This is a genomic window from Mesorhizobium loti (assembly GCF_003148495.1).
GTDB lineage: Bacteria > Pseudomonadota > Alphaproteobacteria > Rhizobiales > Rhizobiaceae > Mesorhizobium > Mesorhizobium loti.
The window spans coordinates 113238-169043 of record NZ_QGGH01000008.1 but is presented as its reverse complement, the minus strand read 5'-3'; the positions used below and the strand labels follow the sequence as shown (position 1 = coordinate 169043).

General features: G+C 62.5%; 56 protein-coding genes and 1 pseudogene (2 of these 57 running past the window's edge). 27 read left to right on the top strand and 30 right to left on the bottom strand.

What is annotated here, in order from left to right; all coding sequences use genetic code 11:
- Positions 1-46, top strand: partial view of an MlaD family protein gene (locus C8D77_RS25670; protein ID WP_109669282.1) — the end only. The gene continues 1328 nt to the left of window position 1, outside the view; only the last 46 of its 1374 coding nucleotides appear in the window; the start codon falls outside the window, past its left edge; it ends in the stop codon at positions 44-46.
- Between the two features lie 79 nt (positions 47-125).
- The gene (locus tag C8D77_RS25665) at positions 126-734 is read left to right on the top strand and encodes an ABC-type transport auxiliary lipoprotein family protein (RefSeq protein WP_425453754.1); all 609 of its coding nucleotides are present in this window, start codon (positions 126-128) and stop codon (positions 732-734) included.
- A 166-nt stretch (positions 735-900) separates the two neighbouring features.
- Here the strand turns inward: C8D77_RS25665 and C8D77_RS25660 are convergent, their stop codons facing one another.
- On the bottom strand, positions 901-7296 hold the full coding sequence (locus C8D77_RS25660) for a kinesin (RefSeq protein WP_109669279.1): 6396 nt from the start codon (positions 7294-7296) through the stop codon (positions 901-903).
- A gap of 271 nt (positions 7297-7567) precedes the next feature.
- Between C8D77_RS25660 and C8D77_RS25655 the strand changes: the two genes are divergently transcribed.
- From C8D77_RS25655 to C8D77_RS25645, 3 genes are all read left to right on the top strand, one after another.
- Entirely contained in the window at positions 7568-7936 is a 369-nt protein-coding gene (locus tag C8D77_RS25655; protein ID WP_109669276.1) for an Hpt domain-containing protein, read from the top strand.
- Between the two features lie 111 nt (positions 7937-8047).
- A complete protein-coding gene (locus tag C8D77_RS25650) occupies positions 8048-8368 on the top strand; it encodes a 2Fe-2S iron-sulfur cluster-binding protein (protein ID WP_013531878.1) in 321 nt (106 codons plus the stop codon).
- 83 nt (positions 8369-8451) lie between these two features.
- Positions 8452-9486 (top strand): NAD(P)/FAD-dependent oxidoreductase, encoded by a 1035-nt coding sequence (locus C8D77_RS25645; protein ID WP_109669274.1) that lies wholly within the window; start codon positions 8452-8454, stop codon positions 9484-9486.
- Positions 9487-9534: 48 nt separating this feature from the next.
- Here the strand turns inward: C8D77_RS25645 and C8D77_RS25640 are convergent, their stop codons facing one another.
- The gene (locus C8D77_RS25640; protein ID WP_109669381.1) at positions 9535-11010 is read right to left on the bottom strand and encodes an MDR family MFS transporter; all 1476 of its coding nucleotides are present in this window, start codon (positions 11008-11010) and stop codon (positions 9535-9537) included.
- A 217-nt stretch (positions 11011-11227) separates the two neighbouring features.
- The gene (locus C8D77_RS25635) at positions 11228-11845 is read right to left on the bottom strand and encodes a DUF922 domain-containing Zn-dependent protease (protein WP_164548866.1); all 618 of its coding nucleotides are present in this window, start codon (positions 11843-11845) and stop codon (positions 11228-11230) included.
- A gap of 124 nt (positions 11846-11969) precedes the next feature.
- On the opposite strand from C8D77_RS25635, the gene folP reads away from it, so the two are divergent.
- From folP to folK, 3 genes are read left to right on the top strand one after another with little or no spacing between them, the layout of a single operon-like run.
- Entirely contained in the window at positions 11970-12821 is an 852-nt protein-coding gene (gene folP, locus C8D77_RS25630; protein WP_109669268.1) for a dihydropteroate synthase, read from the top strand.
- A gap of 3 nt (positions 12822-12824) precedes the next feature.
- Positions 12825-13184 (top strand): dihydroneopterin aldolase, encoded by a 360-nt coding sequence (folB, locus tag C8D77_RS25625; RefSeq protein WP_056582260.1) that lies wholly within the window; start codon positions 12825-12827, stop codon positions 13182-13184.
- Positions 13168-13680, top strand: coding sequence for a 2-amino-4-hydroxy-6-hydroxymethyldihydropteridine diphosphokinase (gene folK / locus C8D77_RS25620; protein ID WP_109669265.1), 513 nt, complete (start codon positions 13168-13170; stop codon positions 13678-13680). Before folB ends, folK begins: the two co-directional genes overlap by 17 nt.
- A gap of 27 nt (positions 13681-13707) precedes the next feature.
- Here the strand turns inward: folK and C8D77_RS25615 are convergent, their stop codons facing one another.
- Both C8D77_RS25615 and C8D77_RS25610 read right to left on the bottom strand, forming a co-directional pair.
- The gene (locus tag C8D77_RS25615; protein ID WP_109669263.1) at positions 13708-14253 is read right to left on the bottom strand and encodes a DUF924 family protein; all 546 of its coding nucleotides are present in this window, start codon (positions 14251-14253) and stop codon (positions 13708-13710) included.
- 14 nt (positions 14254-14267) lie between these two features.
- On the bottom strand, positions 14268-16103 hold the full coding sequence (locus C8D77_RS25610) for a monovalent cation:proton antiporter-2 (CPA2) family protein (RefSeq protein ID WP_109669260.1): 1836 nt from the start codon (positions 16101-16103) through the stop codon (positions 14268-14270).
- A 248-nt stretch (positions 16104-16351) separates the two neighbouring features.
- On the opposite strand from C8D77_RS25610, the gene C8D77_RS25605 reads away from it, so the two are divergent.
- Positions 16352-16618, top strand: coding sequence for a hypothetical protein (locus C8D77_RS25605; protein ID WP_056582264.1), 267 nt, complete (start codon positions 16352-16354; stop codon positions 16616-16618).
- Between the two features lie 92 nt (positions 16619-16710).
- Here the strand turns inward: C8D77_RS25605 and C8D77_RS25600 are convergent, their stop codons facing one another.
- The 4 genes from C8D77_RS25600 to C8D77_RS25585 form a co-directional block, all read right to left on the bottom strand.
- Positions 16711-17265, bottom strand: a complete 555-nt coding sequence (locus C8D77_RS25600; protein ID WP_109669258.1) for a hypothetical protein — start codon at positions 17263-17265, stop codon at positions 16711-16713.
- Between the two features lie 135 nt (positions 17266-17400).
- Positions 17401-18510, bottom strand: a complete 1110-nt coding sequence (locus C8D77_RS25595) for a YcjF family protein (RefSeq protein WP_109669255.1) — start codon at positions 18508-18510, stop codon at positions 17401-17403.
- Positions 18507-19985 carry a YcjX family GTP-binding protein gene (locus C8D77_RS25590; protein WP_109669253.1) on the bottom strand — a complete coding sequence of 493 codons (1479 nt, stop codon included), beginning with the start codon at positions 19983-19985 and terminating at the stop codon, positions 18507-18509. Before C8D77_RS25590 ends, C8D77_RS25595 begins: the two co-directional genes overlap by 4 nt.
- A 63-nt stretch (positions 19986-20048) precedes the next feature.
- Positions 20049-20552 (bottom strand): SixA phosphatase family protein, encoded by a 504-nt coding sequence (locus C8D77_RS25585; protein WP_109669251.1) that lies wholly within the window; start codon positions 20550-20552, stop codon positions 20049-20051.
- Between the two features lie 334 nt (positions 20553-20886).
- Here C8D77_RS25585 and dksA point away from each other — a divergent pair, with 334 nt between their 5' ends.
- Positions 20887-21303, top strand: coding sequence for an RNA polymerase-binding protein DksA (gene dksA / locus C8D77_RS25580; RefSeq protein WP_013531862.1), 417 nt, complete (start codon positions 20887-20889; stop codon positions 21301-21303).
- Between the two features lie 201 nt (positions 21304-21504).
- Here dksA and C8D77_RS25575 read toward each other — a convergent pair whose 3' ends face one another.
- Positions 21505-22257: a flagellar biosynthetic protein FliO gene (locus C8D77_RS25575; RefSeq protein WP_109669248.1), complete on the bottom strand. Its 753-nt coding sequence runs from the start codon at positions 22255-22257 to the stop codon at positions 21505-21507.
- Between the two features lie 223 nt (positions 22258-22480).
- Here C8D77_RS25575 and cckA point away from each other — a divergent pair, with 223 nt between their 5' ends.
- Together cckA and C8D77_RS25565 are read left to right on the top strand one after the other, a co-directional pair.
- Positions 22481-25054, top strand: coding sequence for a cell cycle histidine kinase CckA (gene cckA, locus C8D77_RS25570; RefSeq protein WP_109669246.1), 2574 nt, complete (start codon positions 22481-22483; stop codon positions 25052-25054).
- Positions 25055-25140: 86 nt separating this feature from the next.
- Entirely contained in the window at positions 25141-25848 is a 708-nt protein-coding gene (locus C8D77_RS25565) for a purine-nucleoside phosphorylase (protein WP_109669379.1), read from the top strand.
- A gap of 9 nt (positions 25849-25857) precedes the next feature.
- On the opposite strand, the gene C8D77_RS25560 is transcribed toward C8D77_RS25565, so the two are convergent.
- The 4 genes from C8D77_RS25560 to C8D77_RS25545 all read right to left on the bottom strand — a co-directional run bounded on the left by C8D77_RS25560 (position 25858) and on the right by C8D77_RS25545 (position 30246).
- A complete protein-coding gene (locus tag C8D77_RS25560) occupies positions 25858-27075 on the bottom strand; it encodes a cytochrome c (protein ID WP_109669243.1) in 1218 nt (405 codons plus the stop codon).
- Positions 27072-28838, bottom strand: a complete 1767-nt coding sequence (locus tag C8D77_RS25555; RefSeq protein ID WP_109669376.1) for a GMC family oxidoreductase — start codon at positions 28836-28838, stop codon at positions 27072-27074. Before C8D77_RS25555 ends, C8D77_RS25560 begins: the two co-directional genes overlap by 4 nt.
- 2 nt (positions 28839-28840) lie before the next feature.
- Positions 28841-29467, bottom strand: coding sequence for a gluconate 2-dehydrogenase subunit 3 family protein (locus C8D77_RS25550; RefSeq protein ID WP_245462839.1), 627 nt, complete (start codon positions 29465-29467; stop codon positions 28841-28843).
- A gap of 473 nt (positions 29468-29940) precedes the next feature.
- Positions 29941-30246 (bottom strand): ribbon-helix-helix domain-containing protein, encoded by a 306-nt coding sequence (locus tag C8D77_RS25545; RefSeq protein WP_109669237.1) that lies wholly within the window; start codon positions 30244-30246, stop codon positions 29941-29943.
- Positions 30247-30475: 229 nt separating this feature from the next.
- Here C8D77_RS25545 and C8D77_RS25540 point away from each other — a divergent pair, with 229 nt between their 5' ends.
- From C8D77_RS25540 to C8D77_RS25530, 3 genes are all read left to right on the top strand, one after another.
- Complete coding sequence (locus C8D77_RS25540; protein WP_109669234.1) at positions 30476-30871, top strand: VOC family protein; 396 nt, start codon at positions 30476-30478, stop codon at positions 30869-30871.
- A gap of 81 nt (positions 30872-30952) precedes the next feature.
- A complete protein-coding gene (locus tag C8D77_RS25535; RefSeq protein ID WP_109669231.1) occupies positions 30953-31483 on the top strand; it encodes a Twin-arginine translocation pathway signal in 531 nt (176 codons plus the stop codon).
- A gap of 46 nt (positions 31484-31529) precedes the next feature.
- The gene (locus C8D77_RS25530) at positions 31530-33101 is read left to right on the top strand and encodes a GMC family oxidoreductase (RefSeq protein ID WP_109669229.1); all 1572 of its coding nucleotides are present in this window, start codon (positions 31530-31532) and stop codon (positions 33099-33101) included.
- 63 nt (positions 33102-33164) lie between these two features.
- On the opposite strand, the gene C8D77_RS25525 is transcribed toward C8D77_RS25530, so the two are convergent.
- Positions 33165-33569, bottom strand: coding sequence for a hypothetical protein (locus C8D77_RS25525; RefSeq protein WP_109669227.1), 405 nt, complete (start codon positions 33567-33569; stop codon positions 33165-33167).
- 312 nt (positions 33570-33881) lie between these two features.
- Here C8D77_RS25525 and urtA point away from each other — a divergent pair, with 312 nt between their 5' ends.
- From urtA to C8D77_RS25495, 6 genes are all read left to right on the top strand, one after another.
- A complete protein-coding gene (urtA, locus tag C8D77_RS25520) occupies positions 33882-35192 on the top strand; it encodes an urea ABC transporter substrate-binding protein (RefSeq protein WP_109669224.1) in 1311 nt (436 codons plus the stop codon).
- A 111-nt stretch (positions 35193-35303) separates the two neighbouring features.
- Complete coding sequence (urtB, locus tag C8D77_RS25515) at positions 35304-36920, top strand: urea ABC transporter permease subunit UrtB (protein ID WP_109669374.1); 1617 nt, start codon at positions 35304-35306, stop codon at positions 36918-36920.
- On the top strand, positions 36917-38149 hold the full coding sequence (gene urtC / locus C8D77_RS25510; protein WP_109669221.1) for an urea ABC transporter permease subunit UrtC: 1233 nt from the start codon (positions 36917-36919) through the stop codon (positions 38147-38149). The genes urtB and urtC overlap by 4 nt, the downstream gene beginning before the upstream one ends.
- Positions 38150-38155: 6 nt before the next feature.
- Positions 38156-38902 carry an urea ABC transporter ATP-binding protein UrtD gene (gene urtD, locus C8D77_RS25505; RefSeq protein ID WP_109669218.1) on the top strand — a complete coding sequence of 249 codons (747 nt, stop codon included), beginning with the start codon at positions 38156-38158 and terminating at the stop codon, positions 38900-38902.
- A 69-nt stretch (positions 38903-38971) separates the two neighbouring features.
- Positions 38972-39667 carry an urea ABC transporter ATP-binding subunit UrtE gene (gene urtE, locus C8D77_RS25500; RefSeq protein ID WP_109669216.1) on the top strand — a complete coding sequence of 232 codons (696 nt, stop codon included), beginning with the start codon at positions 38972-38974 and terminating at the stop codon, positions 39665-39667.
- Between the two features lie 270 nt (positions 39668-39937).
- Entirely contained in the window at positions 39938-40114 is a 177-nt protein-coding gene (locus C8D77_RS25495) for a hypothetical protein (RefSeq protein WP_081294751.1), read from the top strand.
- Between the two features lie 110 nt (positions 40115-40224).
- Here the strand turns inward: C8D77_RS25495 and C8D77_RS25490 are convergent, their stop codons facing one another.
- On the bottom strand, positions 40225-40434 hold the full coding sequence (locus C8D77_RS25490) for a hypothetical protein (RefSeq protein WP_127263653.1): 210 nt from the start codon (positions 40432-40434) through the stop codon (positions 40225-40227).
- Between the two features lie 94 nt (positions 40435-40528).
- Here C8D77_RS25490 and C8D77_RS25485 point away from each other — a divergent pair, with 94 nt between their 5' ends.
- The 3 genes from C8D77_RS25485 to C8D77_RS25475 all read left to right on the top strand — a co-directional run bounded on the left by C8D77_RS25485 (position 40529) and on the right by C8D77_RS25475 (position 42216).
- Entirely contained in the window at positions 40529-41062 is a 534-nt protein-coding gene (locus C8D77_RS25485) for an inorganic diphosphatase (protein ID WP_109669211.1), read from the top strand.
- Between the two features lie 141 nt (positions 41063-41203).
- Positions 41204-41488, top strand: coding sequence for a PRC-barrel domain-containing protein (locus tag C8D77_RS25480; RefSeq protein WP_109669208.1), 285 nt, complete (start codon positions 41204-41206; stop codon positions 41486-41488).
- Positions 41489-41607: 119 nt separating this feature from the next.
- A complete protein-coding gene (locus C8D77_RS25475) occupies positions 41608-42216 on the top strand; it encodes a cysteine hydrolase family protein (RefSeq protein WP_109669205.1) in 609 nt (202 codons plus the stop codon).
- A gap of 19 nt (positions 42217-42235) precedes the next feature.
- On the opposite strand, the gene C8D77_RS25470 is transcribed toward C8D77_RS25475, so the two are convergent.
- From C8D77_RS25470 to C8D77_RS25430, 9 genes are all read right to left on the bottom strand, one after another.
- Positions 42236-43387 (bottom strand): GGDEF domain-containing protein, encoded by a 1152-nt coding sequence (locus tag C8D77_RS25470; RefSeq protein ID WP_109669371.1) that lies wholly within the window; start codon positions 43385-43387, stop codon positions 42236-42238.
- Between the two features lie 105 nt (positions 43388-43492).
- Positions 43493-43750, bottom strand: coding sequence for a hypothetical protein (locus tag C8D77_RS25465; RefSeq protein WP_109669203.1), 258 nt, complete (start codon positions 43748-43750; stop codon positions 43493-43495).
- 253 nt (positions 43751-44003) lie between these two features.
- A complete protein-coding gene (locus C8D77_RS25460; RefSeq protein ID WP_109669201.1) occupies positions 44004-44810 on the bottom strand; it encodes a DUF72 domain-containing protein in 807 nt (268 codons plus the stop codon).
- Between the two features lie 27 nt (positions 44811-44837).
- Positions 44838-45308 carry a GNAT family N-acetyltransferase gene (locus C8D77_RS25455; RefSeq protein WP_109669198.1) on the bottom strand — a complete coding sequence of 157 codons (471 nt, stop codon included), beginning with the start codon at positions 45306-45308 and terminating at the stop codon, positions 44838-44840.
- 34 nt (positions 45309-45342) lie between these two features.
- Positions 45343-48264, bottom strand: coding sequence for an excinuclease ABC subunit UvrA (gene uvrA, locus C8D77_RS25450; RefSeq protein WP_109669196.1), 2922 nt, complete (start codon positions 48262-48264; stop codon positions 45343-45345).
- 715 nt (positions 48265-48979) lie between these two features.
- The gene (locus C8D77_RS25445) at positions 48980-49279 is read right to left on the bottom strand and encodes a hypothetical protein (protein ID WP_109669193.1); all 300 of its coding nucleotides are present in this window, start codon (positions 49277-49279) and stop codon (positions 48980-48982) included.
- Between the two features lie 91 nt (positions 49280-49370).
- On the bottom strand, positions 49371-49976 hold the full coding sequence (locus C8D77_RS25440) for an ATP-dependent Clp protease proteolytic subunit (RefSeq protein WP_109669190.1): 606 nt from the start codon (positions 49974-49976) through the stop codon (positions 49371-49373).
- A 26-nt stretch (positions 49977-50002) separates the two neighbouring features.
- Complete coding sequence (locus tag C8D77_RS25435) at positions 50003-50512, bottom strand: SRPBCC family protein (RefSeq protein WP_109669188.1); 510 nt, start codon at positions 50510-50512, stop codon at positions 50003-50005.
- Positions 50509-50823 carry an ArsR/SmtB family transcription factor gene (locus C8D77_RS25430; RefSeq protein ID WP_056582312.1) on the bottom strand — a complete coding sequence of 105 codons (315 nt, stop codon included), beginning with the start codon at positions 50821-50823 and terminating at the stop codon, positions 50509-50511. Before C8D77_RS25430 ends, C8D77_RS25435 begins: the two co-directional genes overlap by 4 nt.
- A 225-nt stretch (positions 50824-51048) precedes the next feature.
- Between C8D77_RS25430 and C8D77_RS25425 the strand changes: the two genes are divergently transcribed.
- Both C8D77_RS25425 and C8D77_RS25420 read left to right on the top strand, forming a co-directional pair.
- Positions 51049-51570 carry a single-stranded DNA-binding protein gene (locus C8D77_RS25425; protein ID WP_109669185.1) on the top strand — a complete coding sequence of 174 codons (522 nt, stop codon included), beginning with the start codon at positions 51049-51051 and terminating at the stop codon, positions 51568-51570.
- A gap of 135 nt (positions 51571-51705) precedes the next feature.
- Positions 51706-52131, top strand: coding sequence for an OsmC family protein (locus C8D77_RS25420; protein WP_109669182.1), 426 nt, complete (start codon positions 51706-51708; stop codon positions 52129-52131).
- A 24-nt stretch (positions 52132-52155) separates the two neighbouring features.
- Here the strand turns inward: C8D77_RS25420 and C8D77_RS25415 are convergent, their stop codons facing one another.
- The 3 genes from C8D77_RS25415 to C8D77_RS25405 form a co-directional block, all read right to left on the bottom strand.
- Positions 52156-52785, bottom strand: a complete 630-nt coding sequence (locus C8D77_RS25415; protein ID WP_023670949.1) for a MarC family protein — start codon at positions 52783-52785, stop codon at positions 52156-52158.
- 91 nt (positions 52786-52876) lie between these two features.
- Positions 52877-53257 carry a VOC family protein gene (locus C8D77_RS25410; RefSeq protein ID WP_109669369.1) on the bottom strand — a complete coding sequence of 127 codons (381 nt, stop codon included), beginning with the start codon at positions 53255-53257 and terminating at the stop codon, positions 52877-52879.
- Between the two features lie 32 nt (positions 53258-53289).
- Positions 53290-53826 carry a hypothetical protein gene (locus C8D77_RS25405; RefSeq protein WP_109669179.1) on the bottom strand — a complete coding sequence of 179 codons (537 nt, stop codon included), beginning with the start codon at positions 53824-53826 and terminating at the stop codon, positions 53290-53292.
- 85 nt (positions 53827-53911) lie between these two features.
- On the opposite strand from C8D77_RS25405, the gene C8D77_RS25400 reads away from it, so the two are divergent.
- The gene (locus C8D77_RS25400; protein WP_109669177.1) at positions 53912-54742 is read left to right on the top strand and encodes a helix-turn-helix transcriptional regulator; all 831 of its coding nucleotides are present in this window, start codon (positions 53912-53914) and stop codon (positions 54740-54742) included.
- A gap of 10 nt (positions 54743-54752) precedes the next feature.
- Here the strand turns inward: C8D77_RS25400 and C8D77_RS25395 are convergent, their stop codons facing one another.
- Positions 54753-55373, bottom strand: coding sequence for a ParB-like protein (locus C8D77_RS25395; protein WP_109669174.1), 621 nt, complete (start codon positions 55371-55373; stop codon positions 54753-54755).
- 22 nt (positions 55374-55395) lie between these two features.
- Positions 55396-55806: pseudogene (locus C8D77_RS25390) on the bottom strand (SulP family inorganic anion transporter) (its annotated part continues 1263 nt past the right edge of the window); the annotation flags it as partial.

Below are 55806 nucleotides of genomic sequence, written 5' to 3'. Positions count from 1 at the left end.
TGGCGATGGCGAGGTTCGGCAGTTCGATGGCAGGGCGCGGCGTTGACTTCGGCGTCGGCGAGCCCCAAGAACATGAGCCGCGAAAGCGGGTCGATCTTACGATCCGGGGACAACGGGGATCGCGCGTGAAGTCTGTGTGGGTGAAAACGGGCGGCTTGTCATCGGCTGCGGCACTGCTTGCCCTGACGCTAGCCGGCTGCGCGGCGTTGGGCGGCAAGCCCGCGCCGCTCGATACGTTCGAGCTGTCGGCGCCTACGGTCGAGGCACATGGCCACAGCCGCCGCCAGATCCTGATCGCGCAGCCGTCGGCGCTCAAGGCGCTGGACAGCCAGAACATCGTCATCAAGCCGTCGGATCGCTCGATCCAGTATCTCAAGGGCGCGCAATGGGCCGACCGGCTGCCGCTGATCGTGCAGGCACGGCTCGCCGAGACGTTCCAGCGTTCGGGCAGCTTTGCCGGCGTCGGCAAGCCGGGCGAGGGCCTGGCGATTGACTATCAGGTGATCGTCGAGGTCCGATCCTTCGAGGTTCGTGTCGACGGCGGCGAGCATGCCGAAGTCGATCTGTTCGTCCGCATCCTCAACGACCGCAATGGCGAGGTGCGTGCCTCCAAGAGCTTCACCGCATCCGCACCGGTTTCGGGCAGCGGCAATCCTGCCTATGTCAGCGCACTCGACAATGCGTTCGGTGATGCCGCAAAGCAGATCGTGCGCTGGACGGATTCGGTCATCTGATTTCCGTAAAAGTTTGATCGCACAGCACTGTAAAAGTTTGATCGCACAGCACTTCTGACAGTGCTACTGCAAGGGACGCGGCGCCGCAGGCGCGCCAACAGCCAAATCGGTCGAAATGAAAAAGGCGGGAAATTTCCCGCCTTTCGTTTGTTGCCCTATCGGCTGATCAATGCAGACGGCCGCTGGCGTGGGCCAGCATGGTGTAGACCTTGCCGGTATCCGAGGTCAGGTAGGTCTGCGCCATGATGTTGTCGCGGTCATTGCGCGAGACATCCTTGAGCAGCTTCTCGAAATCGTCGCAGTAGCGGTCGACGGCGGCGCGGAAATCGGCCTCCGCCTGATACTTGCGACGGATCTCGTCGAACGTCTGCTGGCCCTTCAGCGTGTAGAGCCGCCTTGTGAACACGTCACGCTCGCCGCGCCGGTAGCGGTTCCACAACTCAATCGAAGCATCGTGGTCGATGGCTCGTGCGATATCGACGGAGAGCGAGTTCAGCGATTCCACGACATGCAGGGGCGAGCGCTGGGCAGGAGCCGCGCGCGGTGCTTCCGCAGGTGCCGACGGTGTTACCGACCTCAGGTCCTCGTCATTCGACGCCGCAGTGAGCAGATCGCGCACCCAGCCGCCCTGAGGCGTGCGGGCGTTGGTGTCTGGACGCTGGCGCGGTGCCGTCTCGGCCGGACGCTCAAGATCGAGCGTGCCGCGCAATGCAGGGCCGCCCAAGGGCGCCTGAGGCGTGCGCAGCTCCGGCTGCGGAGCCGGTGCGCGACGCGGCGGCTCGGCGGCGCGTGGGGCCGGCGCTTGCGGCGCGGGACGCAGATTGCGTGGCTCGGACCCATCGCCGCCGCGGCCGGACTTCGCAACGATGTCAGAAAGCTCCTTCAGGGCGTTGATCTGCTCGGAAACGGCGCGGCGGATGGCCGAGGTCGATTCCTTTGCCTCTTCCGGCATCTCGATGACGCCCTTCTTGAGCTCGGCGCGGGTCAGGTCGAGCTCGCTCTTGATCGAGCCCGCGGTGCGTCGCATCTCCTCGGTCGCATCGGCGAAGCGCTTGGTGGCCGAATCTACGACGTCGGTGATGGCGATGCGGATCTTGTCGGCCGACTCCATCGTCTTGCCTTCGGCGTTCTGCAGCGTCTGGCCGACGAGATTTTCGAACGAACGCATGACCCTTTCGAGATCTTCCGACTTCTTGACCAGGCCGACGGCGAGGTCTTCGAGCGACGACTGCCTTTCGAGCGTGTGCTCGAGGTTGCTCTGGGCAGAGCTCAACAGGTCCGAAGCGCTGGACAGCAGGCGGCTGTGCTCGTCGAACTTGGTGGCGATCGACGCGACCTCGCGCAAGGTGGACGACGACAGTTCCGTCAGCCTTGTGGTGTTCGAATCGACCAGACGTGCCGAGCTGGCAAAGGTCTGCGCAGCCTTCTCGGTGGTGGCGGCGAAGCTTTGCGTGCTGCCGCTCAGGCGCTCATCGACCTGGCCGAGATTGACCGCGGCCTGCTCGATCAGCTGACCGAGCTGCGAGCTGGACTTGGTCATGCGGCCGATGAGATCAGCGACGCTGTCGGACAGCGACGAGCGAGCGCCTTCGACCGCCGACAAGGTTTCGGCGGTGCGGCTGGCGAGAGCGTCGACAAGTGCGGCATTCTCGCTGCGCAGCTTCTCGGTGGCGCGTTCGGTGACCTCTTCCATGCTCTTTTGCAGTTCCGAACCGCCCTGGGCGAAGCGCTCGACCAAAGGCCGTGCGGTTTCGTCGAGGATCTTCGACATTTCGGCCGAACGTGCCGCGAGCATGGTGTTGAGTTCACGGGTGTTGGCGCCGATCGTCTTGGCGGCATCGTTGGTGCTCTGGCCGATATGCTGGCCAACCGCGGTGAAGGTCTCCGCGATGACATTGGCGCGCGAGACGAGTTGCGCCTCGGCATTCGACACCTGCTCGTTGAGCTTCTGGCCCATCGTCTCGGCCGTGAAGGCGAGGCGGTTCTCGACGCCTGAGATCTGCTCTTCGACACGGGCGGCGGCGGCTGCCGCGCTCGATGCGAGCCGCTCGTCGGCGCCGGCAAGCGCCTGCTCGATTTCGCGGGCATGCACGGCCATTTCCTGGCCGGTCCGCCTAGCACGTTCGGCGACCCTTTGCTCGGTATCGGCGAAGGCGCCGACGATGGTCTCGGCATGCTCGCCGATCGTGGTGGTGCTGTTGGCGATGCGCGACATCAGACGCTGATCCGCGTCGTCGAAGATGCGGCCGATTTCCGAGGCACGGCTCGACAGCGCTTCCGAACCTTCGGCGATGCGCGAGACCAAATGCTGGTCGGCGGCATCGAAGATGCGACCGAGGTCCGATGCACGCGCGGCAAGCGCTTCGGCCGATTCGCCGATGCGCATGCCGAGCCGCTGGTCGGCGCCTTCGAAGTTGCGCAGGATGTCGCCGGCGCGCGCGGCCAGCGACTGGGCCGTCTCGATGGCGCGGGCGACTAGCTTCTGGTCGGCGGCATCGAACGTGCCGGCAATCTCGCTTGCACGAGCTGCCAGATGGTCGGCGGTGTCCTGAGCCCGGGCGGTCAGCTGATCGGCGGTTTCCTGGGCGCGGGCGGCGAGCTTCTGGTCCGCCGCTTCGAAGGTGCCGGCGATCTGACTTGCGCGAGCAGCCAGCTGATCAGCGGTTTCATGGGCACGGGCCAGCAGCGAGCTGGACGTGTCGTCTGCGCGGGCAAGCAAGGCGTTCGACGTATCTTCCGCACGGGCGTGCAGTCGACGATCGGCGTCCTCGAAGGTGCGGGCGATGTCCTCGGCCCGCGCCAGCAAGGCGGCAGAGGTCTGCTCGGCGCGCTCGGCGATCTTGCGGTCGGCGTCACTGAACGCCGCACCGGCCTGCTCATGTAGCGTGCTGGTGACTTCCAGCACCTTTTCGCGCAGGGCGCCGGCGACAAACACGGCGCTCTTCTCGAGCACGGCGCGGACGTTGTCGACACCTGTCGAAAGCGCACGCTCCATGGTGCCGGCGCGTTCCTCGATGATGCCGGTCTGACGGCTGAAGGCCTGCTCGATCTTTTCGACATCCCCGGCGATTGCCGCGGAGATATCGGTGCTCCTGGCGGCGATCTGATCGATATGGCCCGACAGCGAGCGGTCGACGTCCCTGCGGGACTCGGCGAGCTTGCCGAGATCGTCTTCCAGCGCGCGGGTCAGCATATTGCGACCTTCGGACAGCTTGCCGACATGTCCGGCAATGACGTCGTCTATATCGCTGCGGCTTTCGGTCAGCTTCTGCAGGTCAGCTTCGAGGGCGCGTTTGAGAATGTCGCGGCCCTCGGCTAGTTTCTCCACCTGACCGGCGACCAAACCGTCGATGCTGGAGCGGCTTTCGGCCAACTTGGCCAGATCGGCTTCCAGCGCGCGCTTGAGAACGTCGCGGCCTTCGGCGAGTTTCTCGACCTGGCCGGCGACCAGGCCGTCGATGCTGGAGCGGCTTTCGGCCAGCTTGGCGAGATCGTCCTCGAGCGCCTTCGACAGGGTCGAACGTTCCTGGACAAGCCTTTCCGCGTGGCTGTTGACAAGGCCGCCGACGTTTTCGAGGTCGGCCTCAAGTGACCTCGACAGGGTCGAACGATCCTGTGCGAGCCGTTCGGAATGGCTGTTGATCAGACCGTTGACGTTTTCGAGGTCGGCCTCGAGCGCTTTCGACAGCGTTGAACGATCCTGGACGAGCCGTTCGGAATGGCTGTTGACCAAGCCGTTGACGCTTTCGAGATCAGCCTCGAGCGCCCGGGCGAACTGTGCCCGGTCATCGACCAGTTTCTGCGACTGGTCGGCAATGGTGCCCTTGATCGCGTTGAGGTCGGCTTCCAGAGCGCGCCGCAGGATATCTCGGCCCTCGGACAGCTTCTCGACCTGACCGGCGACCAGCCCGTCGATGCTGGAGCGGCTGTCGGCGAGCTTGGCGAGGTCATCCTCAAGGGCCTTGGACAGGGCGGAGCGATCCTGAACCAGCTTGTTCATGTGATCGGCGATGACGCTGTTCACGTTCTGCAGGTCGGTTTCCAAGACCCGCGAAAGCTGCCCGCGATCCTCGGCCAGCTTGTCCGACTGGCTTGATATAACGCCCTTGATCGTGTTCAGGTCGGATTCCAGCGCGCGCTTGAGAATGTCGCGGCCCTCGGCCAGTTTCTCGACCTGACCGGCGACCAGACCGTCGATGCTGGAACGGCTTTCGGCGAGCTTGGCAAGGTCGGCTTCAAGGGTCTGCGACAGCAGGCTGCGGTCCTCGGCCAGCCGTCCCGAATGGCCTTCGATCAGGCCGCGTATGCCGGACAGATCGTTGTCGAGCGAATGGGAAAGCTGCGTGCGGTCCTCCGCCAGTTTGGCGGAATGGGTTTCGATGAGGCTCTTGATGCCGATGATATCGTTTTCCAACGCCTTGGCGAGCACGGCGCGGCCCTCGGCGATCTTCTCGACCTGACCGGCGACCAGACCGTCGATGCCGGCGCGGCTGTCGGACAGTTTGCCGAGATCGGCTTCCAGGGCGCGCGACAGAATGTTGCGGCCCTCGGCGAGCTTTCCGACATGCCCGGCGACCATTTCATCAATGATCGTACGAGCTTGCACCAGTTTCCCGGAGTCTTCGTTCAGGGCCGTGGAGAGCCTGTTGCGGCCTTCTTCCAGCCTTTCGAGATGGCTGCCGAGCGATGCATCGATGGCAGCCCGCGATTCATTGACCTTGCGCAGGTCTTCTTCGAGGGCGCGCGAGATCAGGCTGCGGCCTTCGGCCAGCTTCTGCACCTGGTTGGTCACCGCCGCATCGATGCCGGCGCGGCCCTCGGCGAACTTCGCCAGATCGGCCTGCATGGCCTCAGCCATGCGCTCGCGGCTTTCGGACAGTTTTCTGCTGTGGTTCTCGACAGCTTCCTCGATGCCGACGCGGGCGTCGGCGAGCCGCTGGATGTCGCTGTCGAACGAACGCGATACGACGTGACGGGCGGCTTCCATGCGTCCGGCGAAGTCGCTGGCGCGGGCTTCGAGCATGGAGGAGGTCGAGGTGACGATGTCGGCCATGTCGGCGCCGATCTGGGTCTTGCCCTGATCGATCATCGCCGACAGCGTGTCCTTGCTCTCGGCAAAGGTGTGGGCGATTTCGCGGGCGCGCTCGACCAGCGTCTCGTTGATCTGGCGGGCGCGGGCCTCGAGTGCCGCATTGAGCTTCTGCGTTCCGGTGTCCAGCGCCTCGGCGCGGGTCTGGAATTCGCTGATCAGCGCCTGGCCGCGTTCGGCGAGCGTCCGCTCGATGCCGTTGAGGCTGGCCTCGAATTCGGAATTGAGGGTGCGCGCCGCGCCGCCAAGCAGGGACACCATGCCGGTGGTGCGATCGTCGAGCAGATCGGTCAACGACCGTGTCAGGCCGTCCGTGGTGTCCGTCAGCTTGGCAATGCGGGTGTCGAGAAGGCTGGCGAAAGCCTCACCCGAGGTTGACAGCCGGTCGGTGATCGAATCGAGCCGGCCTTCCACCGAATCGAAGATCGACATCGAGCTTTCGTTGATGCGGTCGATGAGCGTGTCGCCGGAATTGGTGATCGTCATCGACAATTTGGTCGACGCATTGAGGATCGAGTCGCGGATGATGTCGGAGGCGGCCCCGATCTCATCCTTCAGTGTCTCGTGCGCACCGGTGATCGAAGCGCGGACGCGCTCGGCATGAGTGACGACGGCTTCGCGCTCGCTGCCAAGCCCATCGACCAGCGAACGGATGCGGGATTCATTCTCGGAATAGGAGCGTTCGATCTGGTTGACTTCGCTGTGGACCAGAGTTTCCAACTCGACGGCACGGGCAAGCGTGCGTTCGATGCCTTCGCCCATGGCTGCAACCTCGCGACGAACGGCTTGGCCGATCATCATGACGCGATCCTGGGCAAGGTTTTCCGGCTCGGTCAGGCGGAAAGCCACTTCGGTCATCGACTGGGCGGCGATGCGCATTTCCTGGGCCCGGCGAATCATTGCCGCGAAGGCCCAGAACAGGATGACGGGCACGATCGCCGCGACCGCCAGGCCGATCAGCTCCGGACGGGCAAGGAACTGGTCGAGCGTGCGGATTCTCCAGATGCTCGGTCCGAAAAGGAGGTTGGCCAAGCCACCGGCGCCGGCGAACCAGGCGAGCGAAACGAAGGCAACGACCCAGTAAATGGTGTTCGAGGCACGCCTGTTGAGGCTGTGCAGGAGCGTCTTGTAGTCCTTCTGGCGATCGTCATTGGCCGGCGCGAAACCCGCGGGCTGGGCGCCATTGCGTGTTTCCACGGGGCGCAACTCGGCAGGCTTGGCCTTTGGCGCGGGTTTTGCGGCCTGGTTCTGGACTTGGCTCTGATTGACCACGGACTCTGGTTTCTGATTGCGTCCCTCGCGCGCCAGCTCGTCGGCGGCCTGGGATATCTGCGCTTCCAGATCCTCCATCGATGCCGCGATGTCGAGGTCGCCGCTGCCGACATCATTGCTGAGGTCGAGATCGAGCGCCTTTTCCAGTTCCCTGGCCACTTCGCTGTCGAGAGTTCTCGTCGTCGTTGGTTTCTTTGCCATGCCTTCGCTACCCTGTACTAGCTGCCGCGGGCTTATAATTCTGTTTGTCGTACCACGCGCAGGAGGCTGAAAATGGACCCCTCGTATCGTAATGACACAGGGGGGTAAAGAAAACATGCATTCCGCGAGATACGTAAAACTTTAAATATAAGGTTAACGCAACCGTGATTTGGGCGCCGTTTTGGCAACATTTTTCCGGGCCATTCATTAACCCGTTGTCCATTGGATTCGCCTAGGTTTTTGGGCGATCGAAGAAACGGAGTTCGAGTTCATGCGTGGCGAAAGCGGCATTGCCTTCTCAATGCCCGGGGGCGACGTATCCGGACCAAGGCGGTCACGGCCGGTCGATTTGGCACACCTTGCCCGCCAGACGATGGGCGACCGCAGCCTCGAGCAAGAGGTGCTGGCGCTGTTTGTACAACAGGCGCTGTCGGTGCGCGACAAAATACTCGATGCCGACATCAAGGACCGGCTTCTGCTGGCGCATGGGCTGAAGGGTTCGGCACGGGGTGTCGGTGCCTTTGCCATCGCCGATTGCGCCACCGAGATCGAGCACCAGCCGGAAGACAACCAGACGCTCAGACGGCTCGGCACGCTGATCGACGAAGTGCGCGATTTCATCGCCGCCATCAATCGCTGATCCCACGCCAAACCCGGTTTGCGGAAAAACGTCACGGAGCGACGCTTTCGCGCGGCAGTTGACTTGCTCGCCGGAGTGATTATCTCGGCTGAGACTCCCTTCAGGTGACAAATGACCAAGCTGACTTTCATCGCCCATGACGGCACACATTTCGACATGGACGCCGAGAACGGCTCGACGGTCATGGAGAACGCGATCCGCAACGCCGTTCCCGGGATCGAGGCGGAATGCGGCGGCGCCTGCGCCTGCGCCACCTGTCACGTCTATGTCGACGAAGCATGGACGGCTGAAGTCGGCGAGCCGGAAGCGATGGAAGAGGACATGCTGGACTTCGCCTACGACGTCCAGCCGAACTCACGGCTGTCGTGCCAGATCAAGGTGCGCGACGCGCTCGACGGTCTGGTCGTGCGGGTGCCCGCCCGCCAGGGCTGAGACACCGGTTTTTTGCCGGCTGCTGCTTGGCAGCGGCGGATTGCTCATGCAGTGTCTCGACAACACACAGCGAGGCGCATCGCATGACCGACATCACCAAGACAGACGTGCTTATTGTCGGGGCAGGGCCTGTCGGCCTCTTCGCCGTGTTCGAACTCGGCCTGTTCGACATGAAGTGCCACCTGATCGACATTCTCGACCGGCCAGGCGGCCAATGCGCGGAACTCTATCCGGAAAAGCCGATCTACGACATTCCAGGCTGGCCTTCGATCTCGGCGCAGGGGTTGGTCGACAAACTGCTCGAGCAGATCGCGCCGTTCAAACCCGATTTCACCTACAACCGCATGGTTTCCAGCCTGGAAAAGCTGGAGGACGGCAGTTTTCGCGTCACCACCGACGAGAATGAGGTGTTCGAGGCCAAGGTGGTGGTGATTGCCGCCGGCGGCGGCTCCTTCCAGCCCAAGCGTCCGCCGATCCCGGGCATCGAGCCCTATGAAGGCAAGAGTGTCTTCTATTCGGTGCGCAGGATGGAGGATTTTCGCGGCCACGACCTTGTCATTGTCGGCGGCGGCGACTCGGCGCTCGACTGGACGCTCAACCTGCAGCCGGTGGCAAGGAGCGTGACGCTGGTGCACCGGCGGCCCGAATTCCGCGCGGCGCCCGACAGCGTCAACAAGATGTATGCCATGCAGGAGATGAAGCAGCTGCATTTCCAAGTCGGGCAAGTGACCGGATTGACCGGCGCCGACGGCCAGCTGTCATCGGCCACCATCAAGGGGCCGGACGGCGATGTCGAGGTGCCTTGCACGCGCATGCTGCCGTTCTTCGGCCTGACCATGAAGCTCGGCCCGATCGCAGAATGGGGCCTCAATCTTCACGAGAACCTCATTCCGGTCGATACCGAGAAGTTCCAGACATCGGTGCCAGGCATTTTCGCGGTCGGCGACATCAACTGGTATCCGGGCAAGCTGAAGCTGATCCTATCGGGCTTCCACGAGGTGGCGCTGATGGCGCAGGCCGCCAAGCGCGTCATCAGCCCCGGCGAGCGTATCGTCTTCCAGTATACGACCTCCTCGACCAGCCTGCAGAAGAAGCTCGGCGTGGTGGAAGCTTCCTGAAACGCGTCGCTTTGAATCAAATGCAGCCGACGCGCTTCACGTCTTTTGTCAGTCAGCCAGCACCGGAGCCTCGGGATGGCCGCGCAGCGGCTTTTCCGGCATCAGCACCAGCGCGACGAGCGCCATGACCAGCATCGCTGCCGCGGTGAAGAAGATCATCACGAATGCCAGGGCCTCGACGGCGGTGCTGGCCGCCTGGGTGCCTTCTCCAGCAAGCGGCAGGCCGTAGCCGAGCGCGACCGCACCAAGGATGGCGACGCCAAGCGCGCTGCCCAAAGAGCGAAGGAAGGTCAGTACGCCGGTGGCGACACCGAGATGGGCCTGGTCGACGGCATTCTGAACCGACACGGTGGCGACCGGAAATGTCGTGCCGCTGCCCAAGCCGATGCAGGTCGTCAGGATCTCGACGATCAGCAGCGAAGCATGCCCCGCCACCAGGCTGAGTATGCCGAGGCACAGGATGGCGAAGGTCACCCCTACCATCGCGATCCGCTTGTAGTGAACGACCCGGGCAATCGTGCGGCCGCTGAATGTCGCGCCCGCAACGGTGCCGAGCATGAGCCCAAGCATGGCGGTTCCCGATTCACTGGCCGAAAGCCCGAGGATGGACTGCAAGTAGACCGGCAGGTAGACCGCGAGCCCGATATTGGCGGCCTGCAGCAGGAACAACGACAACGTGCCGGCAAGGACGATGGGGTTGCCAAGCACTTCGAGCGAGATCAGCGGTTCGGCCGCGCGCAGCAGCCGCAACGCAAAGGCGCTCCAGATGACCGCCGAACAGGCGAGCAGCCCGAAGATCTCGCGTGACAGCCACGGATATTCGCTGCCACCCCAGTTCAACGCCAGCAACAGCAAGGCGGTGGCCGCGACAAGCAGCAGCGCGCCGAGCCCATCGATGCGATGGTGTTTTGCCGCGATCGGCAGCTTTCTCAATGGCTTGTTGATGATGGCCATGGCGACGAGACCAAGCGGGATGTTGATCCAGAAGATCAGTGACCAGTGCAGATGCTCGGCGAAGGTGCCGCCCAAAAGCGGGCCTGCGATGCTGGCGACCGCCCAGGTTCCCGCAATCCAGGCCGAGTAACGCGCGCGCTCGCGCGGCGGCACGAGGTCACCGATCACGGTCTGCGCCAGCGCAAACAGGCCGCCGCCACCGGCGCCCTGGATCGCACGGCCGACGATCAGGACCAGCATGTTAGGCGCCATGGCGCTGACCAGGGATCCGGCAAGGAAGATGAGGATTGCCGCGTAAATCGTTGGCCGGCGCCCATAAACGTCCGATATCTTGCCATAGAGCGGCGCCATCGCGGTGGCGGTCAATAGGTAACCGGTCACGATCCACGGCAGATATTCGGCATGGCCGAGCAGGCGCGCCATGGTCGGCATCGCCGGCGCGACGATGGTCTGGTCAAGAGCGGCCAGAAGCATCGACAGGAGTACGCCACCGATGATGGCGTTCTTTTCGCTTTCGCTGAGAGGCGCGTCGGCCTTCACCACCGTCTGACTATCGACAGCCTGGTCCATGTCCATTCATCCGTATGCTTGCGGCTGGCCGGCGCCATCCGGCCGTTCCAGCGTGTTGACCGCGTTAGCCGCATTGATCTTTCGAAGGTCGCCCTGGCGAACCCGACATATGTCGTCCCGTATAGGCCGATTTCGACCGGTGCTCGAAAATTTTTCGAAGCTGGCACTAAGCTTCAGCGCAATTGGCCTGCGCCGCCATTCAACGCCTCGGCAGGATTCAGGCCGGCGGCAGCTGGCCGTTCCCGATGCGCTCCATCCGGTAGCGCAGAAGCCTCAGGATGCGGCTTTCGAAATTGACGCTTTCGACACGGTCGAACTGGAGCTGGGCCCGGTCGTGGCTGGCCAGGACAGCCGCGGTGATTGCGGCGGCCTTGGCCTTGGCGGCATCGCAGTTCTTTTGCGGGTAGGTGGCTTTCAGGGCCTCTTCGAGTTCGCGGCCATGGTTCTTGGCGATCTCCACATGGCGCTCCTCGTGGCGCTTGATGTCGGCGGACAGCGTATCCCAGAACAGCCTGACATCGGCATCGGCCTTGCGCGGGCGGCGCCACTCGGGAAGGATCACCTTCACCTTGACGGTCACCACAGCGTCGGCGATCCGGCAGGAGCTCGATGTCTGCGCATAGCTGATGCGGGTGGTGAAGGCCATCTGGGTGGCGCCGGGGTGCCGCATGCCCGTGCTTTTCACCTCCGGCCCGCGTTTGGAAAGCTGTGCCTCGATGTCCTCGAGCGTGCTGCCGCCAATGGCGAAATAGCTGTACGTCTTGACGAGATTGGCCGCACCCGCCGGGAGCGGGGTCACGGCGAGCAGCAGCGCGCAAGCCAAGGATTGTTTCATGCCAAGCATGGATCGCTTCATCATGTTGCCTCTTCGACCACCTTGCTTTACGGCCGTTGCCGACGCAACGGAATTGATCCGCCAGGGATCACACATGGTTGATGAACTCCATGGTTGATGAGCAATGACGGCTAGGCGATGGCAGTTGGCGCATGGACGCCATCTCGACCTTGGCGGCAAGGCCGTGGTCGTCGGCATCCTCAATGTCACGCCCGACAGCTTTTCCGACGGCGGTTTGTTCGACGCCCCTGAAAAAGCGCTGGTCCAGGCACGGCGCATGATCGGGGAAGGGGCGCTGGTCGTCGATGTCGGCGGGGAATCGACCCGCCCAGGTGCTGCCGCGGTATCGGCCAGCCAGGAACAGGCCCGCATCCTGCCGGTGATCGAAGCGCTGGCGGGCGTGAGCGAGGTGCTGGTTTCGGTCGACACCTATCGTGCCGAGACGGCGCGGCTTGCGGTAGCTGCCGGTGCGCATATCGTCAATGATGTCTGGGGTTTGCAGCGCGAACCCGGCATTGCGCGTATCGCCGCCGATACCGGCGCCGGGCTTGTCATCATGCATACCGGGCGAGATCGCCAGAAGCTGCCGGACGTGATTGCCGATCAGCTGACGTTCCTGCGTAAATCGCTCGAAATCGCCCGCCAGAACGGCGTTGCCGATGATCATATCGTGCTCGATCCCGGGTTCGGCTTCGCCAAGGAGACGGCGGAGGAAAATCTCGACCTGATGGCTCGCTTTTCGGAGCTGCATACGCTCGGCTTGCCGCTGATGGCCGGTACGTCGCGAAAACGCTTCATCGGCACGGTCACAGGCCGCGATGCGGCTGACAGAGGTGTCGGAACAGCGGCGACCAGCGTCATCTTGCGGCTCAATGGCGCCGATCTGTTTCGCGTCCACGATGTCGCATTCAACGTGGACGCATTGGCGCTCGCAGATGCTATGCTGGCGCGTCAAACCGACCGGGCGAGAAACTGAGCGATGTATGTCATCCGCATGAAGAACTGCGCTTTCTTTGCCCGGCATGGCGTGCTGGACGAGGAGGAACGGCTCGGCCAGCGCTTCTATGTCGATGCCGCTCTCACCGTTGATCCCGGCCGGGCGCTTGTCGAGGATTCCATCGAGGACACCGTCAACTATGGCATTGCGTTCACGGTGATCGAAAAGATCATCACCGGGCAGCGCCGTTTCCTGATCGAGTCCCTAGCGCTCGAAGTGGCCCGTGCGCTGACGGCGCGTTTTCCGCAGATCAAGAAAGCCGAGATCACGGTGCGCAAGCCCAACGCCCCGGTGCCCGGCGTGCTCGATTACGTCGAGGTGACCGTTGTCTGGCCCGAATAGCACGGTCTATCTCAGCCTTGGCGGCAATCTTGGCGACCCGGCGAAATCAATGGGCGCGGCGCTGCGCATGCTGGATGCCGACGCGGACACGCGTGTCACCGGCGTGTCCTCGCTCTATCGCACGCCGCCCTGGGGCAAGCTCGATCAGCCGGACTTTCTCAATGCCGCCGCCGAAATTTCCACTGGGCTTGCACCGCGCGCCTTGCTCGACCTCTGCCTCGATGCCGAGCGCAAGCTGAAGCGGGTGCGCGAGGAGCGCTGGGGGCCGCGGCTGATCGATATCGACATTCTGGTGTTCGGCGACCGCGTCATCCACGAGACCGGCCTGGAGGTGCCGCATCCGCGCATGCTGGAGCGTGCCTTCGTGCTGGCGCCGCTGGCCGAGATCGCGCCCGGCCTGGTTGTCGGTGATCGCAGCATCACGGACCGGCTGGTCGCCGTCGACACGTCCGGCATCGAGCGCTTGTCGTCCGGCCGGGACTGGTGGCTGGCCTGACGTCTGGATGAGGCGGCAGCCGAACTTTCAGCCCGAGAATCCGCCTCCGTCCAGGAACGTTTGCTCCTGCGGCGTGGTTTCGCGGCCAAGCATTTTGTTTCGGTGCGGAAAACGACCGAAATTCTGAATGATATCACGATGTTCGACAGCATACTTCAGGTAGGGTTCGGCCCTGGTCTGGGTCAGATCGACCGATATGTGCTGGTCGGCAAGCAGTTCCGAATGCTCGTACGGCAGATAGAGGAAGACGCGGATTTCTTGCTCGAGCGCCAGATCATGGCCGGCCGCGATCGCCTTTGCGGCAAAATATCTGGCGAGCGGGTCGGTCGCGTACATGTGGCCGGTGCCGCGAAAGCAGTTCCGCGGAAACTGGTCGAGCAGGATCATCAGCGCCAGCGAGCCTTCGGCATGCTCCAGCCAGCCGTCGCATTCACGCCGCGCGGCGGCGTAGTGCAGATCGAGAAAGCGATTGCGGAAGTCGGCATCGAATGCCTCATTCTTCTCGAACCACGCGTCCTCGCCGGCATCGCGCCAGAATTTGGTGACCGACAGGGCTCTGCTGTCCAATTCCATGCCTGATTCCTTGCTCAATCGGCGGGTTCGGATTTGTGCAGCACCCCGGCGGTCTCTTCGTTGAGCGCCTGGCCGGGGCGGCGCGGCGTGGAGAGCGGTGTGGGAATCGGCGTGCCGATATTGCCTCTCAGGAAGCGCTGTCCGGCGCGAATGCCTTCGGCGAGCTGGGTTTCGAAGCGGTTGGTGTCGCGGCGTCTGACGTCTTCGATCGTTTCAGCCACGTCTTCCGGATCGACACCCAGCGATTCCAGGGCCGAGCCGCCGAAAACAAGTGCGGATTCGAAGGTTTCACGCAGTTGGTAATCAACGCCGGCGCGAATGAGCTGCAGCGCGGTACCACGATCGAAAGCGCGTGCCAGCACGGTGAGCAAGGGAAACTCAGCCTTGACGAGCTCCGCGATGCGAACGGCCACGTCAGCCTTGTCGACGCAGATCAGCACGGCGCGCGCCCGGCCGGCGCCGGCCGCATGCAGGATATCGAGCCGTGTGCCGTCGCCATAATAGACCTTGAAGCCGAAATCCGCCGCCGCCTGGATCATTTCGACATCATTGTCGATGATCGAGACGTCGATGCCGCGCAGCAGCAGCGGCTGGCTGGCGATCTGGCCGAAACGGCCGAAACCGATGATCAGCACGCTTCCGGTCAGTCCGTCGGCGACGTCGACCCCGTCGAGCGATTGCTCGTCGCGCGGCGTCAGATAGCGCAAAGCGATGATCGCCAGCGGCGTCAGCACCATGGAGATGATGACGATCGCCGTCAGCGTCGCGTTGGCGTTGCCGTCGATGATGCCGACCGCTGCGGCCGCGGAGTAAAGGACAAAGGCAAATTCGCCGCCTTGCGCCATGAAGACCGCGCGCTCCAAAGCTTCGCGATGGCCGGTTTTCAGGATACGGGCGACGATGTAGATGCCGAACGCCTTCATCACCATGTAGGCGACGACATAGATGGCGATCAGCCGCCAGTTCGCGGCGACCACATGCAGGTCGAGCGACATGCCGACGGCAAGGAAGAACAGGCCGAGCAGGATGCCGCGGAAAGGTTCGATGTCGGCTTCGAGCTGATGGCGGAAGGTCGATTCGGACAGCAGCACGCCAGCCAGGAATGCGCCCATCGCCATCGACAGGCCGCTGAGCTGCATGGCGAGCGCGGATCCGAGAACGACCAGAAGTGCTGCCGCCGTCATCACCTCGCGAGCACGGGCATCCGCCAGGATGCGGAAGAACGGATTGAGCAGATACCGGCCAGCCACCACCAGGCCGACGATCGCGGCGAGGCCGATGCCGACCTCGGTCAGCCGCTCCGACAGGCTGGTGTCGGCTCCGCCGGGCGCCAGGAACGCGATCAGGGCCAGCAACGGCACGATGGCCAAATCCTCGAGCAGCAGGACCGATACGATGCGCTGGCCTTTTGGTGCGGCGATTTCGCCGCGTTCCTCGAGAAGCTGCATGACGATCGCGGTCGAGGTGAGCACGAAGCCGGCGCCGGCGACGAAGGATTGCGCGATCGGAAACCCTCCCGCCATGCCAACACCGGTCAGCAGCAGCGCGCAGACCCCGACCTGCAGCGCGCCGAGGCCGAAGATCTCGCGGCGCAGGCCCCACAGCCGCGACGGCTGCATCTCCAATCCGATGATGAACAGGAACATCACCACGCCGAGTTCGGCGACATGAAGAATGGCTTCCGATTCGGAAAAGACGCCGAGGCCAAACGGGCCGATGACAACCCCGGCGGCCAGGTAGCCGAGGATCGAGCCGAGGCCCATGCGCTTGAAGATCGGAACGGCGACGACGCCGGCCGCAAGCAGCGCCACCACCTGAACCAGATCGCTGCTCGATGCCGCTACCGCCATGCCGCCATTCCGCTCGTTTGAGGACCGATTCCGATTTCGGGCTTATGTGACCAAGGGGCGAAGATAGGGGCTTCGGCGGGCATCGAACAGCCCGAATCCGGATCGCTGGCGATGTTGCAGGCGCGATACACAAGTTGACACCGGGAATACGTTGCATCTTGCCACAATCGAAGGCTAAGGACGCTCGGCTTCGGCCATTGGAGGGTGATCGACGATCAAGTCGCGCCCTTTTTGAGGAGATGACTGACATGAAGAAGTTTTTGTTTGTTGCCGTCGGCCTGGCGGTGCTTGCCGGTTCGGCTTGCTCGAAGGCGCCTGAGTGCACGGCGGAGATCGCGACCAAGAAAGCGCAGGACATGGCTGCCGCGCTGCAGGAGGCGATCACCAAGGACCCGTCCAAGGCGGCTGATCTGACCGCCAAGGTCCAGGCGGTGACAACCAAGTATCAGGGCGCCACGACGTTGGCCGATGCCTGCAAGGCGTATGACGAAGTGACGGCCGCGATCAAGGGCTAACGCCCTGATTCGAGATCAAGGGCTAAGCGCCTGATTCTACCGGTTCAAACGAGGCGGCGACCATTGGGTCGCCGCCTTTTTCTTTGGATTGTTCAGTTCGGCGCGATGGAGCCGACTTCGACGGCGTCGACGCGCTTCAGGCTCATGCCGATCACCGGCACCAACTGGTCGTCGACGCGCACTGCAATGGTCACCGTCATCGAATTGTCGTCGGGGATGCGGGCCTGCATGACGCCGCGCAACTGGTTGCGGTTTATGGTGAAGACCACCTTGTGGGGATCGACGACGTTGCCGCCGATGATGTCGAGGCCGGCACCGGTCGCGCCACCCATGAAGCTGCCCTTGTAGCCCTCGCGGCCCTTGCGCTCGATCTTGGCCGACATCGGCTGGGTGAACATGCCGACCCGGCAGCCGCCGTCGAGCGACATGCCGACCTTGCCGTCCGGCGTCGAGCCGGTGAAGCTGCAGTTGAACTTGGTGCCCTTGTACTTGCCGGCGACGATTTCGCCGGGACCGATCCATTTGCCCTCGGCCGACTGGAAGAATTGCTTGTCCGGTTCCGCCGCGGACGCCGCTCCGGCAATGCCGACGAGAGCTGTGATCACGGTTGCCAGGGGCAGGACGCTGGATAGTATTACGCTTTTCATCGACGACACCCGGCAACAAAGAGGCTGTTTGGAACCCGTCTGACCATGAACAAGATTGGTTAATGCTTCGTCACTACGGGGCCGCCGCAAGGCAGTCCGGTAACAATTCCGAAGGTCCAAACGCTCCAGCCCGGCTCACTTGCCGGACGGGGTTGTTTCACCATCTTTCCTGGTTGCAAACGATGTCAGCGCCGAGAGGAAATCGCCCAGTCCGGGACGCTTCGCGGCGCTGAAGGGCAGGGGGCGCGCCGTCTCCATCGCCGCGATGCCGATGCGCGCCGTCATCATGCCGTTGACGACGCCCTCGCCAAGCTTGGCTGAAAGGCGCGCCGCCAGGCCGTGGCCGACGATCTGCTGGACGAAACTGTCGCCGACCGCGATCGAGCCGGTGACCGCCAGATGCGCCAGCACGCTGCGCGCCAGGCGGAAGAAACCCAGCGTTCCCGGCCGTCCGCCATAGAGTTCCGACAAGCGGCGGATGAGCCGCCCGGCCTCGAACACGACATAGGCGACATCGACAAGTGCGCGCGGACTGACCGCCGTCACCAGTGAGACGCGTTTGGCAGCTTCGAGAATCATCACCTTTGCGCTGGCATCGAGTGGTCCAAGGATTTCGGCTTCGGCCAGGCGCACCAGATTGCCGCCGTCGATGATTTCGCCGCGCAGTTCGGCCAGCGCGCGCCGGCCGGCCGCGGTCTCGGGTTTGGCCGCGACAAAGGCCGACAATTCGTCGACGACCGATCGCGCCGCCTTGGGATCGTCACGCGCGATCGCATCGAGCGCCCGCCTCTGCAGCTTTTCGACTTCGGCGAGGCGGGCGATCGCCAGGAATTCGCGAATCAAGATCACCACAAGCGCCAGCACGGCGATGGCGGCCATGCCCGCGGCCAGCCAGCCCAGCCATTCGGCGCGCGCAAAGAGGTCGCGTATGAGCTGATCGGTCCACAGGCCGACAGCCAGCGAAACCAGCACGCCAAAGGCGCCGAAGAAGATGCTGCCGAGCAGCGAGCGTTTCCTGGGGGCGATGGTCGGTGGCGGCTCGGCGGCGAAGATCTCAGGTTCGTCGAAGACGTCGACTTCCGCCGGTATGACGGTCGCGACATCGGTCTTCATCGCGCGGGGTTTGCGCTGGGTGTCGGCCTGGGCACGGGTACCGGCCTGGGCGTGGCGCGTCTCCGGCGCTTCTTGTCTCGGTGGGGCTTCCGGCTCGATGCGGAATGCCGCCGGCTTGCGGGGCGCGGTCATGCCAGATGATCTCCGATCAGGAACTGCAAGGCACGGTCGAGCCTGATATGCGGCAGCGACAGCGTAACGCCTTCGGCCGTGCGTTCGAGCTTTGGGGGACGGAAGCGGACGAAGCGGATTGCCGGGTCCGCGGAGTCCTGCTTGTGATCGGCTCCCGAAATATCGAAAACCGCGTCAATGTTCTCCGGTAAGTCACCGGGAAATAGGGCTGTTTCTGTCTTTCCGTCAAAGGTTTCGCCGTTGATCTTCTCACCGGCGATCGGCGTCCCGATGATGACGGGAAGCGTGTCCCGGCCCTGCTTGACGGTGCCTTCGCGTGTCGCACGCACCGCCGCCATGGCGACCACATCGACATCGGCGCCGGTGAAGTTTGCCTGTGCCACGGCGCGGTCGGCAAGCCGCCGCACGATCGCCTGCAGACGGTCATGGCTTTCGTGGTGCAGATGGTCGGCCTTGGTCGCGGCAACAAGTATGCGGTCGATGCGCCGCGAGAACAGATCGGTGAGGAAGCTGCCCCGGCCGGGACGGAAACAGCTGAGGATCTCGGTCACCGCGCGCTCCAGGTCGGCCATGGCGCCGGGGCCGGCGTTCAGCGCCTGCATGGCGTCGATCAGCACAATCTGGCGATCGAGGCGGGTGATGTGTTCGCGGAAGAAGGGTTTGACGACATGCGTCTTGTAGGCCTCGTAGCGCCTGTCCATCATGGCGTGCAGCGACCCTGGGCGCGGACGCTTGTCGCCAATCCCAACCAGGGGCGCGAAGGTCAGTGCCGGCGAGCCTTCGAGATCGCCCGGCATCAGGAAGCGGCCGGGCGGCAAGGTCGAAAGCGCCCGCTCGTCGAGCTTGCACGCTTTCAGATAGGCGGCGAAGCTCTCCGCCAGGCGGCGCGCCGTCATCTCGTCGGCGTCGGCGTTCGGGTCGATCTCCGCCGACAGCGCCCGCCAGGCCTGCGACAGGTCCTCGCGCACCGGCAGAACGGCCATTTCGAAGGCTTCATGCGAAAAGTCGGCGAAGGATTTGCCGAGCAGCGGCAGATCGAGCAGCCATTCGCCGGGATAATCGACGATATCGACCGACAGTCTGCCTGAGGAAAACATACGACTCCAGCCGGAGGCCGATTCATATTCGATGGTCAGCCGCAGTTCCGAAATGGCGCGCGTCGAATCGGGCCAGGCACGGTCGTTGACCAGGGCGGCGATGTGATCCTCGTACTGGAAGCGCGGCACGGCGTCGTCCGGCTGCTGCTCGAGGAAGGCGCGGGCGATACGCCCCGATTTCTGCGCCTCGAACAGCGGCAGGCGCCCGCCATGGATCAAATTGTGGACAAGGGCTGATATGAACACCGTCTTGCCGGCGCGCGACAATCCGGTCACGCCGAGGCGCAGCGATGGGGAAAAAAGCCCGGTGGCGCGGCCGGATAGCGTGTCGAGGGCAATCCTCGCTTCGTCGGTGAAGGTGGTCAGCGATGATGCCAAAATATGCTCTCTCGGACTTCGGTCCGTCCGATATAGGCTCTCTATCAGGGCTTTGAAATGGCTTCAGAGATCGGTCGGCGTCAGGAACGCTTCGAGATAGCCGGTGCCCTGGGCGGCTTTTGCGAGGTCATCGTCGAAGCGGACGACCGCCAGGCCCGAGGTCGGGAACCCGTGGTTGAGCGTGGCCCGCGCCGTCTCGTCGCCGTCGCCCAAAACTGCCATAGCGAGATCTTCCGTCATCGGGTTGTGGCCGATGACCAGCAATGAACCCGCCCCGCCATTGTCCCTGATAAGGTGGAGGTAACCGGCCGCGTCCGCGCTGTAGAGCGTGTCGAAGAACAGGACCCGACCGGTGTCGGTCTGGCCGGCCAGGCCTTCCAGCGTCTCCTTGGCGCGTTTGGCATTGGAGCACAGCGTCAGGTCCGGAACATAGCAGCGGGAGCGCATGGCGGCGCCCATCCTTTCGGCATCGGCGCGGCCGGATGCATCGAGCGGGCGATCGAAATCGCGTACGCCGGGCAGCGCCCAGCCAGCCTTGGCATGTCGCAACAGATAAAGCCTGCTCACCCAACCTCCGAATGCCGAAGCCTTCCAGGATTAGCCACGAGAACGGCGTCGCGCACAATGGCCCGTGTTCTTCGAACACAGCGAATCACCATGCTGCGGCGCCGCAAAAGGCGCCTGTGCATCGGCCCGAAGATCACGGTCGATCTTCGGAAAGCATGTTTCGTCGGATCGAAAGTGTCGCAGCGTAGTTTGGTACCAAAGCGACCGTATGCTGCTGCAAAGGCGCGCGCCGGTGCACATTAACAATTGCGTGAGACAGCGGCCGATTGCGCTTGTGCAGGCGTCGGGCGACGAATATATAGGCGCGAAATTTGGGGCAGTTTGGGTGAGTCGAATGAACGACATCGTTACCGCCGATTACGTACCCTCCGAAGACGAGCCGTTCATGAACGAGCGGCAGAAATCCTACTTCCGCTCAAAGCTCGTCACCTGGAAGAATGACATACTGCGCGAAGCGCGCGAAACACTGGAAATCCTGCAGCAAGAAAACGCCAACCACCCCGATCTGGCTGATCGCGCCTCTTCGGAAACCGATCGCGCCATCGAACTCAGGGCCCGCGATCGTCAGCGAAAGCTCATTGCAAAGATCGATTCCGCTCTGCAGCGCATCGACGAAGGCACCTACGGCTATTGCGAGGAAACCGGCGAGCCCATCGCGCTGAAGCGGCTCGATGCGCGTCCGATCGCGACGTTGTCGATCGAGGCGCAGGAGCGGCATGAGCGCCGCGAAAAAGTCTACCGCGACGACTAAAGACCAGGGCCGGCGGCGCACGACCAGCCGTCATGAGCGACGTTGATTTTGAAATGGCCGGTTTTCCGGCCATTTCTATTGGCGCGGCATCCACCGTTCAGGCGCACGAAATCCACAAGCCCTTGACGTATGGGCCTTCCGAGGTGGTTCGGCAGCCAAACCGGTTACGATTTTCGCGTGGAGTAGCGACTCAGCAGCCGCTCATCTCTTCTGGCTGGAGAGCTCGCCGAGAAGTTTGGTCATTTCATCGTCGAGCGACTGCGGCGCCTTCGCCACCGGTTTGCCCACCGGGCCGCCCGAACGGGGCTGGTCGAGCGACACTTCGAGTTCCCTCATCAGCGTGTCGTCGATGCTGTCCTGCACAGGTGGAGGCGGTGGCGCGTGCCGGACGACATTGGCATTGGCCGAGCCATAGGCGGGCAGCGGCGTGATATTGGTCGGCTGGTAGCTTTGCACCGCCGGCTTTGGCGCGGGTGCAGGTGCCGGCGCTATTTGGCGCGGGCGGGCGGGTGGCGCGGTGTTCACCGGCTGCGATGCGGGTGCCTGTCTTGCAGGCGGCGGAGCGGGTTGCGGCGGACGCGGCCTTGCTGCTGCCGGGGCCGCAGTGGCCGGGACCGGCTGCAAGCCGCCGTCTCCGGTCAATGCCGGACGGCGTAGTGCCGAAAGACGGATATCGCGCTCGACGACGACGTCGGTCGGGCCGCCGATCAAAAGCAGGTGCTCGATGTCATCGCGGCGCACCAGCACCAGCCGGCGATGGCTGTCGACGGCGGTGGCATCCATGACGGCCAGCCGCGTCTTGCGGTTGCGGCCGCCGGCAACAAAGGTTCCGAACGTCAGATTGCGCACCAGCTTGATGATGACGAGAACGATGACCAGCAGGACAAGTGCTGCAAACGTCCACAACAGTGCTGCGGCATAACCAGGGCCCGCCACGCTATCCAGCCATTGCATTGGTTACCCCTGATTGCCCTTGGAAGTGATGCGACACTAGACCGTTGCGGCGGGCCACCGCAAGTTGCCTTTCACGCTGGTGAACAGCTAGAAAACTCCGAAGGCCGCAAGACCATCATTTTTATCTGACATTTGCCGCCCAGGCCTTTTCCGGACTAGGAGAATGTGATTCAACCCGGTACGGGCGGGTGTCGGAACACCGGAATTCACGAGCAGGGGGCATATGGCCAAGGAAGCGCGCGGCGATTTCTATCCGGTACCGATCGTCGACCAGAATACGCGACCGGGCGCGGTCACCCGGCTTATCATTTTCATCGTCGTTCTGACGGGGGCGGCGATCGTTTTCGGTCTGTTCCGCGAGCGCCTCGGGGATCCTTTTCTACTCGGCATGCTCGGCGTGCTGGCGATGATCGGCGTTGGCTTCCTGTTTGCCACAGCGATCGGCTTCGTGCAGGTCACGCCACGTTCGACGGGCGACGAACTGTCGAAATCCTTCGTCGATTCGATGTCGCAGGGGCTTCTCGTCACCGACACCAAAGGCCGTGTCGTTTACGCCAACCGCGCCTATGCCGACATGACCGGAGCGTCGTCGGCGGCCGACCTGAAGACGGTCGAGGGGTTGCTCTCGGATGTCCCTGAAGCCTCGGTGACGATCTATCGCCTGGCGTCGGGCCTGCGCGACGCCCAGCCGGGCGACGGTGAATTTCGGCTCGCGCAATCCATTCGGCCCGGCGCCGAGCCAGGCGCCCGCTGGTACAGGGCGCGGGCGCGCACCTTCAGCGTTCCGGGCCAGCGGCTGCCGATGCTGGCCTGGCAACTAGCCGACATCTCGCAGGAGCGGGCCGAGCAGGAGCGTTTCTTCCTCGATTTGCAGAAGGCGATCGATCACCTCGACCACGCGCCGGCCGGCTTCTTTTCGGCCGACCAGGAGGGCCGCGTCACCTACATCAACGCCACGCTTGCCGAATGGCTGGGCATCGACCTCACCAGCTTCACGCCCGGTGCCGTCTCCCTGGCAGAGATCGTGGCCGGCGACGGCATGGCGCTGGTCCGCTCGGTCAAGGCTGACCCCGGCACGACACGCAACGCGGTGATCGATCTCGACTTGACGACGATGACGGGCGAGGCGCTGCCGGTGCGGTTCATGCATCGTGTTTCGGCCAGCCGCGAAGGCCTCAATGGGCCGACGCGCACGATCGTGCTCAACCGCACGCAAGGCGAGGACTCCTCGGCCGATTTGCGGGCCTCGGAAGTGCGCTTCACCCGCTTCTTCAACTCGACACCGATGGCGATAGCCGGCGTCGACCACAACGGGCGCATCTTGCGCACCAATGCGCCGTTCCTGTCGCTGTTTTCATCCGTCGTCGATCGCGATGCCGTCGATCGCCGTGTGCGGCTCGACACGGTGATCCATGAACGCGACCGGCCGGCCTTTGCGGCTGCCTTTGAAAAAGCGCAGCAGCGGCAGGCCGACATCGAGCCGATAGACACGCTTCTGCCCGGCAACGACGAGCGGCACATCCGTTTCTACGTCAACGCGGTCGCCGACGGCACCGGCGGCGAGGGCGCCGAGGAGTCGGCCATCGTCTACGCTGTCGAGACGACGGAGCAGAAGGCGCTCGAAGGGCAGATGGCGCAAAGCCAGAAGATGCAGGCGGTCGGCCAGCTTGCCGGCGGCATCGCGCACGATTTCAACAATGTGCTGACCGCCATCATCATGGCGTCCGACCTTTTGTTGACCAACCACCGTCCGTCGGACCCGTCCTTCCCCGACATCATGAACATCAAGCAGAATGCCAACCGGGCGGCTTCGCTGGTGCGGCAACTGCTCGCCTTCTCGCGCAAGCAGACTTTGCGGCCGGAAGTGCTCAACCTGACCGACGTGCTCGCCGATCTGAGGATGCTTCTGGCCCGCCTGGTCGGCAATGACATCAAGCTCAAGGTCGACCATGGCCGCGACCTGTGGCCAGTCAAGGTCGATATCGGGCAGTTCGAGCAGGTGGTGGTCAACCTTGCGGTCAACGCGCGCGACGCAATGCCGGCGGGTGGCGATCTCACCGTGCGCACCCGCAACGTGACCGCCGAGGAGTGCAAGGCCTTTTCCTATCGCGAACTCGCCCCGGCGGACTATGTCGTGGTCGAAGTCGAGGACACCGGCAGCGGTATCGCGCCCGACGTGCTGAAGAAGATTTTCGAACCCTTCTTCACCACCAAGGAGGTCGGCAAGGGCACCGGCCTTGGCCTGTCGATGGTCTACGGCATCATCAAGCAGACCGGCGGCTTCATCTTCTGCGATTCCGAAGTCGGCAAAGGCTCGACTTTCCGCATTTTCCTGCCGCGTCATATTGCGGAAGCGAAAAAAGCAGGCGAGCCCGGCGATGTGCCGGCGGCCCCGGCAAAGATCGCCGATGCGGCCAAGGATCTGTCGGGCTCGGCCACGGTGCTGCTCGTCGAAGACGAGGATGCCGTGCGCATGGGCGGTATGCGGGCGCTGACCTCGCGCGGCTACACCGTGCACGAGGCGTCGTCAGGCGTGGAGGCGCTGGAAGTGTTCGAGGCGCTGGGCGGCAAGGTCGACATCGTCGTTTCCGACGTGGTGATGCCGGAAATGGACGGACCGACGCTGCTTGGTGAGTTGCGCAAGCGCCAGCCGGACATCAAGTTCGTCTTCGTGTCCGGCTATGCCGAGGACGCATTCGCCAGAAACCTGCCGGCCGACGCGCATTTCGGCTTCCTGCCAAAGCCGTTCTCGCTCAAGCAACTGGCGACGATCGTCAAGGATGTGCTGGAGTCCTAGAACCTCCTTCAGTTCTTTCCTTGCGCTGCGCCGCTACAACGCCATGATTGCGGGTGAAACGGCAGGCGGGCTCGGGGGAGCAGCTGGTGACGCCACACAACGAAGCGGACAAGTGCGACTACGCCGACACAGTGTTGTTGCCGGGTGATCCGCAGCGCGCTGAGTGGATGGCGGAAACCTTTCTGGAAGCGCCGCGCTGCATCAATCGCCGACGTGGCGCGCTTGGCTTTACCGGGCTGTTTGGCGGCAAACCTGTCAGCATTCAGGCGACGGGCATCGGCGTTTCATCGTTTCTGATCTATGCGCATGAATTGCTGGAGCATTTTGGTGCGCGAACGTTGATCCGCACCGGCACCTGCGGCAGCCTGACCGCCAAGGCAAAACTGCGCAGCCTTGTCATCTCGCAATCGGCACAGGCGGAGAGCGCCCAGAGCGGTCAGGTTTTCGGCCTTTATGGACCCGCCGGCCCGGATCCCGCACTTCTCGCCTGTGCGCTGGCCAAGGCAGCCGAACTTGGCATCGACCATTGTGCCGGCCTGACGGTTTGCAGCGACATCTTCTATCACCCTGAAGGACGCGGCCGTTTTGCCGATGCGCAGGCGGCCGGAGCCCTGGTCGTCGATATGGAAACCAGCGCACTCTATCGCATCGCCGCGCATTTCGGAGCTCGTGCGCTGTCGATGTGCGTCGTGGTCGACCACATCGAGACCGGTGAACTGACCGGTTATTCCGAACGCCAGGCGCTTTTCACCGACATGAGCCGCCTGGCGCTCGCTGTCGCAGCAGAGAGCTAGAATACGGGTCTACTGGGTCAGTCCCTTGCGTACGGCAGCCACATCGTCGGATGAGACCGCCGCAGCCGCGTTGCCCCAACTGGCGCGCACATAGGTCAAGACGTCGGCGATTTCCTGGTCTTTCAGGCGCCAGGCCAGGGAGGGCATGGCAGGCGTCGTTGGCGCGTCCGCCGTATGCACGGCCTGGCTGCCGGCGAGGACGAGCCTGGCCAGCGTTTCGGAACTGCCCTGGGCGACGATCGAGTTGCCGGCAAGGGAAGGGAAAAGCACGCCCGCCCCGGCGCCATCCCCACCATGACAGGCCGAACAATTGTCACGGTAGACTGCCTCGCCCGTGGCCATCCGTGTCTCGTCAGGCTTTGCCGGTTGGGTGTTGCCGGCGTCCGAGCCCAAGCTCTTGAGATAAACGGCTACCGCCTTCAGATCCGGATCGGTCATTTTCGACGTGGAATTTTCGATGGCTTCCGCCATTGGACCTGAGGCAATCGAATGCGCGTTGACGCCGGTCTTGAGGTATTTGACCAGGTCCTCTTCCGACCATTTGCCCAAGCCCGATTGCGCATTGTTGGTGATGTCAGGGGCAAACCAGCCTTGCAGGGAGGCGCCTTGCAGGAATTCGCTATCTTTGTCCGCTCCAAGAAAGGATTTGGGCGTGTGACAGGTGCCGCAGTGTCCGGATCCCTGGACGATATAGGCACCGCGGTTCCACTCCGCCGATTTGGAGGAATCCGGCTGAAAGCTTGCTTCGGTGAAGTTGAGTGCGTTCCAGCCCAGCATCGCCAGCCGGATGTTCAACGGGAACGGCAGCTGATTGGCCTCGACCTTGTTCGATACCGGTTCAACAGATGTCAGATAGGCCCACAGGTCGGCGATATCGCTATCGTTCATCCTGGTATAGGCGGGGTAAGGCATTGCGGGGTAAAGCCGCACGCCATTGTGGCCGATGCCGGACTTCATCATGTTACGGAAATCGGCTTCCGACCAATTGCCGATGCCCGTCTCGCCGTCCGGGGTTATGTTGGGTGGCACAAGCGCGCCGAACGGCGTTTCGAGTGGCAGGCCGCCGGCCAGCGGTTTGCCTCCGGCCTGGGTATGACAGCCTGCGCAGTCGCCGAGCACGGCCTGATACTGTCCGCGTATGATCTGGTCCGCCTGGTCGGCACTCCATGCTGGAGCGATGGCGAGCGCCAAGGCGCCGATGACGAGCGTGAAAACGAGCTTCTTCATGCTTGCACCAGGGGTGCACCCGGATTGCGCAGATATTGATTGCGAATGGCATCGGCGGCACGGAAGGCGAGCGCGCCGACTGTTCCCGTCGGGTTCTTGCCGGCGTTCTGCGGGAAGGCCGAAGCGCCGATGACGAAGACGTTGGGGACGTCCCAGCTCTGCAGAAACGTGTTGACCGCGCTTCTCCTGGGGTCCGTTCCCATGATGGCGCCGCCCGTATTGTGGGTGCTCTGGTAGGGGACGCTGTCCCAGCCCTTCTTGCGGCGGCTGACGGTGTATTGCTTGCCACCGAGCGCCTTGGCGATCTCCTCCATCCGGTCGCATAGATAGTTCGACATCCGGATGTCGTTGTCGGGAAAATCGAACGTCATGCGCATCAGCGGCCGGCCGAAACGATCTTTGTAGGTCGGGTCGAGATCGAGGTAATTGTTGCGCGTCGCGTAGCTGCTTCCCTGGGACGAGTAGCCAAGCGTGCTCTTGTAGCCCTCGACGGTCGCCTTCTTCCAGGCGCTGCCCCATTTCGGTGTGCCGGGCAGGGTCGGCCTGGTTCCGATCGGACGCCCGTTGGTCGGTATGCAGTTGATGCCTGCGCCGCCGACGAAATCCAGGGCGCCATGATCGAAAGCATCACCATTGTAGTCGTCGATCGTCTGGCCGAGCGCGCCCGCAGCGATGAACGGATTGAAGTTCTTGTCGTCGAAGAACACCTGCACGCCGGCATTGGTCTGGTAGCAGTAGTTGCGCCCGACCGTTCCTTCCCCGCTGGTGGGGTCGTAGATCTTTCCGATGCCGGATAGCATCATCAGCCGGGCATTGTGCAGGCCGTAGGCGCACAGGAGCACGAGATCGGCGGGTTGGAAGTATTCCTGACCCGATGTGTCGACATAGGTCACGCCGCGCGCCGACTTGCCTCCGGGGGCCAGATCGACATGCAGCACCTCGCTGTCGGTCCGGACTTCGAAATTGGACTTCTTCATCAGCACGGGAAGGATGGTGGTCTGGGCGCTCGACTTGGAATAGTTGGCGCAGCCAAACCGTTCGCAGAACCCGCAATAGGTGCATTGACCCATGGCGATGCCGAGCGGGTTGACGTAGGCGCGTGACATGTTGGCGGATGGGGTGGGGAAGGGGTGCAGTCCGATCGACCGGCCGACCTCGGCAAACAGGGTCGGCGCGTAGGTCATCTGCATAGGCGGGTTCGGATAATCCCGTGACCTCGGGTCCTCGAACGGATTGCCGCCTTCCTGCAACTCACCCTTGATGTTGCCGGCCTTGCCCGAGATTCCCGCCAGATATTCGAAGCGGTCGTAATAGGGCTCCATCTCCGTGCCGGTCACGCCCCAGTCCTCGACCTGGAGATCGGCGATTCTCGACGCGCCGTATTTCTTAGTCAGATTGGTCTTTATCTGAAAGTCGGAATCCCAGAACCGCCAAGTGTGGCCGTTCCAGTGAACACCCGCGCCGCCGACGCCGTTGCCGGGTAGAAAGGAGCCGAAATCGCGCATCGGCAGCGCCGTCTGCGACGGGTCGTTGCGCACCGTCATGGTTTCCACGGTCGGCTGCAGGAAGAGGTCGCGCCGCACGCTGTAGCGCAACTCATCCTGCGCATAACCGATGTTGAAATCGGTTGCCGTGTCGCGCCAGGGACCACGCTCGATGGCCAGCACGTCCAGGCCCTGATCGGTCAATTCATGGGCAAGAATGGATCCCGTCCAACCGAGACCGACGATCACGACGTCTTTGCGAGGCAGTATCTTGGTCATGATCAGGCGCCTTTCCCGAGCCATTCGGGACGCCCGATAATCGAGACAGGCGGCTGCGGGTATGGCTGATTGTGTTTGCTGACATGGTCCCGGTAGTCGTAGCGGGCACCGGGAAAACCGAGCATGCGCCACGACACCATGTCCTTGTTGCCGCCATAGACAGGATCGGCAAAGAACCCTTCCATGGTGTTCTGCAGCAGCAGCCCGAAGAACGCCGGACCCTTGACGCCATTCGGCAGGTCGACTTTCCCAGCCTCCATGGCCGTCAGGAAGGCATCCTGTTCGGCCCGTGCAAGCTCGACGAACGTCTTGCCATCCCGCTGTTTCAGGAAGGCGTCGATGGCCGCAAGCCCGGCGCGGTAACGTTGCGCCGGATTGGCCTCGCCCTGATAGCCCTGCGTGGGCAGTCCGGGCAAAAACGGCCCTTGTGTGTAGAGCCGGCTCGAGGCTCCGTACGCCCCCATCAACTGGCTGTCGATATAGACGGCGCAACCGGCTTCCTTGCCGCCCATGCTGAGCTCGTCGGCAGGAATGATGCGGTCGACGATCGCCTCGACAAGGGCTGCTTCCTGGGCTGAGAAAAAATGCCAGCCACCGGCCACGACCTGCGTTGGTGGATCGGATGCCATTGGCGTCCAGGGCAGAGTGCCCGAGAACGACCGCGCAAAACCGGCCGATGTCGCGGTTGCGGTAAATATTGCGACTGAGGACAGGAAAAGACGCCGATTCATTCGAACAGGATTGCGATGGTCCATATTAGGAATCTCGAAAATAAGAGGACGCGCTCGGGAAGTGACGCCCAAGTAATCATGACAAAGGTAGTTAGGTTAAGTCGCAGATCGAATGTTGGTAGACTGCGAGATGAAAATGACCTCGTCAACCACATCACAAAATCGTTAGCGATGGTTCGTCTACTGCCAATCAGGTCTGATTGTGTTGTTGAAGCCCGATGGCTGTCTGGGAAGTCGGGCCATGATCCCGCGAAGCATCCGACCTACCTGCCCGGATGCTGGACCGATAGAAACAGAGTCGTGCCATCAGGCATGAATCAGGGACCGGTCCTTGACCGGCTGGCGTTCGAGGTCGCGGTCAACAGTTAGAGCTAGGCGGCTTCGCGCTTCGGCACCATCTGCTCTTCCATGCCCGGCCGGTGGCCGCGCAGGTAGAGCGCGCAGGTGGTGCGCAGCATCGACGCGAAGTTCGGAATGGCGCCGTTGATCTCGATGGCTTCGTCATAAAGCTTCGAGATGAATTTTGGCGTCGTCAAACCCTGGTTTTCGGCGATTTCGTCCAGCAAAGCCCAGAATGTCGCTTCAAGCTGGATGCTGGTCGAGTGGCCGTCGATGCGAATCGACCGGTTGATCTGGCGATAGCCTTCGGGATCCTGGCCCGCAAACACCCTGCACATCCGACAAACCTCCCATGATTGTTGGTCTTGGGTGGACGGGCGTGCAGCCTGACACTGCTCAACCTGTCCCCACATGCATTGTCGGGCAAAATTGGCGGAACGGCAATCGGACTTTCGTCCCCGTCGCCGAAGCAGGGCAATTCACGGGTCTTGAGCGTGGTAACCGGCTGCCACCACCTTTTTTCCGCGCTGCCCATAATCGTTTCCACACATTAGGACGGAGACTGATTTGGCAAAAGCGATCCATTCCATGATCCGGGTTCTCGACGAGGCCCGATCCGTCGATTTCTACAGAAATGCCTTCGGGCTCGATGTCGGCGACAGGCTGGACTTCGAGACATTCACGCTTGTTTACCTCAGCAATGCCGAGACAGGGTTCGAACTCGAACTGACCGTGAACAAGGATCGGCAGGGCCCCTACGGGCTCGGCGACGGCTACGGTCACCTGGCGGTCTCGGTCGCCGATCTCGACAGCGAACATGACCGTCTCGGCGCGCTAGGCCTCAACCCGAAGAAGATCGTCGAGTTCAACCGCGACGGGGCGCTGATCGCCCGCTTTTTCTTCATCGAGGATCCGGACGGCTACAAGATCGAAGTTCTGCAACGCGGAGGTCGCTTCCAATAGGGGACATAGCAACCGCACCGGCAGGTGCGGCGCCAGCAACGGCACTTTCAAGAGTGCACATAGCAAGCAGGGAGGAATAAAATGGTCACGATCTATGACGCGAAGCCCGGGCTTTCACGTCGCGAGCTTCTCAAACGCGGTGGCATCGGCGCGCTGCTCGTCATCTCTGGCAGTGCCGTCATCAGTCCCGAACATGCATGGGGGCTCGAGACATCGGCACTCAAGCCCGAAACCATGGCGACGCTGATCCAGATGGCGCGCGACATCTATCCGCACGATCAGGTTCCCGACAAATATTACGCCATTGCCGTGAAAGGCCATGACGAGCAGGCCGGCAAGGACGCCGCCTACAAGGCGATGATCGAAGACGGCATCGCCGACCTCGACAAGAAGTCCGGTGACGGCGGCTACCGCGGCCTCGGCTGGGAGGACCAGCGCGTCGGCGTGCTGAAGCAGATCGAGGCGACGCCGTTCTTCCAGGCCATCCGTGGCGGCCTCGTCGTCAGCCTCTACAACCAGAAAGAGGTGTGGCCGATCTTCGGTTACGAGGGCGAGTCCTATTCCAAGGGCGGCTACATCGCGCGCGGTTTCAACGACATAGAGTGGCTCTGAGCCCCGTCGTTCCTGAACCCGCAAACAGAAATCATGGGAGGAAACCATGGCAGCTTCATTTGATCTGAACAACGACGGCGTGGTCGTCATCATCGGTTCGGGCGCCGGCGGCGGCACGCTCGGCAACGAACTCGCCCAGAAGGGTGTCGACGTCGTCATCCTGGAAGCCGGCGCGCGCCACGAATATGAGGATTTCATCAATGACGAGTGGGGCTCGTTCGCCCAGCTCGCCTGGACGGACAAGCGCACCACCTCCGGTGACTGGCGTGTGGCCAAGGATTTTCCGAACCTGCCGGCCTGGATCGTCAAGTCGGTCGGCGGTTCGACGACGCATTGGGCGGGAGCCTCGCTGCGCTTCCAGGAGCATGAGTTCAAGACACTGTCGACCTACGGCAAACTGGAAGGCGCCAATTTGCTCGACTGGCCGATCACGCTCGCCGAGATGGAACCCTACTACGCCAAGGCCGAAGCCAAGATGGGCGTCACCGGCACCAATGACTGGCCGCGGCTGCCGGGCAACAACAATTTCAAGGTGCTGAAGGCCGGCGCAGACAAGCTCGGCTACAAGGAATGCCACACCGGCAATATGGCGATCAATTCGGTCGAGCGCGACGATCGTAATTCCTGCCAGCAGACCGGCTTCTGCTTCCAGGGCTGCAAATGGGGCGCCAAATGGTCGACGCTCTACACCGAGATACCCAAGGGCGAGGCGACGGGCCATCTCGAAGTCAGGCCGAACGCCATGGCGATCAAGATCAACCATGATGCTAGCGGAAAGGTGACCGGCGTCGTCTATGCCGACAAGGACGGCAAGCTCCAGGAGCAGAAGGCGCGCATCGTCGCCGTCGCGGGAAATTCGATCGAGAGCCCAAGGCTGCTGCTCAATTCGGCATCGGGCAAATTCCCTGACGGTCTTGCCAACTCGTCGGGGCAGGTGGGCAAGAACTACATGCGCCACACCACCGGCTCGGTCTATGCCATCTTCGACAAACCGGTGCACATGTATCGCGGCACCACCATGGCCGGCATCATCCGCGACGAGGCGCGCCATGATCCGTCACGTGGTTTCGTCGGCGGCTACGAGTTCGAGACGCTGTCACTGGGTCTGCCGTTCATGGCGGCCTTCCTCGATCCCGGCGCCTGGGGCCGCTCGTTCACCACCGCACTCGACCACTACGACCACATGGCCGGCCTGTGGATTGTCGGCGAGGACATGCCGCGCGCGGAGAATCGCATCACGCTGCATGCCGACGAGAAGGACGCGCACGGCATGCCGATCGCCGACGTGCATTTCGACGATCATCCGAACGACACAGCGATGCGCAACCACGCCTACAAGCAGGCCACGGCGCTCTATGCTGCGGTTGGTGCCACGCGCACCTTCCCGACGCCGCCCTATCCGTCGACCCACAATCTCGGCACCAACCGGATGAGCGAGAAGGCGGCCGACGGCGTCGTCAACAAGCACGGCCAGGCGCACGACATCAAGAACCTGTTCGTGTCGGATGGCAGCCAGTTCACGACCGGAGCCGCCGAAAACCCGACCCTGACGATCGTGTCGCTGGCGATCCGCCAGGCCGGCTACATCGCCGCGCAGATGTCGGCCAAGACGATCTAGTCACATCCTCCCGACTGCCTGCTGGCGCGGAACCCACAAGGTTCCGCGCCTTTTCTTGCAGCCTCATTGCCTGGTGCAGGTCGAGGCGGTGAAGGCGCCGTCGGGTTGCTTCATGATGATGTCGAAGGAGGGCGTGCTCTGGCCGTCCAGCGTTGCCTGGGTCAGCGACAGCGAGTTGCCGCCGGCGGTATAGCCGCCCAGCGGTCCCAACCAGGAGATCACGCCGTTTGCATCCATTTGATAGTTGTACCCCTGCTGCGCGGTGCCGAGGCCGGTATAAATTGGGCCGCTGTAGACGTTCCCCTTGATGGTGATGTCGCCGAGGCTGAGGAACATGCCGAGCAGGTAGACCTCGCAGTGATAGATACCGTCGGGCATCTTGCCATCGCTGAAATCGGCTCGTGCGGTCCCGGTTGCTGCCGCCAGAAGCAGTATGCCGATAAGGATGCGTGAAATGCCTGAAGCCATGACGTCGCTCGTTTGAGGAGCGAGCTTGCCCCATTTTTGCACCGCGCCGCAATATCGGTCGTCGGTGATCCACCTGCGAAGATCAAAATCTAGGCATCTAGCAGAGGTGGGCGAAAATTAGGCATCTGTCGCGTGCGTTGCGCAAATTTCTCTCAATCAATTTTTAACCGGTTCTCTTTGTTTTTATAAGCTTAATATTTCAAGACACTGATAATTCTGGATTTATTGGTCTCCATTGGCGTCGCCAAGCGATTGGCATGGGGGTTGCATTGTAGTGTTGCGGTGCAATCAACCAGCTTGGGAGTCTGTAATATGAGGGGTAATTTCTCGACCATAACAAGAATGTTTTCGGCGAGCGTGGTTGCCGCCGGCCTGTTGATGTCCGCTCCCGCCAAGGCTGCCGACGACACGATCAAGGTCGGCATTCTCCATTCGCTGTCGGGGACCATGGCGATTTCGGAGACGACGCTGAAGGACGCCATGCTGATGCTCATCGACGAGCAGAACGCCAAGGGCGGCCTGCTCGGCAAGAAGCTCGAGGCGGTGGTCGTCGATCCGGCTTCCAACTGGCCGCTGTTTGCCGAAAAGGCGCGCGAGCTGATCTCCAAGGACAAGGTCGCGGCGGTGTTCGGCTGCTGGACCTCGGTGTCGCGCAAGTCGGTTCTCCCGGTGTTCTCCGAACTCGACAACATCCTGTTTTATCCCGTCCAGTATGAGGGCGAGGAGAGCGAGCGCAACGTGTTCTACACGGGTGCGGCGCCGAACCAGCAGGCCATCCCGGCCGTCGACTATCTCATGAGCGAGGATGGCGGTTCGGTGAAGCGCTGGGTGCTGGAAGGCACCGACTACGTCTATCCGCGCACCACCAACAAGATCCTCGAAGCCTATCTGAAGGCAAAGGGCGTGGCGGCGGAAGACATCATGGTCAATTACACGCCGTTCGGCTTCTCCGACTGGCAGACCGAGGTTTCGGCGATCAAGAAGTTCGGTTCGGCCGGCAAGAAGACCGCCGTCGTCTCGACCGTCAACGGCGACGCCAACGTGCCGTTCTACAAGGAACTCGGCAACCAGGGCATCAAGGCCGAGGACATCCCGGTCATGGCATTCTCGGTCGGCGAGGAAGAGCTTGCCGGTCTCGACACCGCGCCGCTGGTTGGCCATCTCGCCGCCTGGAATTACTTTGAGAGCGTCGACACGCCCGAAAACAAAAAGTTCATCGCCGACTGGCACAAGTTCATCAAGAACGACAAGCGCACCACCAACGACCCGATGGAAGCCCACTATATCGGCTTCAACATGTGGGTGAAGGCGGTCGAGAAGGCCGGCACCACCGATCCGGACAAGGTCATCGACGCCATGATCGGTGTCTCGGTGCCGAACCTGACCGGCGGCTATTCGACGATGATGCCGAACCACCACATCACCAAGCCGGTGCTGATCGGTGAAATCCAGGCCGACGGCCAGTTCGAAACCGTGTCGCGCACACCAGGCTTGGTGATGGGAGACGAATGGTCCGACTATCTGCCTGACTCCAAGGACCTGATCTCCGATTGGCGCGCGCCTCTGTCCTGCGGCAACTTCAATGTCGCCACCGGCAAGTGCGGCGGCAAGGGCACAAACTGATCCTCCCCGGGCTGGACCTTCAGGTCCATGCCCATGACCGCGCGCGTCCGGACGGCTTCCTCCGCCGTCCGGACGCCCAATTCAACCTTCTTCAAAGGTCACCTGGAGCCGATGAACCTGTTTCGCGCCATTGGTCTGACGCTGTTGTTCCTGCTGGCGACGCTGTCGTCATCGGGCGCAAGCGAAGCCGATCTGCGCGGCATCATCGCCAAATTCGCGACGGCCAAGGGTTTTTCGGAGATCGGAGCCGTCGTCCACGAACTGGCGGCCACCGGCGATCCGGCTGTGGAACGGCCGCTTGCGGCACTCGCCGACGGCAACCTTTATGTCCGCAAGGCCGATTCCCTGGTGTTTGCCGGCAAGGAAGCGGGCGAAAGCGTCCAGCTTTCCAACCCGTTGAGCGGCGAGGCATCGGGCGAGGCCGCCAAGGACGACATCACCAAGATCAAGGTCAACAACACGCTGCGCCGCGTCATCCGCGACGCGTTGGGCACGCTGACGCTTGGCGCCAAGGACCCGGCCGTGCGTATTGCCGCCGCCGATACCATGTTCAAGACCCCTGATGCGGCAAACATCGGGCCGCTCGACACGGCAATCGCCAGCGAGAGCGTGGCCAGCGTCAAGGCTCTGCTCGAACAGGCTCGTGCCGCCTCCGTGCTGGTCTCCGATCAGCCTGAAGCCGACAAGCTTGCTGCCATCGCGCTGATCGGGGCGCGGGGCGACCGCGATGCGGTTTCGCTGCTGACTTCGGTCGAGGCGAATTCCACGGACGCAGTCAAGGAAGCTGCCACGGCCGCGATCGCCAACATCAATTCGACGCTGGCCTTCTGGGATGCCGGTCAGAACATCTGGTACGGCATTTCGCTGGGCTCGGTGCTGCTGCTGGCGGCGATCGGCCTTGCCATCACCTTCGGCGTCATGGGCGTCATCAACATGGCGCATGGCGAGATGGTTATGCTCGGCGCCTACACGACCTTCGTCGTCCAGCAAGTGATCCGTACGTCCTTTCCGGACCTATTCGACTGGTCGCTGGTCATCGCGCTGCCGCTCGCTTTCCTCGTCTCGGCCCTGGTTGGCCTGATCATCGAGCGCGGCGTCATCCGTTTCCTTTATGGCCGGCCGCTGGAAACACTGCTGGCGACATGGGGCGTTTCGCTCATCCTGCAGCAAGCGGTGCGCTCGATCTTCGGGCCGACCAACCAGGAGGTCGGCAACCCCTCCTGGATGTCGGGCTCGTTCAATGTCGGGCAGCTTGCGATCACCTGGAACCGGCTATGGATCCTGGTTTTCGCGCTCACCGTGTTCGCGGTGCTGCTCTACGTGATGAAGCGTACGCCCTGGGGCTTGCAAATGCGCGCCGTCACCGCCAACCGGCGCATGGCCGCCTCCATGGGCATCAGGACGCCATGGGTCGACGCGCTGACCTTCGCGCTCGGCTCCGGCATTGCCGGCATTGCCGGTGTCGCGCTCAGCCAGATCGACAATGTCTCGCCCAATCTCGGCCGCGGCTACATCATCGACAGCTTCATGGTCGTCGTCTTCGGTGGTGTCGGCAATCTGTGGGGTACGCTGGTCGGCGCCTTCTCGCTCGGCATCGTCAACAAGTTCCTCGAGCCCTATGCCGGCGCGGTGCTCGGCAAGATCGTCGTGCTGGTGCTGATCATCCTGTTCATCCAGAAGCGCCCGCGCGGCCTGTTCGCGCTCAAGGGCAGGGCGGTGGAAGCATGATCACGGGACGCTTCTTCGCCGCGGGTGCGGACCGCCGCATCGCCATCACGATCTTCATCCTGTTGGCTGTGGCCGTCATCGTGCCGCTGCTCAACCTGGCCGTTTCGCCGGCCAACGCCTTCTATGTGCCATCCTACATCGTCGCGCTGACCGGCAAATATCTCTGCTATGCGCTGCTCGCCTTGGCGCTCGATCTTGTCTGGGGCTATTGCGGCATTCTCTCGCTCGGCCACGGCGCCTTCTTCGCGCTCGGCGGTTATGCGATGGGCATGTATCTGATGCGCCAGATCGGCTCGCGCGGCGTCTATGGCAACCCGATCCTGCCCGACTTCATGGTGTTCCTGAACTACAAGGAATTGCCGTGGTTCTGGTATGGCTTCGACCATTTCTGGTTTGCCGGCCTCATGGTGCTGGCGGTGCCTGGCCTGCTGGCTTTCGTCTTCGGCTGGTTCGCCTTCCGCAGCCGCGTCACCGGCGTTTATCTCTCGATCATCACCCAGGCGATGACTTATGCGCTGCTGCTTGCCTTTTTCCGCAACGATATGGGTTTCGGCGGCAACAACGGCCTGACCGATTTCAAGGATATTCTGGGCTTCAACGTGCAGGCCGACGCGACGCGTTCGGCGCTGTTTGCCGCCAGTGCGGTCACGCTCGCGGTCGCCGTCTTCGTCACCTGGGCGATCGTCGGCTCCAAATACGGCAAGCTCTTGATGGCGGTACGCGATGCCGAGAGCCGCACGCGCTTCCTTGGCTGGCGGGCGGAGAACGTAAAACTGTTCGCCTTCACCGTCTCGGCCGTCATGGCCGGCATCGCCGGCGCGCTCTACGTGCCGCAGGTCGGCATCATCAACCCCGGCGAATTCGAGCCGGCCAATTCGATTGAAGTCGTGGTATGGGCGGCCGTCGGCGGGCGCGGCACCATCGTCGGGCCGATCATCGGTGCGTTGCTGGTCAATGCCGGCAAGTCCTGGTTCACCGGCGTGCTGCCGGAATTCTGGCTGTTTGCCTTGGGTGGGCTGTTCGTCGCCGTCACGCTTTTGCTGCCCAAGGGCATCATCGGCATGTGGGATTCCTGGCGCGGCAACGCCAGAGCGTTGCGAGCAGCCTCGATTGCCGAGGAAGCCGGCGCCGACCCTGACGTCCAGCCGCCGGCGAAGATCGTGCGCAGCGCGGCGAGAAAGCCCGGCGACTGGTCCGCATCCAGCCCCGAACCGCAGCCGGCGGAGTGAGCGACCATGTCAAAGTCGAACACCATCCTCTATCTCGACGGCGTCTCGGTTTCCTTCGATGGCTTTCGCGCCATCAACAATCTGTCACTGGTGCTCGACAAGGGCGAGATGCGCGCCATCATCGGCCCCAACGGCGCCGGCAAGACGACGATGATGGACATCGTCACCGGCAAGACGCGGCCCGACGAGGGCGAGGTGTTCTTCGACGGCCAGGTCGATCTCACGAAGCATGACGAGGCCGAGATCGCCATGATGGGCATCGGCCGCAAGTTCCAGAAGCCGACCGTGTTCGAAAGCCACACGATCGAAGAGAACCTGATGCTGGCGCTGAAGGGGCCGCGCTCGATCTTCCCGGCGCTGTTTCATCGCCGCTCGGCAGCCGAGATGCGGCAGATCGACGACATCCTCGGCATCATCCGGCTTGGCGACAAGCGCAACGAATTCGCAGCCAATCTCAGTCATGGACAAAAGCAGTGGCTCGAGATCGGCATGCTCTTGGCGCAGGATCCGAAACTGCTTCTGGTCGACGAACCGGTCGCCGGCATGACCGACGCAGAGACCGAGGAAACCGCACGGCTGCTCAAGGACATCGCGCGCGACCATTCGGTCATCGTCGTCGAGCACGACATGCATTTCGTGCGCGAACTCGGCGTCAAGGTCACCTGCCTGCATGAGGGCTCGGTGCTTAGCGAAGGCACACTCGATTTCGTATCGGCCGACGAGCGCGTCGTCGAAGTCTATTTGGGGAGATGAATATGGTCTGGCGGGTGCAATTCCATCGCTTCGATCTGTCGTTTCTCCGATTCTGGAGAAGGCGCTGACATGCTCGAAGTTTCCAATGCCACGCTGCACTACGGCGCCGCCCAGGCGCTGCGCGGCGTGTCGCTGAAGGCGGGCGCCGGCAAGATTACTTGCGTACTCGGCCGCAACGGCGTCGGCAAGACCAGTTTGATGAGATCGATCGTCGGCCACCACCGGCTGACGAGCGGAAGCGTTGCCTTCGAGGGGAAGGCGCTCGACCGGAGCGCGGCGTATGACCGCGCCCGGTCGGGCATCGCATTCGTGCCGCAGGGCAGGGAAATCTTTCCGCTGCTCACCGTGCGGGAGAACCTGGAATCAGGCTTTGCACCGCTGAAGCGGGCCGACCGCAACATTCCGGCGCATGTCTTCGAGCTGTTCCCGGTGCTGAAGCAGATGCTCGGTCGCCGTGGCGGCGATCTTTCCGGCGGGCAGCAGCAGCAGCTCGCCATCGGCAGGGCATTGGTGATGCGGCCGAAGCTGTTGGTGCTCGACGAGCCGACCGAAGGCATCCAGCCGTCGATCATCAAGGATATCGGCCGCGCCATCCGCTATCTGCGCGACCAGGCCGGCATCGCGGTGCTTTTGGTCGAACAATATCTCGATTTCTGCCGAGAGCTCGCCGACGAGGTCAACATCATGGACCGGGGTCTGATCGTCCATACCGGCCCGGCGGAAGATTTGGACCGTGCTGATGTCAGGAAGTTCCTGACCGTCTAGAATCGTCGTCGGACTTCAGTTGACGGTCCGAAATCATTCGCAAGTCTAATATTTCTCCGATCCAGCCATCTGCGTCACTAGCGCACCATGAGCTGCGTGCTAGTCTTTCCCATGGCTTTTGTGAGTCGGCCGCTTCCGTATCAGTCTGGTTATCGCAGATCGAGGGCGCGGCTAGCACCGGGCAAGTTTCACGCAAGCAAAGCTTCCTAGCTTCCCTCCTGCGATCTCTGTCGTTCAAACGCGTTTGGGCACACAGGCTAAGGGACAGCCATGGAACGTTACGTCGAGGACTACCAGAAGCGGCGGCTTACCGAACGCGTCGACATCATCGCTGCCATCAATATCTTGAGGTCACAGGGCTGCGAATACGACGACCTGATCGAAGAGATCACCAAGGTCTTCTATGTCGACCTGGATGCCTTCAATGAAATCGTCATGGCGGCATAGGGTCGCTTAGATCGCAGTCGGTTTACATCACTGACGCAGCATAGCTGATCGCTCTGCGCGCGGGCTTAACTATCTGCCCCCGAGCTCCAACATATCGAAATGCCCTTCATCTAGTTGTCCTGCCGGCGCTTCTCGATTTGGTAGGTCAGCCAACGGCAGAACATCCCGACGATGGACAGCGCTGCGCCGCCAATCAAACAGGCGGTAAGCACTGGGCTTTTTGCAGCGCTCGACCAACTCACGATGGCGAGCAGGATCACACTCCCGGTCGAGATTAAATAACCGATCCCCTTCAGAAGGTGCAGCGAAGCTTTTGTCATGCATGGGCTCTCCCGACAGGTTTTGCCTTTCGGAACATTCTTCGCGTTGTGAAGTTCCATCGCTGCCACACAACCAAAAGCGAGAGGCATCTTGATGCCCAATTATCTGAAGCTGACCACAATCACGAAGGGCCTCATCAGAGTGGTGGTCGAAACGCCACGTGGCGCGACGGCGAAACTGGCCTTCGAGCCGCGAACGCAGATGTTCGGCTATGTCCGTCCCTTGCCGGTCGGCATGATGTATCCCTATGACTGGGGCTTCATTCCTTCGACGCTAGGCGAAGACGGCGACCCTCTTGATGGGCTTGTGATTCATCAGGCAGCCACGGCTCCCGGAGTCGTGATCAAATGCAACTTGCTAGGCGCCTTGCGCGTCAAGCAGAAGGACGAAGGCGGTGAGGTTCTGCGCAACGACCGCTATGTCTTCTGTCCGCACAGGGAGGATGCTCCCGATGAGCCCGTTGCGGCGGATCACGTTCCAGATGACCTGCGGCGTGAGATCGAGCAGTTCTTTGTCTCCTCGGTGCTTGGAACCGGCAAGACCATCAAGTTTAAAGGCTGGCAAAATGCCGCCGAAGCTCGCAAGGCCATCAAGATAGGTGTGAAGGCCTTTTCAGCTCGCCGTTGAGTGGATCGAGGTTGCGACTCTCGCTGGCTGCCCGTCTAATTCCAGCACGTGCTGCCCGTCAGACTTTATCGCGCGGTATCAATCCACGCGGAACCGTTCGTCCGGTCGCAGGTTGCAACAGTTCCAACAGGAGATGCAGCTATGGATCACACCAACCACGTACGCCTTACCAGCAATGAATTGACCTCCGACATACTCGACGGCGCGACCATTTACGGTGCGGAGGATGAGAAGGTCGGTACAGTCTCTCACTTGCACGGCAGCGAGGTCGTCGTCGACGTCGGCGGCTTCCTGGGCATCGGCGCAAAACCGGTTGCCGTACCGGCCAACCAGCTGGACTTCATGCGCGACGAGAACGGCGACGTTCATGCGGTCACCACTTGGACCAAAGAACAGCTCAAGGCCATGCCCGAGCATCAGGATTGAGGATCAACAGGGGCTGGCTTCGGCTGGCCCCCAACTTTGTAAGGATGACAGGGTGACGTGGCCGAGGCGGAAGCCGCCAGGCGGACAGGTCAGTACAGCGCAGTCGACGGAGACCGGCTGTGGCGGCTAAAGGGCTAGTATACGGACGGCTTGGCGAAAATTGCCTGCATATCTGCGTCGACATGCAGCGCTTGTTTGGACCCGCCGGGCCTTGGGCGGTACCATGGGCCGAGAAAGTGGTGCCGGCCATAGAGGAACTGGTCGCCAGACATCCGCAGCGAACACTTTTCACCCGCTTTATCCCGGCCGAGCGGCCAGGTGAGGGACCGGGGATGTGGGCGAGCTACTATCGCCGGTGGGCAGAGGTGACGCTTTCCCATATCGATCCGGGCCTGATCGAGCTCATGCCACAACTTGCACGGTTCGTGCCGCCGGCCAAGCTCGTCGACAAGCACGTCTATTCGCCATGGACCGAAGGGCATCTCGACGCCCTGCTGCACGGTTCAGGCACAAACACCTTGGTGATTACCGGGGGTGAAACCGACGTCTGTGTGCTTGCCACCGTGCTGGGCGCCATCGATCGCGGCTTTCGCGTCGTTCTTGTCACCGACGCCATCTGCAGCTCCGCGGATCAAACGCATGATGCGCTGATGGAGCTTTATCGTTCGCGGTTCAGTGAGCAGGTCGAGGCAGTGACGATGCAGGAAGTCACGGATAGTTGGCAGTAAGATATGAAGGCTGACCAGTCTAACCCGCGCGCCGGAATGCCGAGGCGGTGACGCGGTTGCGGCCGCCGCGCTTGGCGGCATAGAGCGCCTTGTCGGCGGCGCTGAGCACCTTGTCGAAGCTGAGACCCTCCTTGGTGCCGAGGGCAAATCCGGCACTGACCGTGCATGTGAGCGAACCGGTCTCGGTTTCGATGCGACGCGCGGCGAAAGCTGCCCGTATGGCCTCGGCGGTGGCTTCCACCGTCTCGGGCAAGGTCCGCTTCAGCACCAGCGCGAATTCCTCGCCGCCCATGCGCGCGGCGACGTCGGCCGGGCGAAGATTGCCGGCGAGGTCCCTGGCGAACATCCTCAGCACCTCATCGCCGGCGGCATGGCCGAATTCGTCGTTGATGGCCTTGAAGCTGTCGAGGTCGAAGACGACCACCGCCGTGAAGGCGCCGATCGGGGCATCACCGTGCAGGTCGAACAGGGCGCGGCGGTTGAGCAGGCCTGTCAGCGGGTCGGTCAGGGCATTGTGGCGATGATGCCTGGCCAGACGCCCCTGATTGAGCGCCAACGACAAGGCTCCAATCCCGGTCATGCTAGCGATGACGATGATGAGGCTCAGCTCCTCGGCCCAGTTGCTGGGCGCATGTCCGAGGATCAGCTTTCCATCCCAGGCAAGAACCATGGCGCACAGAGCGAAGGACGTGGCCGTGGCCGAATAGAGCGCGGTGATGCCGATCGTGAGGGCAGGGGCTTCGTCGCGGCCTTTCCAGTATTCGAGCGCCGTTGCGAACAGAAGCAATGCGGCAAAGGCGTTTTCGAACATGAAGCCTAGCCCGTCATAGCCAAGAGCCATGGGAGGCAACGTCACAACCAGCGAAATGGCGCTGGCAATCGCCATTCGCGGCATTGGCGAGCCGCCGGTCCTGAACTGGTAGGCGGCGCCCAGCATTGTCGAAAAACCGAGCAGAAGGAAAGCCAGCGTGGCGATGCCCAGCAGGCGCCCAGGCATATCGATATAGGCGTCATAGATAAAAATATCGCCGACCACGAACACCAGGCTGATCGCCCATGTCAGCAGGAACCTCTCCGAGCGAGCGGTCAGCCACATGCCGAACAATGTCAGGCTCAGGCAGGCGGCGGAAAAACCGACAGCCAGCAGAAGTGAAGTGTAGTCAAGCGACATGCCCCTCGTTTCCTTGCCCCAAATCTGTGACTTGGCCTGCCTGGATTCATGCAGCAAGGAGGTATCGATAAGGTTACGACGGCGGCGAATCCTTGGCTTATTGGGTTAGAGGATCACCCCCGACAATAGCAGAATGACGCCGACAGCCATCATCAGCAGCCCCGGCCAATTCTGTGATAGGCCGAGGAAGCCTAATCCGCGCCGTCGTGGCTCAAGCGTCGGGCCGGACGTTGCGAGATTAGGCATCGGGCGGTCTGAAGCTACGGGCGTCGGATCACTGAGCCGCCCGCGTCTGAGAACGGCGACCGCCATGTACACAACGCCGGCGATGGTGAGCAACGCCCCGATGAGGATGATCGCCATCTTTCCTCGCTTTCTTCCGGTTCTCCTGATGCCAGCGTTCCGCCGGTTGGGCGCGCCTGGCCATCTCTGGGAAAAACCGGTCTTCGGCGAGCAGCGAGCCTATCGCGTCCACGCGAGGCACCTGCCCGGTCGCCCGCTAGTGAGGCAAAAACGGTCAACCTGCCCTGCAGGTTCCGACAGGAGTTGCCGGACCGGACCCGAGAGTGTGGAATTCGACGCTTAAACGGAAGGATAGCGCCGCAGGCTAGCTGCTCTAATCCGCCACGCGCTTCATCAGCGCCATGGCACCGAACGGCGCGCGCACCTTGCCCTCGGTGATGAAGTAGACGAATACGTCGCGTGGCTTGACCGGCGCCTCGGTCGAAGGATCGGCGCGTCGGAGATCGGCAGGCACCTTGCCTTCCGCCCAGGTCTTGGCGCGCGCCGCCCATTCATCGAGGCCCTTCGGCGTGTAGCAGTCGGGATTGTCGTCGCTGCCAGTCTGCAGCCGGGCATAGATGAAATCGCCGGTGACGTCGGCGATATCAGGATATTTGGCATGGTCGGCATAGACGATCGCGACCTCGTACTTGCGCACGAGCGCGGCGAATTCCGGCACGATAAAACTGTCGTTGCGCACTTCGACCGCATGGCGCAGCGCAACGCCGTCCTGCTTTTCCGGCAGCAGTTTCAGGAAAGCTTCGAAATCGTCCGGATCGAACTTTTTCGTCGGCGCGAACTGCCACAGGATCGGCCCGAGCTTTTCGCCGAGCGCGGCAACGCCCGAGCCGAGGAAACGCATCATCGACTCGCCGGCCTCGCCGAGCACGCGCCGGTTGGTGACGAAGCGGTTGCCCTTCAGCGCATAGACGAAACCGTCCGGCGCCTCGCTGGCCCATTTGACGAAGGTCGGCTCCTTGAAGCTGGAATAATAGGTGCCGTTGACCTCGATGCTCGGCACCTGCCGAGTGGCGTAGTTCAGCTGCTTGGCCTTGGAAAGCTTGTCGGGATAGAAGGACGTATCCCAGGGCTCGAAGGTCCAGCCGCCCATGCCGGCGCGGATTGTTCCCGATGTGCTCATTGTCATCCTCCCAAATGCTGAAAAAGATCAGGCCGCGGTGATCTCATCGACGGTTTTGGCCATGTCGACGAGCACCCATCCTGGCCGGTAGGGATTGGGCCGGCGACCCGTTTCGTGGAAACCGTAGGCCAGATAGAGTGCGATGTTCCGCTCCATCCTGGCGTTGGTGTAAAGCCGCACCTCGGGCAGGCCCCACAGGCGCGTCTGTTCGTCAGCGTGTTTCAGCAGCGCAATGCCGAAGCCTTTGCCTTGAAAGTCAGGGGAGACGGCGACGGAGAAGATCATCGCGTGGTCGTCATGCCGCTCCAGCGTGAGCACTCCGGCAAGCTCGCCGCCGTCCTCGAGCAGCCAGACTTCGCCACCCTCGATGCGTGGCGCATAGTCCTCGGTGACCGGGATCGGCGGCGCGCCGAACAGGGCGGTGTACGGCGCATAGGCCGCTTGCGTCAGCGAGACGACGGTTTGGAGATCACCGGCAAGCGCTCTTCTGATTGTCATTCAAAAGCTCTCCAGGCGCCAACCGGTCCGATCGTCACTCCGCCGCTTCGCGCTTGCCTCCGGGGCGACGCTCCAGCAGTTCCTTGAGGAACTGGCCGGTGTAGCTGCGCTTTTCGCGGACAATGGCTTCCGGCGTGCCGGAGGCGACCAGTTCGCCGCCGCCGTCGCCGCCTTCGGGGCCGAGATCGAGCACCCAGTCGGCGGTCTTGATCACCTCGAGATTGTGCTCGATGACCACCACCGTGTTGCCCTGGTCGACCAGTTCGTGCAGCACTTCCAACAGCTTGGCGACGTCGTGGAAATGCAGGCCGGTGGTCGGCTCGTCGAGGATGTAGAGCGTCTTGCCGGTCGCCTTGCGCGACAGTTCCTTGGCGAGCTTGATGCGCTGCGCCTCACCGCCGGACAGCGTCGTCGCCTGCTGGCCGATATGGATATAGCCGAGGCCGACCTGCTTCAACGTGTCGAGCTTGTCGCGCACGCCGGGCACGGCGGCAAAGAAATCGACGCCTTCCTCGACCGTCATGTCGAGCACGTCGGCGATCGATTTGCCCTTGAACAGGACATCGAGCGTCTCTCTGTTGTAGCGCTTGCCGTGGCACACGTCGCAAGTGACGTAGACGTCGGGGAGGAAATGCATCTCGATCTTGATGACGCCGTCGCCCTGGCAGGCCTCGCAGCGGCCGCCCTTGACGTTGAAGGAGAACCGGCCCGGCTGATAGCCGCGCGCCTTGGCTTCGGGCAGACCGGCGAACCAGTCGCGGATCGGCGTGAAGGCACCGGTATAGGTGGCAGGGTTGCTGCGCGGGGTCCTGCCAATGGGCGACTGGTCGATGTCGATGACCTTGTCCAGGAATTCGAGGCCTTCGATGCGGTCGTGGTCGGCAGGATGCTCACGCGAGCCCATGATGCGGCGCGACGCCGCCTTGAACAGCGTCTCGATCAGGAAGGTCGATTTGCCGCCGCCCGACACGCCGGTCACGGCGGTGAAGGTGCCGAGCGGGATTTCGGCGGTGACGTTCTTCAGATTGTTGCCGCGCGCGCCGACGATCTTGAGGCGCCGGTTCTTCTTCGCCTCGCGCCGCACGCCAGGCGTCGCCACTTCGAGCGCGCCCGACAGATATTTGCCGGTGATCGAATTGGGATTGGCCATGACCTGCTGCGGCGTGCCCTGGGCGATGATCTCGCCGCCATGGATACCGGCGGCCGGACCCATGTCGACGACATAGTCGGCATGCAGGATGGCGTCTTCATCATGTTCGACGACGATCACGGTGTTGCCGATATCGCGCAGGTGCTTGAGCGTATCCAGCAGGCGGGCATTGTCGCGCTGGTGCAGGCCGATCGACGGTTCGTCCAGCACATAGAGCACGCCGGTGAGGCCGGAGCCGATCTGCGACGCCAGCCGGATGCGCTGGCTCTCGCCGCCCGACAGCGTGCCGGAATTGCGCGACAGCGTCAGATAGTCGAGCCCGACATCGTTGAGGAAGCGCAGCCGCTCGCGGATCTCCTTCAAGACCCGCACCGCAATCTCGTTCTGCTTGTCGTTGAGTGACGCCGGCAGGTCGGTGAACCACTGGTCGGCCTTGCGGATGGAAAGCTCGGTGACTTCGCCGATGTGCTTGCCGGCGATTTTCACCGCCAGCGACTCGGGCTTCAGCCGATAACCCTTGCAGACCGGGCAAGGCGTGGCCGACATGAAGCGCTCGATCTCCTCGCGCATCCATGCGGATTCAGTCTCTTTCCAGCGTCGCTCGAGATTGGGGATGACGCCTTCGAAAGTCTTTGTCGTCTTATAGGAGCGCAGGCCGTCATCATACTGGAAGGTGATTTCGCGCTCGCCGGTGCCGCGCAGAATGGCTTCCTGGGCTTCCGTGGTTAGATCCTTGAACTTGTCGCCGAGCTTGAAGCCATAAGCCTTGCCGAGCGCTTCCAGCGTCTGCGCGTAATAGGGCGAGGTCGACTTGGCCCACGGGCTGACGGCGCCGTCGCGCAGCGAGATGTTTTCGTCCGGCACGATCAGATTGCCGTCGATGGCGCGCTGGCTGCCGAGACCGTCGCAGGTCGGGCAGGCGCCGAACGGATTGTTGAACGAGAACAGGCGCGGTTCGATTTCCGGAATGGTGAAGCCGGAAACCGGGCAAGCGAACTTTTCCGAGAACAGGATGCGCTCATGCGTCTCGTTCTTCGACTTGTTGACCGAATCCTCGCCGGTCTGGCTGGAATCCAGCGGCTTGTCGGCGAATTCGGCGACCGCCAGCCCTTCGGCCAATTTCAGCGCTGTTTCGATGGAATCGGCAAGCCGCGTTGCCAGATCGCCACGCACGACGATGCGGTCGACGACGACGTCGAGGTCGTGCTTGTACTTCTTGTCCAGCGCCGGCACGTCGGCGATCTCATAGAAGACGCCGTCGACCTTGACGCGTTGAAAGCCCTTCTTCTGCAGTTCCAGCAATTCCTTGCGGTACTCGCCTTTGCGGCCGCGCACCATCGGCGCCAGGATGAACAGGCGCGTACCTTCCTCGACCGCCAGCACGCGGTCGACCATCTGCGAAACCGTCTGGCTCTCGATCGGCAGGCCGGTGGCCGGCGAATAGGGGATGCCAACCCGCGCAAACAGAAGCCGCATGTAGTCGTAGATCTCGGTGACGGTGCCGACGGTCGAACGCGGGTTCTTCGAGGTGGTCTTCTGCTCGATGGAGATGGCGGGCGACAGGCCGTCGATCTGGTCGACGTCAGGCTTCTGCATCATTTCGAGGAATTGCCGTGCGTAGGCCGACAGGCTTTCGACGTAGCGGCGCTGGCCCTCGGCGTAGATGGTGTCGAAGGCAAGCGACGATTTGCCGGAACCCGACAGGCCGGTCATGACAATCAGGCTGTCACGCGGCAGGTCGAGATCGACATTCTTCAGATTGTGTTCGCGCGCCCCGCGAATGGAAAGATATTTATGGTCGGCCATAGCCGGTCGCCGCCTCAGAATCTGGAATTTCCTGGAATGGCGGGTTTTCCCGGCCATCCCCTATGTAGGTAGTTTTGCCGCCACGTCGAGAGACGCCACAATTCCCGACAAATGCGTTTAACCGTCTTTCGCGTGCACGGGCAAGCGGAAAGAACAAAGGCCGAACACGCTCCTGACAAAGCTGTGCAGAAACTGACTTGCACGTAACCTCCCTGCGATCACATTTTTCGGTAACCGGCTATTGAAGGTTGACGTCCCCGACTCAGGGGCGCAGACTCCAGCAGTCAACGAAGCCGGCCGTCTTTCGATGGCCTCGCCGCCCAGAGGCGGCCTGCGAGACGCCGCAGGCACTTGCGATTTGTGCTTCGGGACGACAACGTCGCAACGGACACAGGAGCGGAGCTATGACGCCACCGGATCGTCCCCCAGGGTTCCAGTTGTCACTGGAGCCGCGGCAGGCATAAGTGCCAGGGTTTAGCGTTTTCGCCACCCAGCAAACCGTGACCTGCCATCTCTCGTAAAAATCAGAGACTGCTAGTCGGATCGTCGGTTGAATGCCGCGGTGCATCCGAAATCAAACGCCGGCAGTACACTCCCGGCAAAATTGGATTTGAGATCCAAAAAGGCCCCGTCCGTTTGCGCAAAGCACGGCGGGGCCGTTTTCATGTGCGGATTGTTTTATTGGGCGATAGGCGCGGCGCGCCGGCACTCACTATCAGTGGCGCGGCAGCCCTGTTGAGCCGGCGCCGACATCGACGGTGATGCTACCGGAAATCCTGACATCCGTATCGCCGATCTTGAACTGACCATTGCCGTTGCTGGGAAACGCGTCGTCGGGTTCGGGTTTGGGAGCCGGCTTGGCGATACGATAGTCGCCGGTCACGCCGGGCAGGGCGCCTTTCTGCGCTGGCGAACTGTCCTCTGCAAAAGCCGCGCCGCTCACAAGGCCGGCAAAAGCGAGCACCACGACGGCGATGACGCGGCGCGATGGTCTGGACGGATAAGTGTCGGTCATCGCAAGACTATAGTGACGTGCCGGCGATGGGACCAGACCAGCGTCGTCAAATCTTCGACAACCGGCAGGAGCCAGGATCAGGGGCTTGGCTTCATGCCGCCTTTTTTCGCGTGTCGAAAACATGGTCGACGATGCCCCATGCCTGGGCTTCTCGGGCCGTCATGAAGTGGTCGCGGTCCAGTGTGCGCTCGACCTCTTCGTAGGTGCGGCCGCAATGCTGCGCGTAGAGTTTAGCCATGTGCCGTTTGGTCTGGCCGATCCGCTCGGCATGGCGCTGGATGTCGGAGGCCTGGCCCTGGAACCCGCCCAGCGGCTGATGCAGCAGGATGGTGGCGTTCGGCAGCGAGATGCGCCGCCCCGGCGTGCCGGCCATCAGCAGGAACGAGGCCATCGAGGCGGCAAAGCCCATGCACACGGTCGACACCGGGCAGCTGATATATTGCATCGTGTCGTAGATGGCGAAGCCGCTGGTCACCACGCCGCCCGGCGAGTTGATGTAGAGCGATATCTCTTTGTCGGGATTGTCCGATTCCAGCGACAGCAGCTGCGCGCAGACCAGCGCCGAGATGTCGTCGTTGATCTCGCCGTTGATGAAGACGATGCGCTCGCGCAGCAGCCGTGAAAAGATGTCGAAGGCACGTTCGCCGCGGCTCGATTGCTCGATCACCATTGGCACGAGATTGGCAACACCGCTCATGATCTTCTCTCCGTCCGTTTCGTTTTTCAGGCTGCACGCAGCAAGAGGCGAGGCGTGTTTGCGGCGATTGGCTTGCGTGAGTTGTTTGCGTCGAGTGAAAGCCGGCAGCCGGCGCCAGACATGGCAATTGCGGGCATTGCCGTCCGGGCGAAGCCGTCATGGACGATGCGCAGATGCGTGCCGCCGGAAACGGTGCGGGCGAGTGTGAAGGTGACAATGCTGTCCAATGGGCTGTCGAGCGGATCCTGCCGCGCGCCATCGCCTGGCTGCGAGCGCTCCCGCCAGGAATAGCGCAACAGCCGCTCGGGCTCGGCATCGAGGATCTCGCATTCGATCGGCGCATCCGGCCCGGCGAAGGCAAAACGATTGCCGATCTCGGGTCTGATGTCGTTCGGCATCATCCAGGCGGCGAGCAGCTCCGGTACGGTCAGGGCCCGCCAGACCTTTTCCGGCGGCTCGGCAAGGTCGTACTCGAACTCGATCGCATCCGGGGCGTCGTTTTGGCTCTCGTTGGTCGTTGATCCCGCCTTCTTCATTGATCCATGTCCTTCAAAACCGCCTTCAGCCTTTCGATGCGTTCCGGCCAGAAGGTCCGGTAGCGTTCGATCCAGGAGAGCAAGGGGGCGAGCCCCTGCGGGTCGGCGCGGTAGAAGGCGTTGCGGCCCGCACGCCGCTCGACCACCAGGCCGGCGCCACGCAGCACCGCCAGGTGCTGCGACACCGCGGGCTGCGACACCGTCATGCCGGTGCGCAATTCCGATACGCTCATCTCGCCGGCGGCGAGCCGCTCAAAAACGGCGCGGCGCGTGGGGTCGGCCAGGGCCCGGAAAATCTCTGCTTCGATCATGGTCAAAGCATAAGTCATCACTTATTGATTTGGCAAGCGCTCTTTTCAAACCCATATGAGGGCTTCGACATTGCTGCCATTCCTTGACAATCGGCAGGGATGCATATAAGAACGAAAAGGGAACAAAAACCTTGTGGGTAAAGGCAGCCGTGGCAGGCGGCTGACGTCGGCAGCCTGTAAGGTGCTGCGACAAAAATTTGTTTCAGATGAGCGCGGAGAAATATCATGGCGGGTAGCGTCAACAAGGTCATTCTGGTCGGCAACCTCGGTGCGGACCCTGAAATCCGCCGGCTGAACTCGGGCGAGCCGGTCGTCAACATTCGCATTGCCACCTCGGAAAGCTGGCGCGACAAGAATTCCGGCGAGCGCAAGGAAAAGACCGAGTGGCACAACGTCGTCATCTTCAATGAGGGCATCGCCAAGGTGGCCGAGCAGTATCTGAAGAAGGGCATGAAGGTCTATGTCGAGGGCCAGCTGCAGACGCGCAAATGGCAGGACCAGACCGGCGCCGACAAGTACACGACCGAAGTCGTGCTGCAGAAATTCCGCGGCGAGCTGCAGATGCTCGACGCGCGCGGACAGGGCGAAGGCGGCCAGGTCGGCGGCTATGCCGGTGGCGGCAGCACCCGTGGTTCCGATTTCGGCCAGTCCAGCCCGAGCGAAGGCTTCAATCGCGGTGGTGGCGGTGCCAAGAGCGGCGGCGGTGGCGGTTCGTCGCGCGAACTGGACGACGAGATTCCGTTCTGATCGCAACAGCAGATGTTATTTTTGGCTTAAGTCAAACATTGCGCCCCGAGAGTCCCTCATGGACTTTCGGGGTTTTGCATTGTCGAATTGAACGCTGATTTGGCGATCAACGAAATATGGCGAAGGACGAGTTCGATGAAAGCACGCGTAAAATGGGTTGAGGAGCGCACCTTCGTCGGCGAATCCGGCAGCGGCCACAAGGTCGTGCTGGGAACCGCGCCCGGACCGGAAGGCAGGACACCGGGACCGAGCCCGATGGAGCTGGTGCTGATCGGCACCGGCGGCTGTTCGGCCTATGATGTCGTGCATATCCTCGAAAAGGGGCGCGAGGTGGTCGAGGACTGCGTGGTAGAACTCGACGCCGACCGGGCCGAAACCGAGCCCAGGGTGTTCACCCGCATCCATATGCATTTCGTCGTCAAGGGCAGGGCGCTCTCGCCCGACAAGGTCAAACGGGCAATTGACCTCTCGATCGAAAAATATTGCTCGGCCTCCGCAATGTTGGCCAAGACCGCCACGATTACCCACGATTTCGAAGTGATCGACACGACGGCGCAGTAGGCAGTAGGCAGTAGGCACCGCCGTTCAGCCCGCCATCAGCGCCTTGATGCCGTCGGCGACGAACTGCACGGCCAGTGCCGCCAGGATGACGCCGAGCAGCCGGGTCAGGATCGAGCGGCCGGTCTGGCCGAGGATGCGGTCGATGCGTTCCGACAGCACGAACACCAGGTAGGTGATGGCGAGGCAGACGAAGATGATGCCGACCAGCGCCGCCTGCGCGGCAAAGCCCTGGAATGAGCCGGAGAGCAGCACAGTCGCCGAAATGGCGCCGGGGCCGGCGATCAGCGGGATCGCCAGCGGGAAAGCGGCGATGTTGTGGATCATGTCCTTGGTGATGGCGACGTCGCCGATCTTCTCCTTGCGGTCCTGCCGGCGCTCGAACACCATTTCGAAAGCGATGAAGAACAGGAGAAAACCGCCGGCGACGCGAAAGGCCGGCAGCGTGATGCCGAACACCGACAGGATCGAGGCGCCGGCGACCGCAAACAGCGCCATCACCAGGAAGCCGATGATCGAGGCGCGGACGGAAACCTGCTGGCGCTCCTCGCGGTTCATGCCGCGCGTCACGGCGAGGAACAGCGGCGCCAGGCCGGGCGGATCGATGGTCACGAGGATGGTGACGAAGGCGTTGAACAGGCTGTCGAAACTCGGCATCTCTGACCCCTCCCGCCGGGCCGTGCCCGTACCATCATATTGGTAGAGCAAAGCCCGGTCGGTGGGAACTGTCAGAGCGACGAAACCAGGTTTAGCCGGCAGTGCTGCCGCAATAGGCCTCTAGGCGATAGCCGTCTGGGTCGACGACAAAGGCGGCATAGTAGTTGTCGCCATAGTCGGCGCGCAGACCCGGCGCGCCATTGTCACTGCCGCCTTCGCGTAGCGCGTCGGCATGAAAAGTGTCGACGCTGGCCCGCGTTGGTGCGGCGAAGCAGAAATGCAGACCGGATTTGTCGTCGGATGGCACAGGCCGAGCCGCCTCGTTCACCCATAGCACGACGTTTTGAGCGCCATAACCAAGCGAACCCAGTGACTGGCTGAGGCAGCTGTAGCCGAGCGGCTTCAGCGCGGCGTCATAGAAGCGCTTGGAGGCGGCAGAATCGCGGACGCCGATCGAGATATGATCGAACATGATTTTCTCCATTGTTACAATGTCTTATGGTGTCAGATTCCCGCTGTTCGGTGTGCCAGGAACTCGACTTCCAGCCGCCATGTCGCGCCATTGTCGTGCGAGCGCTCGCCCAGCCATCGGAAGGAGTTTTCGGTGATGCGTGAAAAGCTCCAGCGCACCGATGAGCCGGTGCCGTCGGTGCCCACTTGCACGATCGTGTCACCCTCGGCGCGGCCGAGCTGGCGGCTGAAATACTGGTTGCGCGGGTCGCTCCAGAAGATGTGCCAGGCATCCGCGCCAGGATCATAGACGCGCAGCGTCGTGCCGTAGAAAGTCCATTTGCCAAGCGAAGGCTGGGAGCCGGCGTCCCGCGAGGGCAGGATCCAGACGTCCTGGATCGCCCGGCCTTCCAGCACCCAGCCGAAATGCACCTCGCCACGCCCGGTCAACACGGTGCCGTCCTCGAGGTGGCGCGAGGCGTCGAATGTCCAGGCGCCGACGAAGCGGCCGTAAAGGCTCAGCTTTTCGGCGAGCCCTTCCGCTGGTCCGGGGCTGTGCAGGGCTTCGGCAAAGGAGGATTGATCGAACATGGTTCCGGTCTCTTTTTGTCAGGAGACAGAGAGGAGTAGGCGGTGATGGGGTTCTGGGCTTGGGAAAAATTGCTATATTCCGGTCATGACAGCGACCACGCATACGCTCGCATCCGGACCCGGCTGGCACGTGACGGATGTGATCTGCACGGCTAGCGCCGGCGACCGGTCGTTTGAGGAAGCACATCAGGATTTCTGTGTCGCCGCGGTCACCAGCGGGACGTTCCGCTACCGTGCGCAACAAGGTACGGCGATGCTGGCGCCCGGCGCGCTTCTGCTCGGCAATCCCGGCACATGCTATGAATGCGGGCACGAGCACGGCAGCGGAGACCGTTGCCTCTCGTTCCATTTCGGGCCGGCCTACATGGAACGGATCGCGGCTGGCGTGCCGGGCGCCAGGAAGCTGGCCTTCGAGGCGCCACGCCTGCCGCCTTTGCCGGTCCTGGCGCCACTGCTGGCTGAGGCGGAAACCGCGCGCGAGATGGCCGACATGGACGCCTTCGAGGAACTCGGACTGCGCATTGCCGGGGCCGCTGTGGCCACAGTCTCCGGCACTACGGATGCCAGAAGCGCGCCAAGCCGCCGCGATCAGAAGCGGGTGGCCGAGGCAGTGCGGCGGATCGAACTCGATGCCGATGGGCCGGTCTCGCTTTCAGCGCTTGCCGATGAAACGGCGACCAGTCCCTATCATTTCCTGCGCATCTTCCGGCAGGTCGCGGGCATGACGCCCTATCAGTTCCTGCTCAAGACGCGATTGCACAGGGCCGCGCTGCGGCTGGGCATGTCTGACGATGCGGTCTCGGCGATTGCTTTCGAGGCCGGCTTCAACGATCTGTCTACCTTCAATCGTCGTTTTCGGCGGATCATGGGCGAGACGCCGGGCCAGTACCGCAGCCGCCGCGCGGCGGCGCGCTAAAGCTTGCCGCTTAGTCCGATGTCGGCCCGCACCAGCCGGGCAGATAGTCCGAGTCCTTGCTCTTGGAGAGGCTAAGGGCCTCCTTCATCGCCTTGTCGAAATTCTTCGCCACAGCATCCCGGTCGATGCGCCGGCGAAAAAAGTCCGCCCACAGGAATTCGCTGAACGGCGTGGTATCCTTGGCAAAGCCGCCTTGCCGACGCAGTTCGCCGGCCAGGCTCCTGTAGGGATCGTCGATGAGTTCGGCCATGGTTTTGGGAATGGCGTCATAGTCCCGGCGCTTGCCGCTTTCGTCGAACGGGTGCATCCAGCCGCGATTGTCGAGCACGACGAAAAAGGCCTCCTTATCGAGGCCCGACAGGTCGCTGATCACCGTGACCAAGACATCGCTGATGCCTTCCTCGAGAAGGGCGCGGGCGAGATGGTGGTGATCGGTGACGTAGTTGCGCTTCTTCGGCCCCAGCACGACCGGAACCATGTGGCTGCCCAGAAACGTGCCGGTCTTTCTGGCGCTCTGCGAGCGGATCATCTGGCGCTTCAAGGCGACTTCCCGCATGCCGACGGTGATCTGCGTCGGCCGCAAATCCCTGACAGCGACGGGGGTCAGCAAGGGTTCCCGCTGGGTCGTCATTGGTTTCGTCCTGTTGTTGTGTCTTTTGGTCTGGACCAAGTGCCTTGATGGCGGCATCGACGCTGTGAAAGATACGCTCGGGACCGATCAGCTCGGCGATGCCAAATCGTGCCAGCGCCGCCTGGGCACGCAGCGATTCCAGCCGCGCGATGGCAAATATCGCTCCCGACTGGCGGCAATGGATGATGGTGTCGATCAGGGCTTGCGCGGCTGTGTAGTCGATCTCGACGATGTTGCTGGCCTCCAGCACGACCAGCCTCACGCTCTCGGTCCTGGCGTCGATGAGATCGCAAAGACCGCGCTTGAAGCGGTCGGCATTGACGAAAGACAGCGGCGCCTGGAACGCCGCGACCAGCACGCCGGGGAGTTGTTCGCCGACAGCAGGCTGGCCGGGCGGCCACCACACCGAACTGCCCGGCACCTGTTCCAGTTC

Excerpts from the sequence above, each read along its gene's own strand:
- C8D77_RS25660 (WP_109669279.1), bottom strand. The coding sequence starts at position 7,296 with ATGGCAAAGAAACCAACGACGACGAGAACTCTCGACAGCGAAGTGGCC.
- C8D77_RS25655 (WP_109669276.1), top strand. The coding sequence starts at position 7,568 with ATGCGTGGCGAAAGCGGCATTGCCTTCTCAATGCCCGGGGGCGACGTA.
- C8D77_RS25650 (WP_013531878.1), top strand. The coding sequence starts at position 8,048 with ATGACCAAGCTGACTTTCATCGCCCATGACGGCACACATTTCGACATG.
- C8D77_RS25645 (WP_109669274.1), top strand. The coding sequence starts at position 8,452 with ATGACCGACATCACCAAGACAGACGTGCTTATTGTCGGGGCAGGGCCT.
- C8D77_RS25640 (WP_109669381.1), bottom strand. The coding sequence starts at position 11,010 with ATGGACCAGGCTGTCGATAGTCAGACGGTGGTGAAGGCCGACGCGCCT.
- C8D77_RS25635 (WP_164548866.1), bottom strand. The coding sequence starts at position 11,845 with ATGAAACAATCCTTGGCTTGCGCGCTGCTGCTCGCCGTGACCCCGCTC.
- folP (WP_109669268.1), top strand. The coding sequence starts at position 11,970 with ATGACGGCTAGGCGATGGCAGTTGGCGCATGGACGCCATCTCGACCTT.
- folB (WP_056582260.1), top strand. The coding sequence starts at position 12,825 with ATGTATGTCATCCGCATGAAGAACTGCGCTTTCTTTGCCCGGCATGGC.
- C8D77_RS25615 (WP_109669263.1), bottom strand. The coding sequence starts at position 14,253 with ATGGAATTGGACAGCAGAGCCCTGTCGGTCACCAAATTCTGGCGCGAT.
- C8D77_RS25610 (WP_109669260.1), bottom strand. The coding sequence starts at position 16,103 with ATGGCGGTAGCGGCATCGAGCAGCGATCTGGTTCAGGTGGTGGCGCTG.
- C8D77_RS25605 (WP_056582264.1), top strand. The coding sequence starts at position 16,352 with ATGAAGAAGTTTTTGTTTGTTGCCGTCGGCCTGGCGGTGCTTGCCGGT.
- C8D77_RS25600 (WP_109669258.1), bottom strand. The coding sequence starts at position 17,265 with ATGAAAAGCGTAATACTATCCAGCGTCCTGCCCCTGGCAACCGTGATC.
- C8D77_RS25595 (WP_109669255.1), bottom strand. The coding sequence starts at position 18,510 with ATGACCGCGCCCCGCAAGCCGGCGGCATTCCGCATCGAGCCGGAAGCC.
- dksA (WP_013531862.1), top strand. The coding sequence starts at position 20,887 with ATGAACGACATCGTTACCGCCGATTACGTACCCTCCGAAGACGAGCCG.
- C8D77_RS25575 (WP_109669248.1), bottom strand. The coding sequence starts at position 22,257 with ATGCAATGGCTGGATAGCGTGGCGGGCCCTGGTTATGCCGCAGCACTG.
- cckA (WP_109669246.1), top strand. The coding sequence starts at position 22,481 with ATGGCCAAGGAAGCGCGCGGCGATTTCTATCCGGTACCGATCGTCGAC.
- C8D77_RS25560 (WP_109669243.1), bottom strand. The coding sequence starts at position 27,075 with ATGAAGAAGCTCGTTTTCACGCTCGTCATCGGCGCCTTGGCGCTCGCC.
- C8D77_RS25555 (WP_109669376.1), bottom strand. The coding sequence starts at position 28,838 with ATGACCAAGATACTGCCTCGCAAAGACGTCGTGATCGTCGGTCTCGGT.
- C8D77_RS25550 (WP_245462839.1), bottom strand. The coding sequence starts at position 29,467 with ATGGCATCCGATCCACCAACGCAGGTCGTGGCCGGTGGCTGGCATTTT.
- C8D77_RS25545 (WP_109669237.1), bottom strand. The coding sequence starts at position 30,246 with ATGTGCAGGGTGTTTGCGGGCCAGGATCCCGAAGGCTATCGCCAGATC.
- C8D77_RS25535 (WP_109669231.1), top strand. The coding sequence starts at position 30,953 with ATGGTCACGATCTATGACGCGAAGCCCGGGCTTTCACGTCGCGAGCTT.
- C8D77_RS25530 (WP_109669229.1), top strand. The coding sequence starts at position 31,530 with ATGGCAGCTTCATTTGATCTGAACAACGACGGCGTGGTCGTCATCATC.
- C8D77_RS25525 (WP_109669227.1), bottom strand. The coding sequence starts at position 33,569 with ATGGCTTCAGGCATTTCACGCATCCTTATCGGCATACTGCTTCTGGCG.
- urtA (WP_109669224.1), top strand. The coding sequence starts at position 33,882 with ATGAGGGGTAATTTCTCGACCATAACAAGAATGTTTTCGGCGAGCGTG.
- urtB (WP_109669374.1), top strand. The coding sequence starts at position 35,304 with ATGAACCTGTTTCGCGCCATTGGTCTGACGCTGTTGTTCCTGCTGGCG.
- urtC (WP_109669221.1), top strand. The coding sequence starts at position 36,917 with ATGATCACGGGACGCTTCTTCGCCGCGGGTGCGGACCGCCGCATCGCC.
- urtD (WP_109669218.1), top strand. The coding sequence starts at position 38,156 with ATGTCAAAGTCGAACACCATCCTCTATCTCGACGGCGTCTCGGTTTCC.
- urtE (WP_109669216.1), top strand. The coding sequence starts at position 38,972 with ATGCTCGAAGTTTCCAATGCCACGCTGCACTACGGCGCCGCCCAGGCG.
- C8D77_RS25495 (WP_081294751.1), top strand. The coding sequence starts at position 39,938 with ATGGAACGTTACGTCGAGGACTACCAGAAGCGGCGGCTTACCGAACGC.
- C8D77_RS25490 (WP_127263653.1), bottom strand. The coding sequence starts at position 40,434 with ATGACAAAAGCTTCGCTGCACCTTCTGAAGGGGATCGGTTATTTAATC.
- C8D77_RS25485 (WP_109669211.1), top strand. The coding sequence starts at position 40,529 with ATGCCCAATTATCTGAAGCTGACCACAATCACGAAGGGCCTCATCAGA.
- C8D77_RS25480 (WP_109669208.1), top strand. The coding sequence starts at position 41,204 with ATGGATCACACCAACCACGTACGCCTTACCAGCAATGAATTGACCTCC.
- C8D77_RS25470 (WP_109669371.1), bottom strand. The coding sequence starts at position 43,387 with ATGTCGCTTGACTACACTTCACTTCTGCTGGCTGTCGGTTTTTCCGCC.
- C8D77_RS25465 (WP_109669203.1), bottom strand. The coding sequence starts at position 43,750 with ATGGCGATCATCCTCATCGGGGCGTTGCTCACCATCGCCGGCGTTGTG.
- C8D77_RS25460 (WP_109669201.1), bottom strand. The coding sequence starts at position 44,810 with ATGAGCACATCGGGAACAATCCGCGCCGGCATGGGCGGCTGGACCTTC.
- C8D77_RS25455 (WP_109669198.1), bottom strand. The coding sequence starts at position 45,308 with ATGACAATCAGAAGAGCGCTTGCCGGTGATCTCCAAACCGTCGTCTCG.
- uvrA (WP_109669196.1), bottom strand. The coding sequence starts at position 48,264 with ATGGCCGACCATAAATATCTTTCCATTCGCGGGGCGCGCGAACACAAT.
- C8D77_RS25445 (WP_109669193.1), bottom strand. The coding sequence starts at position 49,279 with ATGACCGACACTTATCCGTCCAGACCATCGCGCCGCGTCATCGCCGTC.
- C8D77_RS25440 (WP_109669190.1), bottom strand. The coding sequence starts at position 49,976 with ATGAGCGGTGTTGCCAATCTCGTGCCAATGGTGATCGAGCAATCGAGC.
- C8D77_RS25435 (WP_109669188.1), bottom strand. The coding sequence starts at position 50,512 with ATGAAGAAGGCGGGATCAACGACCAACGAGAGCCAAAACGACGCCCCG.
- C8D77_RS25430 (WP_056582312.1), bottom strand. The coding sequence starts at position 50,823 with ATGATCGAAGCAGAGATTTTCCGGGCCCTGGCCGACCCCACGCGCCGC.
- C8D77_RS25425 (WP_109669185.1), top strand. The coding sequence starts at position 51,049 with ATGGCGGGTAGCGTCAACAAGGTCATTCTGGTCGGCAACCTCGGTGCG.
- C8D77_RS25420 (WP_109669182.1), top strand. The coding sequence starts at position 51,706 with ATGAAAGCACGCGTAAAATGGGTTGAGGAGCGCACCTTCGTCGGCGAA.
- C8D77_RS25415 (WP_023670949.1), bottom strand. The coding sequence starts at position 52,785 with ATGCCGAGTTTCGACAGCCTGTTCAACGCCTTCGTCACCATCCTCGTG.
- C8D77_RS25410 (WP_109669369.1), bottom strand. The coding sequence starts at position 53,257 with ATGTTCGATCATATCTCGATCGGCGTCCGCGATTCTGCCGCCTCCAAG.
- C8D77_RS25405 (WP_109669179.1), bottom strand. The coding sequence starts at position 53,826 with ATGTTCGATCAATCCTCCTTTGCCGAAGCCCTGCACAGCCCCGGACCA.
- C8D77_RS25400 (WP_109669177.1), top strand. The coding sequence starts at position 53,912 with ATGACAGCGACCACGCATACGCTCGCATCCGGACCCGGCTGGCACGTG.
- C8D77_RS25395 (WP_109669174.1), bottom strand. The coding sequence starts at position 55,373 with ATGACGACCCAGCGGGAACCCTTGCTGACCCCCGTCGCTGTCAGGGAT.